This is a genomic window from Geodermatophilus sp. SYSU D01036, from assembly GCF_054050435.1.
The window spans coordinates 1-57,066 of sequence record NZ_JBJGZJ010000018.1; the positions used below are offsets into that span (position 1 = coordinate 1).

The 57,066-nt window shown below is 75.6% G+C and carries 53 protein-coding genes and 1 tRNA gene (1 of these 54 only partly in view); 31 read left to right on the plus strand and 23 right to left on the minus strand.

The genetic code is table 11. The features are described 5' to 3' along the window. Positions 1-142: 142 nt before the first annotated feature. From ACI8AR_RS16805 to ACI8AR_RS16820, 4 genes are all read right to left on the minus strand, one after another. A complete protein-coding gene (locus ACI8AR_RS16805) occupies positions 143-811 on the minus strand; it encodes a TetR/AcrR family transcriptional regulator (protein WP_457052038.1) in 669 nt (222 codons plus the stop codon). 441 nt (positions 812-1,252) lie between these two features. After that, complete coding sequence (locus ACI8AR_RS16810) at positions 1,253-1,405, minus strand: hypothetical protein (RefSeq protein ID WP_456903129.1); 153 nt, start codon at positions 1,403-1,405, stop codon at positions 1,253-1,255. 71 nt (positions 1,406-1,476) lie between these two features. Beyond that, positions 1,477-2,403: a PfkB family carbohydrate kinase gene (locus ACI8AR_RS16815; RefSeq protein WP_457052039.1), complete on the minus strand. Its 927-nt coding sequence runs from the start codon at positions 2,401-2,403 to the stop codon at positions 1,477-1,479. Between the two features lie 33 nt (positions 2,404-2,436). Next, positions 2,437-3,027, minus strand: coding sequence for a DUF6328 family protein (locus tag ACI8AR_RS16820; protein WP_457052040.1), 591 nt, complete (start codon positions 3,025-3,027; stop codon positions 2,437-2,439). A 104-nt stretch (positions 3,028-3,131) separates the two neighbouring features. Here ACI8AR_RS16820 and ACI8AR_RS16825 point away from each other — a divergent pair, with 104 nt between their 5' ends. The 4 genes from ACI8AR_RS16825 to ACI8AR_RS16840 all read left to right on the plus strand — a co-directional run bounded on the left by ACI8AR_RS16825 (position 3,132) and on the right by ACI8AR_RS16840 (position 6,048). Continuing rightward, the gene (locus tag ACI8AR_RS16825; RefSeq protein WP_457052041.1) at positions 3,132-3,476 is read left to right on the plus strand and encodes a DUF3140 domain-containing protein; all 345 of its coding nucleotides are present in this window, start codon (positions 3,132-3,134) and stop codon (positions 3,474-3,476) included. 9 nt (positions 3,477-3,485) lie between these two features. Then, entirely contained in the window at positions 3,486-4,268 is a 783-nt protein-coding gene (locus tag ACI8AR_RS16830; protein WP_456936698.1) for a methyltransferase domain-containing protein, read from the plus strand. 40 nt (positions 4,269-4,308) lie between these two features. Further along, on the plus strand, positions 4,309-5,337 hold the full coding sequence (locus tag ACI8AR_RS16835) for a type III polyketide synthase (RefSeq protein ID WP_457052042.1): 1,029 nt from the start codon (positions 4,309-4,311) through the stop codon (positions 5,335-5,337). Positions 5,338-5,406: 69 nt separating this feature from the next. After that, positions 5,407-6,048 carry a response regulator transcription factor gene (locus ACI8AR_RS16840; RefSeq protein WP_456936696.1) on the plus strand — a complete coding sequence of 214 codons (642 nt, stop codon included), beginning with the start codon at positions 5,407-5,409 and terminating at the stop codon, positions 6,046-6,048. Positions 6,049-6,063: 15 nt separating this feature from the next. Here the strand turns inward: ACI8AR_RS16840 and ACI8AR_RS16845 are convergent, their stop codons facing one another. From ACI8AR_RS16845 to ACI8AR_RS16860, 4 genes are all read right to left on the minus strand, one after another. Next, positions 6,064-7,716 (minus strand): GAF domain-containing protein, encoded by a 1,653-nt coding sequence (locus ACI8AR_RS16845; RefSeq protein WP_457052043.1) that lies wholly within the window; start codon positions 7,714-7,716, stop codon positions 6,064-6,066. Positions 7,717-7,783: 67 nt separating this feature from the next. Further along, on the minus strand, positions 7,784-8,266 hold the full coding sequence (locus tag ACI8AR_RS16850; RefSeq protein WP_457052044.1) for a universal stress protein: 483 nt from the start codon (positions 8,264-8,266) through the stop codon (positions 7,784-7,786). A gap of 51 nt (positions 8,267-8,317) precedes the next feature. Next, positions 8,318-9,130, minus strand: a complete 813-nt coding sequence (locus tag ACI8AR_RS16855; RefSeq protein WP_457052045.1) for a putative protein N(5)-glutamine methyltransferase — start codon at positions 9,128-9,130, stop codon at positions 8,318-8,320. 71 nt (positions 9,131-9,201) lie between these two features. Then, positions 9,202-11,385 carry a putative bifunctional diguanylate cyclase/phosphodiesterase gene (locus tag ACI8AR_RS16860; protein ID WP_457052046.1) on the minus strand — a complete coding sequence of 728 codons (2,184 nt, stop codon included), beginning with the start codon at positions 11,383-11,385 and terminating at the stop codon, positions 9,202-9,204. Between the two features lie 127 nt (positions 11,386-11,512). Here ACI8AR_RS16860 and ACI8AR_RS16865 point away from each other — a divergent pair, with 127 nt between their 5' ends. Next, positions 11,513-12,871 carry an aminotransferase class V-fold PLP-dependent enzyme gene (locus ACI8AR_RS16865; protein ID WP_457052047.1) on the plus strand — a complete coding sequence of 453 codons (1,359 nt, stop codon included), beginning with the start codon at positions 11,513-11,515 and terminating at the stop codon, positions 12,869-12,871. 76 nt (positions 12,872-12,947) lie between these two features. On the opposite strand, the gene ACI8AR_RS16870 is transcribed toward ACI8AR_RS16865, so the two are convergent. The 5 genes from ACI8AR_RS16870 to ACI8AR_RS16890 form a co-directional block, all read right to left on the minus strand. Beyond that, on the minus strand, positions 12,948-13,481 hold the full coding sequence (locus ACI8AR_RS16870; RefSeq protein ID WP_457052048.1) for a TOPRIM nucleotidyl transferase/hydrolase domain-containing protein: 534 nt from the start codon (positions 13,479-13,481) through the stop codon (positions 12,948-12,950). A gap of 61 nt (positions 13,482-13,542) precedes the next feature. Beyond that, positions 13,543-13,613: transfer RNA gene (locus ACI8AR_RS16875), tRNA-Gly, on the minus strand. Positions 13,614-13,674: 61 nt separating this feature from the next. Then, positions 13,675-16,356: an ATP-binding protein gene (locus tag ACI8AR_RS16880; RefSeq protein WP_457052049.1), complete on the minus strand. Its 2,682-nt coding sequence runs from the start codon at positions 16,354-16,356 to the stop codon at positions 13,675-13,677. 132 nt (positions 16,357-16,488) lie between these two features. Continuing rightward, positions 16,489-17,439: a methyl-accepting chemotaxis protein gene (locus ACI8AR_RS16885; RefSeq protein ID WP_457052050.1), complete on the minus strand. Its 951-nt coding sequence runs from the start codon at positions 17,437-17,439 to the stop codon at positions 16,489-16,491. Position 17,440: 1 nt separating this feature from the next. Beyond that, positions 17,441-18,016: a PAS domain-containing protein gene (locus ACI8AR_RS16890; protein ID WP_457052051.1), complete on the minus strand. Its 576-nt coding sequence runs from the start codon at positions 18,014-18,016 to the stop codon at positions 17,441-17,443. 141 nt (positions 18,017-18,157) lie between these two features. Here ACI8AR_RS16890 and dcd point away from each other — a divergent pair, with 141 nt between their 5' ends. Beyond that, entirely contained in the window at positions 18,158-18,748 is a 591-nt protein-coding gene (gene dcd, locus ACI8AR_RS16895) for a dCTP deaminase (RefSeq protein WP_456936686.1), read from the plus strand. Here the strand turns inward: dcd and ACI8AR_RS16900 are convergent. Both ACI8AR_RS16900 and ACI8AR_RS16905 read right to left on the minus strand, forming a co-directional pair. After that, positions 18,714-19,991, minus strand: a complete 1,278-nt coding sequence (locus tag ACI8AR_RS16900) for a CynX/NimT family MFS transporter (RefSeq protein ID WP_457052052.1) — start codon at positions 19,989-19,991, stop codon at positions 18,714-18,716. The genes dcd and ACI8AR_RS16900 overlap by 35 nt on opposite strands. A gap of 58 nt (positions 19,992-20,049) precedes the next feature. After that, positions 20,050-21,021 (minus strand): DUF389 domain-containing protein, encoded by a 972-nt coding sequence (locus ACI8AR_RS16905; protein ID WP_457052053.1) that lies wholly within the window; start codon positions 21,019-21,021, stop codon positions 20,050-20,052. 177 nt (positions 21,022-21,198) lie between these two features. On the opposite strand from ACI8AR_RS16905, the gene ACI8AR_RS16910 reads away from it, so the two are divergent. Next, complete coding sequence (locus ACI8AR_RS16910; protein ID WP_457052054.1) at positions 21,199-22,254, plus strand: zinc-dependent alcohol dehydrogenase; 1,056 nt, start codon at positions 21,199-21,201, stop codon at positions 22,252-22,254. 129 nt (positions 22,255-22,383) lie between these two features. Here the strand turns inward: ACI8AR_RS16910 and ACI8AR_RS16915 are convergent, their stop codons facing one another. Continuing rightward, a complete protein-coding gene (locus ACI8AR_RS16915) occupies positions 22,384-24,678 on the minus strand; it encodes a (Fe-S)-binding protein (RefSeq protein WP_457052055.1) in 2,295 nt (764 codons plus the stop codon). A 521-nt stretch (positions 24,679-25,199) separates the two neighbouring features. Here ACI8AR_RS16915 and ACI8AR_RS16920 point away from each other — a divergent pair. The 8 genes from ACI8AR_RS16920 (at position 25,200) to ACI8AR_RS16955 (ending at position 33,673) form a co-directional block, all read left to right on the plus strand. Next, positions 25,200-26,222 (plus strand): type IV toxin-antitoxin system AbiEi family antitoxin domain-containing protein, encoded by a 1,023-nt coding sequence (locus tag ACI8AR_RS16920; protein ID WP_457052056.1) that lies wholly within the window; start codon positions 25,200-25,202, stop codon positions 26,220-26,222. A gap of 230 nt (positions 26,223-26,452) precedes the next feature. After that, positions 26,453-28,336: a molecular chaperone DnaK gene (gene dnaK, locus ACI8AR_RS16925; protein ID WP_457052057.1), complete on the plus strand. Its 1,884-nt coding sequence runs from the start codon at positions 26,453-26,455 to the stop codon at positions 28,334-28,336. Beyond that, positions 28,333-29,052, plus strand: coding sequence for a nucleotide exchange factor GrpE (gene grpE, locus ACI8AR_RS16930; protein WP_457052058.1), 720 nt, complete (start codon positions 28,333-28,335; stop codon positions 29,050-29,052). Before dnaK ends, grpE begins: the two co-directional genes overlap by 4 nt. Positions 29,053-29,086: 34 nt before the next feature. After that, entirely contained in the window at positions 29,087-30,307 is a 1,221-nt protein-coding gene (dnaJ, locus tag ACI8AR_RS16935) for a molecular chaperone DnaJ (protein ID WP_457052059.1), read from the plus strand. Continuing rightward, positions 30,304-30,783, plus strand: coding sequence for a heat shock protein transcriptional repressor HspR (locus tag ACI8AR_RS16940; protein ID WP_456936679.1), 480 nt, complete (start codon positions 30,304-30,306; stop codon positions 30,781-30,783). The genes dnaJ and ACI8AR_RS16940 overlap by 4 nt, the downstream gene beginning before the upstream one ends. Beyond that, a complete protein-coding gene (locus ACI8AR_RS16945; protein WP_457052060.1) occupies positions 30,780-31,307 on the plus strand; it encodes a MarR family winged helix-turn-helix transcriptional regulator in 528 nt (175 codons plus the stop codon). Before ACI8AR_RS16940 ends, ACI8AR_RS16945 begins: the two co-directional genes overlap by 4 nt. Before the next feature lie 156 nt (positions 31,308-31,463). Beyond that, positions 31,464-31,970, plus strand: coding sequence for a MarR family winged helix-turn-helix transcriptional regulator (locus tag ACI8AR_RS16950; protein WP_457052061.1), 507 nt, complete (start codon positions 31,464-31,466; stop codon positions 31,968-31,970). Positions 31,971-32,044: 74 nt separating this feature from the next. After that, positions 32,045-33,673, plus strand: coding sequence for a DHA2 family efflux MFS transporter permease subunit (locus ACI8AR_RS16955; RefSeq protein WP_457052062.1), 1,629 nt, complete (start codon positions 32,045-32,047; stop codon positions 33,671-33,673). A 57-nt stretch (positions 33,674-33,730) separates the two neighbouring features. On the opposite strand, the gene ACI8AR_RS16960 is transcribed toward ACI8AR_RS16955, so the two are convergent. Continuing rightward, positions 33,731-34,165 (minus strand): OsmC family protein, encoded by a 435-nt coding sequence (locus ACI8AR_RS16960; RefSeq protein ID WP_457052063.1) that lies wholly within the window; start codon positions 34,163-34,165, stop codon positions 33,731-33,733. 99 nt (positions 34,166-34,264) lie between these two features. Continuing rightward, positions 34,265-34,738 (minus strand): MarR family winged helix-turn-helix transcriptional regulator, encoded by a 474-nt coding sequence (locus ACI8AR_RS16965; protein WP_457052064.1) that lies wholly within the window; start codon positions 34,736-34,738, stop codon positions 34,265-34,267. 201 nt (positions 34,739-34,939) lie between these two features. Between ACI8AR_RS16965 and clpB the strand changes: the two genes are divergently transcribed. From clpB to ACI8AR_RS17015, 10 genes are all read left to right on the plus strand, one after another. Then, complete coding sequence (gene clpB / locus ACI8AR_RS16970) at positions 34,940-37,525, plus strand: ATP-dependent chaperone ClpB (protein WP_457052065.1); 2,586 nt, start codon at positions 34,940-34,942, stop codon at positions 37,523-37,525. Between the two features lie 170 nt (positions 37,526-37,695). Continuing rightward, positions 37,696-38,235 (plus strand): hypothetical protein, encoded by a 540-nt coding sequence (locus ACI8AR_RS16975; RefSeq protein ID WP_457052066.1) that lies wholly within the window; start codon positions 37,696-37,698, stop codon positions 38,233-38,235. A 92-nt stretch (positions 38,236-38,327) separates the two neighbouring features. Next, entirely contained in the window at positions 38,328-38,978 is a 651-nt protein-coding gene (locus ACI8AR_RS16980) for a hypothetical protein (RefSeq protein WP_457052067.1), read from the plus strand. 82 nt (positions 38,979-39,060) lie between these two features. Next, a complete protein-coding gene (locus ACI8AR_RS16985; RefSeq protein WP_457052068.1) occupies positions 39,061-40,674 on the plus strand; it encodes a molybdopterin-dependent oxidoreductase in 1,614 nt (537 codons plus the stop codon). Between the two features lie 130 nt (positions 40,675-40,804). Next, positions 40,805-41,485 (plus strand): fasciclin domain-containing protein, encoded by a 681-nt coding sequence (locus ACI8AR_RS16990; protein WP_457052069.1) that lies wholly within the window; start codon positions 40,805-40,807, stop codon positions 41,483-41,485. Positions 41,486-41,617: 132 nt separating this feature from the next. Then, the gene (gene pyrE / locus ACI8AR_RS16995) at positions 41,618-42,220 is read left to right on the plus strand and encodes an orotate phosphoribosyltransferase (protein WP_457052070.1); all 603 of its coding nucleotides are present in this window, start codon (positions 41,618-41,620) and stop codon (positions 42,218-42,220) included. A gap of 70 nt (positions 42,221-42,290) precedes the next feature. Continuing rightward, the gene (locus tag ACI8AR_RS17000) at positions 42,291-43,685 is read left to right on the plus strand and encodes an FAD-binding oxidoreductase (protein ID WP_457052071.1); all 1,395 of its coding nucleotides are present in this window, start codon (positions 42,291-42,293) and stop codon (positions 43,683-43,685) included. A gap of 74 nt (positions 43,686-43,759) precedes the next feature. Next, positions 43,760-44,794, plus strand: coding sequence for a class II fructose-bisphosphate aldolase (gene fbaA / locus ACI8AR_RS17005; RefSeq protein WP_387992097.1), 1,035 nt, complete (start codon positions 43,760-43,762; stop codon positions 44,792-44,794). A gap of 3 nt (positions 44,795-44,797) precedes the next feature. After that, positions 44,798-45,205 (plus strand): DUF3151 domain-containing protein, encoded by a 408-nt coding sequence (locus tag ACI8AR_RS17010; protein ID WP_456927456.1) that lies wholly within the window; start codon positions 44,798-44,800, stop codon positions 45,203-45,205. 161 nt (positions 45,206-45,366) lie between these two features. Beyond that, the gene (locus tag ACI8AR_RS17015; protein WP_457052072.1) at positions 45,367-45,510 is read left to right on the plus strand and encodes a GPGG-motif small membrane protein; all 144 of its coding nucleotides are present in this window, start codon (positions 45,367-45,369) and stop codon (positions 45,508-45,510) included. 20 nt (positions 45,511-45,530) lie between these two features. Here ACI8AR_RS17015 and ACI8AR_RS17020 read toward each other — a convergent pair whose 3' ends face one another. The 3 genes from ACI8AR_RS17020 to ACI8AR_RS17030 all read right to left on the minus strand — a co-directional run bounded on the left by ACI8AR_RS17020 (position 45,531) and on the right by ACI8AR_RS17030 (position 48,085). Further along, positions 45,531-46,334 carry an ATP-binding cassette domain-containing protein gene (locus tag ACI8AR_RS17020; protein WP_457052073.1) on the minus strand — a complete coding sequence of 268 codons (804 nt, stop codon included), beginning with the start codon at positions 46,332-46,334 and terminating at the stop codon, positions 45,531-45,533. After that, complete coding sequence (locus ACI8AR_RS17025) at positions 46,331-47,377, minus strand: ABC transporter permease (RefSeq protein WP_456927459.1); 1,047 nt, start codon at positions 47,375-47,377, stop codon at positions 46,331-46,333. The genes ACI8AR_RS17020 and ACI8AR_RS17025 overlap by 4 nt, the downstream gene beginning before the upstream one ends. 93 nt (positions 47,378-47,470) lie before the next feature. Continuing rightward, positions 47,471-48,085 carry a hypothetical protein gene (locus tag ACI8AR_RS17030; RefSeq protein WP_457052074.1) on the minus strand — a complete coding sequence of 205 codons (615 nt, stop codon included), beginning with the start codon at positions 48,083-48,085 and terminating at the stop codon, positions 47,471-47,473. Positions 48,086-48,152: 67 nt separating this feature from the next. On the opposite strand from ACI8AR_RS17030, the gene ACI8AR_RS17035 reads away from it, so the two are divergent. Further along, on the plus strand, positions 48,153-49,442 hold the full coding sequence (locus ACI8AR_RS17035; RefSeq protein ID WP_457052075.1) for an adenylosuccinate synthase: 1,290 nt from the start codon (positions 48,153-48,155) through the stop codon (positions 49,440-49,442). An 86-nt stretch (positions 49,443-49,528) separates the two neighbouring features. Here ACI8AR_RS17035 and ACI8AR_RS17040 read toward each other — a convergent pair whose 3' ends face one another. Beyond that, on the minus strand, positions 49,529-50,506 hold the full coding sequence (locus tag ACI8AR_RS17040) for a glycerophosphodiester phosphodiesterase family protein (protein WP_457052076.1): 978 nt from the start codon (positions 50,504-50,506) through the stop codon (positions 49,529-49,531). 162 nt (positions 50,507-50,668) lie between these two features. Between ACI8AR_RS17040 and rsgA the strand changes: the two genes are divergently transcribed. Genes rsgA through ACI8AR_RS17055 form a run of 3 tightly spaced genes read left to right on the plus strand, consistent with a single transcriptional unit; the run spans position 50,669 to position 53,378 of the window. After that, positions 50,669-51,700 (plus strand): ribosome small subunit-dependent GTPase A, encoded by a 1,032-nt coding sequence (rsgA, locus tag ACI8AR_RS17045; RefSeq protein WP_457052077.1) that lies wholly within the window; start codon positions 50,669-50,671, stop codon positions 51,698-51,700. A gap of 26 nt (positions 51,701-51,726) precedes the next feature. Then, complete coding sequence (gene purD / locus ACI8AR_RS17050) at positions 51,727-52,986, plus strand: phosphoribosylamine--glycine ligase (RefSeq protein WP_457052078.1); 1,260 nt, start codon at positions 51,727-51,729, stop codon at positions 52,984-52,986. Next, positions 52,983-53,378, plus strand: coding sequence for a DMP19 family protein (locus ACI8AR_RS17055; protein ID WP_457052079.1), 396 nt, complete (start codon positions 52,983-52,985; stop codon positions 53,376-53,378). Before purD ends, ACI8AR_RS17055 begins: the two co-directional genes overlap by 4 nt. Here ACI8AR_RS17055 and ACI8AR_RS17060 read toward each other — a convergent pair. Beyond that, on the minus strand, positions 53,375-54,805 hold the full coding sequence (locus ACI8AR_RS17060; RefSeq protein ID WP_457052080.1) for an AI-2E family transporter: 1,431 nt from the start codon (positions 54,803-54,805) through the stop codon (positions 53,375-53,377). The genes ACI8AR_RS17055 and ACI8AR_RS17060 overlap by 4 nt on opposite strands. 103 nt (positions 54,806-54,908) lie before the next feature. Here ACI8AR_RS17060 and purB point away from each other — a divergent pair, with 103 nt between their 5' ends. Together purB and ACI8AR_RS17070 are read left to right on the plus strand one after the other, a co-directional pair. After that, positions 54,909-56,216 carry an adenylosuccinate lyase gene (purB, locus tag ACI8AR_RS17065; RefSeq protein WP_457052081.1) on the plus strand — a complete coding sequence of 436 codons (1,308 nt, stop codon included), beginning with the start codon at positions 54,909-54,911 and terminating at the stop codon, positions 56,214-56,216. Further along, on the plus strand, positions 56,213-57,066 hold the 5' portion of the coding sequence (locus ACI8AR_RS17070; protein ID WP_457052082.1) for a phosphoribosylaminoimidazolesuccinocarboxamide synthase. 13 nt of this gene lie beyond the right edge of the window; 854 of the gene's 867 nt are visible here — the first part of the coding sequence; its start codon is at positions 56,213-56,215; its stop codon lies off the right edge, out of view. The genes purB and ACI8AR_RS17070 overlap by 4 nt, the downstream gene beginning before the upstream one ends.

Below are 57,066 nucleotides of genomic sequence, written 5' to 3' on the forward strand. Positions count from 1 at the left end.
GCGGAGGTCCGGGGGTCCGGGGGGGCGGGGTTGGTGCGGGCGGCGGGGGGCGCCCCCCCCCCCCCCCCCCCCCCCCCCCCCCCCCCCCCCCCCCCCCCCCCCCCCCCCGGCGAGCGGGGCGACCGCCCGCCGGGCGCCGGGGTCAGGCGGGGACGGCGACCGGCCCGGTGGCGACCGCGGCGGAGGTGGCGACCGCGACGTCGGTCAGCTGCTCGGCCAGCGCGCGCCCGTGGGCGGCGGGGCCGTCGGGGCCGAGCAGACCACCGGAGAGGTACATGCCGTCGATGACCAGGTGCACCTGGGCGGCGAGGTCCTCGCCGAAGCCGGGCGCCACCTGCTCGGCCAGCCGCTCGAGGCGGGCGTGCAGCTCGAACTTGTAGTCGGCGGCCGCGCTGCGGGCCGGGTGCGCCGGGTCGTCGTACTCGCTGCTGACGTTGGTGAACGGGCAGCCGCGGAAGCCGGCGCGGGTGACGTCGGCGTCGACGTACTCGACGACGGCGAGCAGCGCGGCGCGCGGGTCGTCCTCGTGCAGCAGCAGGAGCTCGTCGATGTGGCCGAGCACCGTGGCGGCCTTGCGGGCCAGGTAGGCGCCGACCAGCTCGTCCTTGCTCTTGAAGAGCCGGTAGACGGTCATCTTGCCCAGGCCCGTCTCGCGGACGAGCTCGTCCATGCCGACGCTGCGCGAGCTGCGGGCGGAGAACAGCCGCTCCGCGGTGTCGAGGACGATCGCCTCCCGCTCCGCGCGGCTGCGGCGGACCGGGGAGGGGCTGTCGGCGTCGGCGTCGGCGAAGGAGAGGGCGGCGGCGGTCACACGGGGGATCGTGCCGCCTGCCGTGACGGATCAGTTCGCGGCACGCCGGGCACCCGGCACGGCTGCGCGCTCGTGGGTGCCGAGGGGCGAACGCGCAGGTCGGGGCGGTGGTGAACGGTGGGACCGCTGTGACGACGCGTCCGGCGCGACGTCAGGCGCGGCGGGTGCGGCGCGGGTCGGCCAGCACTCGGACGACGCGGTCGGCGGCCGCCCGGTCGGCGCCGGACCCGGGGCCGGCGCGGTGCCGGGGGCGTCGTCGGGGGTCCGGTCCTCGGGCTGCACCTGGTCCGTGCGGGCCGGCCTGCCCCCTCCCCGGCGTGCGCAGACAGCCCCCGACGGAGCTCGCACCCACCCGGGCGGTGAGACGTGCGTCACCCCGGGGCGCGGCACGGCCGGGTCGCCGGGCCGTGCCGCCCACCCGGGTGGGACGGGTCCGTCCCGTCAGACGTCGGGGCTCTCGGCGGGGCCGTCGCCCAGCGGCTGTCCCTCGGCGGGCTCCTCGGAGCGCGGGGTGCGCCCGGCGTCGCCCTCGTCGCCGGGCGGGTCGCCCTCCGCGCGCTCGGGCGTGCGCGGCGGCCGTTCGGGCTCGGTCACGGCGTCCTCCTCGGGAAGCGGCGGTGCGGTCGGGGGAGGCCTTGCCCACCTGCGCGCCCGCCAACCCCGGCTCAGTCCACGCGGGTCGCCGCGGGCACCCGCGGCAGCACCGCCCGGACGGCGTCGGCGTCGGGCAGGGCGCCCCGCGCCCCCGGCCCGGTCGTCGACAGCGCCGCGGCCGCGACCGCCTCGCGCACCGCGCCGGCCAGGTCCGCGCCCCGCGCCAGGGCGGCGCCGAGCGCGCCGCACAGGCAGTCACCCGCGCCGGTGGTGTCCACGGGCTCGACCGGCGGCGGCGCCTGCAGCAGCACCGGGCCGTCCTCCGGCACCACGAGCGCCCCCCGGGCGCCGAGGGTCACCACGGTGGCCGCGGCGCCGAGGGTGCGGGCGAGGGCGGCCAGCTCCGCCGGCGTCCGCGGCCCGGGGTCCGCGTCGGCCAGCTGCACCAGCTCGTGCTCGTTGGGCACCAGCACCGCCACCCGCCGCAGCAGCTCCGGCGGCAGCGGCTGCGGCGGCGCGGGGGTGAGCACGACGGTGCCCGGCGCCGCGTCCGCCGCCGCCTGCACGGTGGCCAGCGGCACCTCGAGCTGCAGCAGCACCACCGCGGCCCGGTGCACGGCCGGCACGTCGACGTCGTCCGGCGTCAGCTCCCCGTTGGCCCCCGGGACGACGACGATGAGGTTCTCCCCGCTGCCGTCCTCGACCGGGATGGTCGCCGAGCCGGTCGGCTGCCCCGGCGTCGGGAGGACCAGCGCCGTGTCCACCCCGGCGTCGGCCAGCGCCGCCCGCTGCCGCTCCCCGGCCGGGTCGTCGCCCACCCGGCCGACCATCGCCACCCCGGACCCGGCCAGCCGCCCCGCGGCCGCCGCCTGGTTGGCGCCCTTGCCGCCCGGGGCGCGCACCGCCTCCCGCCCGACGACGGTCTCGCCCCGCCCGGGCAGCCGCCCGACCGCGACCAGCACGTCCTCGTTCAGGCTGCCGACGACGGTGACGGACACGGGCGACCTCCGGGAGCGCGGCGACGACGGCGCTCAGTCTGCGGGCCGCTCCCCGTCGTACCGCGGGCCGGGCTCGGAGGCGGTGTCCGCGCGCCGCGCCCACAGGGGCAGCCCGTACCAGGTGGCCGTCCCGACGAGCAGGACGCCCACCCCGGCGACGACGCCGGGCCCGCGGCCGAGGACGACGTCGAGGACGAGCAGCACGCCGGAGCTGATCGCCAGCACCAGCAGCGCCAGGCCGACCAGGAGCAGCCGGTCGCCGACCACGATGAGCACCGCCTTGCGCCGCCGGCGGAACACCAGCCGGTGGAAGGCGACCGGGGCGATGAGGGCGACCGTCGCCAGCGCCGAGGCCAGCAGCGTCACGGTGTAGACGGTGAGCTGGAAGCCGTCGAGCTCGGTGAACCGCTGGGTGAAGGCCAGGCCGAGCAGGAAGGCGAACAGCACCTGGACGCCGGTGATCGCGACCCGCAGCTCCTGCAGCAACTCGGCGAGGTTGCGGTCGAGGACCTGGTCGAGGCTCTCCCCGCGGGCCTCGGCGTTCTGGGTCGCGGTGGAGACGTCGAAGCCGCCGGCGCGCCCGCGCGTCGTCGTCCTCCCGTTGCCGTCCTGGCCCGGCCCCACGTCCCCCGGGTACCCGGGACGCTGGCCGCCTACCCGGGCCCGTGCGCCGTTTCCGGAGGTCGGGCCCGCGGTACCGCCCGGGGAGGACCGACCGAGGAGGGGCCGTGGCCGACGACGACCGGGACGCGATCAGGGAGGGCTTCGACGAGGCGGTCAACATGAGCGCCTCGGAGCTGCAGAGGTGGCTGGACACCGACGAGTCGCGGTCCGTGGGGCAGAAGAGCGGCGGGTCCGGGGAGTCCACCGGGCACGAGTCCGGCCGGCGGATCGTCGAGCTCCTGCACAAGAAGAGGGGCGACCTCACCGACGACGACTACGCGCACATGCGGAAGGTCCACGGTTACGTCCAGCGACACCTGGCCCAGGAGCCGGCGAAGGAGGACCTCGAGGACTCCAGGTGGCGGTACTCGCTGATGAACTGGGGCCACGACCCGCTGAAGAAGGGCTGACCCCGCCCCGTGCGCATCGACGACCCCCGCCGCAACGACCCGGCCCAGTACGACGACCTGGCCGACCAGTGGTGGGAGGTCTCGGGCGGCTTCGCCATGCTGCACTGGCTGGCCGCCCACCGGGCCAGGTACATCCCCCCGGCGCCGGCCCCCGGCGCCCTGCTGGTCGACCTCGCCTGCGGCGGCGGGCTCATGGCGCCGCACGCCGCCCGCCTGGGCTACCGGCACGTCGGCGTGGACCTGGGTGCCGCCGGGCTGGCGGTGGCCGCCCGGCACGGGGTGTGCGCCGTCCGCGGCTCGGTGCTCGCGGTGCCGCTGCGGGACGGGTGCGCCGACGTCGTCGTGGCCGGGGAGATCCTCGAGCACGTCGCCGACGACGTCGCGGTGCTCGCCGAGGCCGCGCGGCTGCTCCGCCCCGGCGGCACGCTGGTCATCGACGCCATCGCCGCGACCCGGCTGGCGGAGCTGATCGCCGTCCGGCTCATGGAGCGGGTCCCCGGCGGGCCGCCGCCGGGCATCCACGACCCCGCCCTGTTCGTCGACCGGCGCCGGCTGCTCGCCGCCGCCGACGGCCTCGGCCTGGACCTGCGGCTCGTGGGGCTGCGCCCGTCGGTGCGCGACCTGGTCGCCTGGCGGCTCGGCCGGCGCGACGTCGTCCGGATGCGGGAGCTGCCCACGACGGCGGTGCTGTTCGCCGGCCACGGCCGCCGGCGCGACGCTGCGCGTCCGCCGGGTGACGGCACGCCACCCGAGGAGCGCCGCACCGCCTCCGCCCGTACGGTCGGGGCGTGATCACCTCGCTGGGCAGCGCGTTCCCCCGGGAGCCCCGCGGGTGAGCGCCGCCGTGCTGACCGGCGCCGGGGCCGCCCTCCCGGCGACCCTCGACCAGGACGCGGCGTGGGAGGGCTTCTTCGCCCGGCACTACGAGGGCGTCCGCGCCGCCCGGCGGATCTGGGCCAGTGCGGGCGTGCGCACCCGGCACGCGGTGGCCAACCCGGTCGACGAGGACCTCAGCCGGTGGAGCACCGGCGCCCGCATGGCCCGCTACGTGGAGGAGGCGCTGCCGCTGGGGAAGCAGGCGGTCGCCGGGGCGCTCGACGACGCCGGCCTCGCGCCGGGCGACGTCGGCCTGTTCGCCGTCGCCACCTGCACCGGGTACGCCACCCCCGGGCTGGACATCCGGCTGGCCAGCGACCTGGGCATGCCCGCGGGCCTGCAGCGGCTGCTGGTCGGGCACATGGGCTGCTATGCGGCGCTGCCCGGGCTGGCCGCCGTCGGCGACTTCGTGACCGCGCGCTCGCGCCCGGCGGTGCTGCTGTGCTGCGAGCTGACCAGCCTGCACGTGCAGCCGGCCCAGCGGGACCTGGACCAGGTGGTCGCGCACGCGCTGTTCTCCGACGCCGCGGCCGCCGTCGTCGTCGAGCCCGGTGCCGGGCGCGGGCGGCGGCTGGCCGGCGTGGTCGCGCGCACCGATCCCTCCACGGCCGACCACATGACCTGGGACGTCACCGACCTCGGCTTCCGCATGGGCCTGTCCCCGCGGGTGCCCGACGTGCTGTCCCGGCACGTGGGCGACGTCGTCGCGGAGCTGCTCGACGGCGCGGGACTGCGGGTCGAGGACGTCGCCGGGTGGGCGGTGCACCCCGGGGGCCCGCGGATCATCGACGTCGTCCGTGACGAGCTCGGCCTCGCCGAGTCGCAGGTCGCCGCGTCCCGCCGGGTGCTGGCCGAGCACGGCAACTGCTCCTCGGCGACCGTGCTGCTGGTGCTGCAGGAACTGGCCGACGTCGACGGCCCGGTGGTCGCGATGGCCTTCGGTCCGGGGTTGACCCTGTACGCAGCGTTGCTCCTGCCGACCTGACCTCCCGAAACCGCCTGTTCCCGCACTACCCTCTGTGATCGCGATCACGATCGAGGAGGGGGTTCGGTCATGGTCACCGGTGCGTCCGTCCGCGTGTTCCTCGTCGACGACCACGAGGTGGTGCGCCGCGGCGTGGCCGAGGTCCTCGAGGACGACCCCGGGCTCGCGGTGGTCGGCGAGGCGGGGAGCGTCGCGGAGGCCCTGGCCCGCTGCCCGGCGGTCCGGCCCGACGTCGTCCTCGTGGACATGCGGCTGCCCGACGGCGACGGCGCCGAGCTGATCCGCCGGCTGGCGGAGCGGCTGCCGGGCGTCCGCTGCCTGGTGCTGTCCAGCTACGCCGACGAGGCGGCGGTCGCCGCGGCGGCGTCGGCGGGGGCGGCCGGCTACGTCGTCAAGCAGGTGCGCGGCGCGGACCTGGTCTCGGCGGTGCACACGGTCGCGGGCGGGGGCACGCTGGGCGGCTGGCCGGGGCGGCGGCCGGCGGCCGGGCCGGACGGGGACCGGCGGCTGGCCGCGCTCACCGAGCAGGAGCGCACCGTGCTCATGCTCATCGGGGAGGGGCTGACCAACCGGCAGATCGGCGAGCGGATGGGCCTGGCCGAGAAGACGGTGAAGAACTACACCAGCCACCTGCTGGCCAAGCTGGGGCTGGAGCGGCGGACCCAGGCCGCGATCCTGGCCACCGAACTGCGCGGCCGCCGGTCCTCCTGACCGGGGGCCGGGCGCTCAGGACCGCTGCGCCCGCCCCGGCACCGTCCAGCTCACCTCGGTGCCGGCCGGGCCCCCGGTCGCGGTCAGCCGCCCGCCGCGGCGCTCGGCCCGCTCGGCCAGGTTGGCCAGCCCGCTGCGGCGAGTGACCTCGGGCAGCCCGCGGCCGTCATCGGTGACCCGGACGGTCACCGGCGCGCCCGGCCCGTCCTCCCCGACCTCAACCGACACCTCGACCCGGCTGGCGCCCGCGTGCCGGACCACGTTGGTCACGAGCTCCCGCACCACCGCGAGCAGGTCGGTGGCCAGGCCCGCGGGCAGGCCGTCGAGGTCCCCGCGCAGTCGCAGCCCCGGCTGCACGGGGGAACCCTCGGTGGCCTGCCGCACGGCGTCGGCCACCCCCGCGGCCAGGCCCTCGGGGACGACGTCGTCGTGGAGGCCGAAGATCGCCGAGCGGATCTGCGCCAGCGTCCCGTCCAGCTCGTCGACGCTGCGCCCGATGCGGCGGGCGGCGTAGGGGTCGACGTCCTCCAGCGTCCGGCCGATGCGGTCGAGCGTCAGCGCCGTCGCGTAGATCCGCTGGACGACGTGGTCGTGCAGGTCGCGGGCGATCCGGTCGCGGTCGGCCTGCACCTGCAGCCGGCGCTCGCGCCGCTGGCTGCGCGCCAGCTCCAGTGCCAGCCCCGCCTGACCGGCGAACGCGGACAGCGCCTCGAGGACCTCGGCGTCGAACGGCTCGCGGTCGGCGCGGCGCAGGCAGACCAGGGTCCCCAGGGCCGGGCCGAGCGGGGCGATGACCGCGGAGCGGGCGCCGCGGACGAGCTCGACGGCGACCTCGGCGTGCCGGCCCAGCACGGGGTCCGCCGCGACGTCCTCCACCAGCTCCCCCAGCCCGGTGCGGTGCACCCGGCCGACGTGGGTGTCCTCCAGCGGGACCCGCACCCCGTCGAGCTCGCCGGCCATGTAGCCGGCCGAGGCCACGATGGTCAGCGCCTCGGGGTCGCCCTCCTGCGCGATGAGCAGCGCCCCGGCCTCGGCGTCGCTCAGCGCGACGGCCCGTTCGGCCACCGTCAGCAGCACCTCGGCCGGGTCCTCCCCCGAGAGCAGCTCGGTCGCCACCTCGGTACCGGCCTGCACCCACGCCCGGCGGCGCTCGGCGGCCTCGGCCAGCCGCGCGTTCTCGATCGCCAGGCCCGCGGCGGCGGCCAGCGCCAGCACCGCCTCCTCGTCGGCCTCGGTGAACGGGCCGCCGGTGCGCTTCTGGGTCAGGTAGAGGTGGCCGAAGACGGCGTCGCGGACGCACACCGGCACCCCGAGGAAGGACTGCATCGGCGGGTGGCCGGCCGGGAAGCCGACGGAGGCGGGGTGGGACCCGAGGTCGTCGAGGCGCAGCGGCGCGGGGTGCTCGACCAGCAGGCCGAGGATGCCGGCGCCGGCCGGCAGGCGGTCGATGCCGCCGCGGGTCTCCTCGTCCATGCCGACGATGACGAACCGGTCCAGCCGCCGCCCGTCGCGGGTGAGGACGCCGAGCGCGCCGTAGCGGGCGTCGGCGTGCGCGACCGCCGCCTCGACGATGGCGTGCAGCGTGGCCTCGAGGTGCTCCCCGGCCGCGGCCGCCCGCACGCCGGCGGCGAGCGCCGGCGGTGCGCCCTCCGGGCCGGGCGGGGTCACGGCCCGTCCGGAGGGTCCCTGGTGTGCGCCGGGCTGGTCGCCCGCCGGGGGAGTCACGCCACGGGGCTCACGCACCGTGGGCGATGCGGCGGGCGGGTGAGCGCGGCGTGACCTGCCGCAGGAGGGCTCGTCCGGATCCGTTCACCAGCACCAGGTCGCCACCGCGGCCGGCCCCGACCAGGGCCTCGAGCAGCGGCCGCTCCAGGGTGGCGATGCGGACGCGGCCGGTCACGCCGGTCTCGCCGATGGCGCGGACGACCTGCGCCTCGATCCGCTCGAGGGCCACGGCGCGTTCGTGCTCCGCGGCCGCGCGCTGTCCGTTCAGCGCCCTCTCGCCGCCGTCGACGACGTCGACGGCGAGCACGGTCCCCTCGCGCCGGGCCGCCTCGCGCAGCGCCCACACCAGGGCGCCGTAGCCGGAGGCCGAGCCGTCGACGTGGACGACGAGCGAGGGGGCGGGACGGCGGGAGAGCTGGGGGACGAGGCGGACGGGCTCGACGGGCGGAACGGACCGGTCCCCGGGCGGAACTGGAGCGGTCGAATCTGCCATGTAGTGATCCTCGCGACACGCGGCGCATCCGGACAGGGACCAAGGACCCGGTCAGCGCCCGCGGACCCCCGTGACGACCGCGGTGCCGTCCTCCCCGGGGCCGTGGACGTCGGCCCGCAACCCGGCGGCGGCGAGCACCGCGGCGAGCACGGGTGCCTGGTCCTCCCCGGCCTCGGCCAGCAGGACCCCGCCCGGGGCGAGCCAGTCCGGGGCGCCCGCGGTCACGCGGCGGTGCACGTCGAGGCCGTCCGCGCCCCCGTCGAGCGCCGTCCGCGGCTCGTGCAGGCGGGCCTCGGGCGGCAGCAGGGGCAGCGCCGCGGTGGGCACGTAGGGCGCGTTGACCACCAGGACGTCGACCCGTGCGCGCAGCCGCTCCGGCAGCGCACCGAACAGGTCCCCGCCGTGCACGTGCCCGCCCACCGGCGCGAGGTTGCGCCGGGCGTGGTGCAGCGCTGCGGGGTCGACGTCGGCGGCGTGCAGCTCGGCCAGCTCGACGGCGGTGGCCAGCGCGAGGCCGACCGCGCCGCAGCCGCAGCACAGGTCCACCGCGACCGGCGCCCGCCCGTGCCGGTCCCGGGCCGCCCGCGCCGCCTGCACCGCCCGCGCGACCAGGGCCGCGGTGCGCCGGCGCGGCACGAAGACGCCGGGGCCGACGGAGACCCGCAGGCCGCAGAACTCGACCTCGCCGAGCACGTGCTCCAGCGGCTCCCCGGCCACCCGCCGTCCGGCGAGGGCGTCGAGCTGCTCGGGCGTGGCCGCGGCGGCGGTGAGCAGGCGCGCCTCGTCCTCGGCGAAGACGCACCCGGCGGCGCGCAGCCGGGCGACGAGGTCGTCGGAGGCCGCGGGGGAGGGCTCCGGGCTCACCCCCGGCCTCCGCGGGACGGGTCCACGGGCAGACCCTGGCACGGCCGCCGGTCCGCTGCCGTGCCGGGCGGTCAGCGCGGGGACGCGGCCGGGACGTCCTCCTCGGCGGCGCGCGGCACCGGGGCGGCCCGCAGGGCGGCGCCCGGGGAGTCCGGCCGGCGGCGCTCGGCGCCGGGGGCCGCCTCCTCGTGCGCCGCGGCGGGCAGGGGGCGGCCGAGGTGGTAGCCCTGCCCGTACCCGACGCCGAGCCCGCGGAGCGCGGCCAGCTCGTCGGCGGTCTCGATGCCCTCGGCCACGAGGTCCAGGCCGAGCGTCTGGCCCAGCTGGACGATCGCGCCGATGACGGCGTGGTCCTCCGGGCTGGTGGCCACGCCGTCGACGAAGGACTTGTCGATCTTGAGGACGTCGATGGGGAACCGGCGCAGGTAGCCCAGGGACGAGTAGCCGGTGCCGAAGTCGTCGAGGGCCAGCCGGACGCCGAGGTCCTTGACCTCCTCCAGCTTGCCGGTGGTGGCGGCGGCGTCCTGCACGAGCAGCGACTCGGTGATCTCGAGGGTCAGCCGCCGCGGGTCCAGGCCGGAGCGGTCCAGCGCCTCGGCGACGTCGCCGACGAGGCTGGGGTGCTGGAACTGGCGCACCGACACGTTGACGCTCATCCGCGGGCCGCTGCCGTCCGGGCGCTGCCACGCGGCGGCCTGGCGGGTGGCCTCCCGGAGCACCCAGCGGCCGATCGGGACGATCAGGCCGCTGTCCTCGGCCAGCGCGATGAACCGCGCCGGCGGCACCAGCCCGTGCGTGGGGTGCTGCCAGCGCACCAGGGCCTCGTAGCCGCTGGTCGTGGCCGACGCCAGGTCGACGATCGGCTGGTAGTGGAGGACGAGCTCCTGCCGGTCCAGCGCCTGGTAGAGGTCGGCGAGCAGGCGCTCGCGCTCGAGGTGGGCGGCGTGGTGGCTGGGCTGGAAGGTCTCGTAGCGCCCCTTCCCGCTGGACTTGGCCACGTACATGGCGATGTCCGCCGCGCGCAGCAGGCCCAGGCCGCTGGCGGCGCAGGTGGCCGAGGTGGCGATGCCCATGCTCACGCTGGCGCGGACGGCGCGGTCGGCGACGTGGACCGGCTGGGCGAGGGCGGCCAGCACCCGCTCGGCGACCTGGGGCGCCAGCTCGCCGCTGCGCGCGCCGCTCATCAGCACGGCGAACTCGTCGCCGGCCAGGCGGGCGAGCGTGTCCTCGGGGCGCAGGCAGCCGCCGACCCGCTGGGCGACCACCCGCAGCAGGGCGTCGCCGCCGTCGTGGCCGAGGTTGTCGTTGACGGTCTTGAGGTTGTCCAGGTCCAGGAACAGCACCGCCGCGGGGGTGCCGGTGGCCCGCTCGCGCGCCTCCGCGGCGCGCAGGCGCTCCATGAACAGCGCCCGGTTGGGCAGGCCGGTCAGGGGGTCGTGGAAGGCCTGCACGCGCAGCTGGTCCTCGAGCTCCTTGCGGTCGCTGGTGTCGCGCGTGGTGAGCACGATGCCGCTGACGGCGGGGTCGTCGAGCAGGTTGCGGGCGGCGGTGTCGGTCCAGCGCCAGGAGCCGTTGCGGTGCCGCATGCGGGCGGCCGGCCAGGTCGCCGGCGGCTCCCCGGTGACCACGCGGGCGAGGTGCTCGCGGAAGACCTGCACGTCCTCGGGGTGCACCAGGTCGTGGACGTCGGTGCCGATCAGCGTCCCCGGCGGGTAGCCGAGGACCCAGCCCACCGACGGCGTCTGGTACGTGACGGTGCCCGCGGGATCGACGACGGTGATGACGTCCGAGGCGTTGCGGACCAGCGACCGGAAGTGCTCCCCCGCCTCGAGGGCGTCGAGGAGGCTGTTGAAGGCGCGGGCGGTCTCGCCGAGCTGGTCGTCGGAGTCCACGGTGATCCGCTGCGACGTCGAGTGCGACCAGTCCCCGGTCCGGCTGGCGTGCGAGATGGTCTGCGCCACCGAGTGCAGGTGGGTGCTGAGGACGGCCAGCCGCCCGCCGACCAGGCACCGGCACAGCGCGTAGCTCAGCCCGCCGACCAGGAAGCCGGCACCGAGGCAGGCCGCCCGGAACACCGGGCGGTCGGCGTACTGGGCCGGGACCCCGAGGCCCGTGGCGAAGGGCGGGAACACCAGCCCGACCCCGATGCCGAGGCCGACCATCCACACCGCGAGGTCCCAGAACACCCGTGAGGTGAGACGGAAGCCCCGTGGCCGTCGCCGGTCGCCGTCGACCCGGAGCTGCAAGGCACGCATGGCCAGGACGTCGTCACCGTGCCCGGGCGCTTGAGGCCGGTGACCGGAGATCACCCTCAGGGGGGTGCGCAGGCAGGAGGCGCGGCGCCGGACTCGATTCCGGCCGAACCGTGCCGATGGGGATCCCATGCGACTGGTTCCCGACACCTCCCCGGGCCGGCTCGTCGGCGAGGACGTCCGCGTCCCGACGGCCGGCGGGGGGCTCACCCGCTACGTCGACCTCGACGCCGCGGCCACCAGCTCGTCGTCGGCCCGGGTGGCCCGCGCGGTGCAGGAGTTCCTGCCCCGCTACTCGAGCGTGCACCGCGGCGCCGGCGCGAAGTCCCGGTACACCAGCGCCCGCTACGAGGCCGCCCGCGAGACCGTGCTCTCCTTCGTCGGGGCGGACCCCGCCACGCACGAGGCCGTCTTCGTCCGCAACACCACCGAGGCGCTCAACACGCTGGCGTTCCGGCTCGCGCTCGAGCCGGACGACGTGGTGCTCACCACCGCGGTCGAGCACCACGCCAACCTCCTGCCGTGGCGGCGCGCCGCGCGGCTGCGGGTGGTCGAGGTCGGCGCCGGGGGGACCTTCACGGCCGAGGACGTCGTCGCCGCGCTCGACCAGCGCCCGACCCCGCGCGTCCTGGCCCTCACCGGCGCCTCCAACGTCACCGGCTGGCTGCCCGACCTGGCCGCGATCACCGCCGCCGCCCGGGAGCGCGGCGTGTTCGTGGTGGTGGACGCCGCCCAGCTGGCGCCGCACCGGCCGATCGACGTGACCGCCCTCGGCGTCGACGCCCTCGCCCTGTCGGGGCACAAGGCGTACGCGCCCTTCGGCGCCGGCGCGCTCGTCGCCCCGCGGAGCCTGCTCGGCCGCGGCGAGCCGCTGCTGGTCGGCGGCGGCGCGGTCCGGGCGGTCTCCTTCGACGACGTCGTCTGGGCCGGTGCCCCCGACCGGGACGAGGCCGGCTCGCCGAACGTCGTCGGCGCGATCGCGCTGGCCGCCGCGGCCGAGGAGCTGGCCGAGGACTGGCCCGGCCTGCTCGCCCACGAGCGCGCCCTGACCGCCGCGCTGGACGCCGAGCTCGCGACGGTCCCGGGGCTGCGCCGCCTCGGCCCGGCGACGGGGGACCGGCTGCCGGTGGCGGCCTTCCTGCTCGACGGCCTCCCGCACGGTCTGGTGGCCACCCGGCTGTCCGCGGAGTTCGGCATCGGCGTGCGCAGCGGCTGCTTCTGCGCCCACCCGTACATGGCCCGCCTGCTGGAGCTGAGCGAGGAGGAGGTCCGCGCCTTCCACGACGCGGCCCGGGCCGGCGAGGTCCAGCTGCCCGGCGCCGTGCGCGCCAGCGCCAACCGCGGGACGACCCTGGACGACGTCGCGGCGCTCGGGGCCGCGCTGCGCACCGTGGCGGCGACGCCGGAGGAGAGCGCCCGCTACCGCGTCGACGAGCGGGGCGAGTACCTGCCCGGCGACGCGCGGACGCCGGTCCTGCTGGGGGCCTGACCGTCTGCCACGTGCGGCGGCTGCCCGCGCGGCGGACGCCGGTCGTCCGCTGCCGCCCGTGGCGGCGCCGGGGGGCTCAGACGCGGTCCAGCAGCGAGCGCAGCGGCGGCGGGACCGCCGCGGGCTCCAGCCGCTCGACGAGGGCACGCGCGTAGCGGGCCTTGCGCCCGCTGGTGGTGCCGAGGAAGCGGCGCAGCTGCGCCGCGGCCGGCCGCCCGCGCTGCGCCGGCTGCCGCCGGAAGGTGGTCAGCGCGTGGGCCTCGCGGTGCTCGGCGACGGCCGCCTCGACCCCGGCCGTCCCCACCGCCCGGATCAGCTCGTCCTCGAGGTCGGCGACGCAGGCGAAGAACCCCGCCGTCGCCGGGTCGGGCACCCCGAGCGCCCGGCGGACGACGTCCCGCTCGGCGAGGTCGTAGAGGCCGGCCACGCGGACGCCGGGACCGGTCGCGGCGAGGTGGCGGCGCACGCCGTGCGCGCCGCCCATCGCGACGACGTCCACGCCCTCGACGGCCAGGTCCCGGCCCAGGCACCGCGCGGCGGCCAGCACGGCCTCGCGGTCACTGACCCCCTCGACGAGCACCACGGTGCGGAGGGCGGGCGGGAGCGGCACGGGCGGACGGTCCCACGCGAGGGGCGGGGAGGCCACCGGGTTGCCGGGCGGAGCGGCGGAGAGCGGGTGACGGGAATCGAACCCGCACTGTCAGCTTGGGAAGCTGATGTTCTGCCATTGAACTACACCCGCGAGGGCCTGACGGCCGGACGCCAGCGTAGCAAGGACGGCCGGATCGGTCGGCAGGCCGGGGTCAGCCGGCGGGGCGGGGGCTGCGGATGGTCACCGTGGTCCCCTCCGGGCCCGGCACCGCGGCGATGTCGGCGAACGCGCTCATGAGCATCGACCCGCGGCCGCGGTCCATGCTCGACGTCCGCTCCTTCCACTGCCCGTGGTCGCGCACCGCGATCTCCACCGCGCCGTCGCCGACGGCCACCCGGACGTCCACGTACGGCTCGCGCGGGTCCTGCGCGTGCTCCACCGCGTTGGTGGCGGCCTCGCAGGCGGCCAGCACGAGGTCGTAGACGCGGTCCTCGTCCAGGCCGGCGTCGGTGAGCAGGGCCCGCAGCCGGCGGCGCAGCAGCGGGATCGCCGCCGCGCTGGAGGGGAACCGCCAGGCCGTCGTCGTCGCGCCCGGGAGGTGCGCCGGGGCGGGCGCCGCGGGGACGGCCGGGACGACGTCGGCGGCGCGGGGACGCGGCGGCGCGGGAGCGCGGACGGCCGGGGCGGACGGCGACGGCGCGGCCGGGGGCGCCGGCTCCCGCCGTCCCCGCGCGCGCTCGAGGACCGCGCGCAGCCGGCCGAGCAGCTCCGCGGACTCGAAGGGCTTGGGCAGGTAGTCGTCGACGCCGGCGTCGAAGCCCTCGACGGCGGCCTCCTGCCCGGCCCGCGCGGTGAGCATGACCACCGGGACGGCGCGCGTCCCCGGGTCGGCCCGCAGCGCGCGCAGCAGCCCGAACCCGTCCAGTCGCGGCATCATCACGTCGGTCAGGACGACGTCCGGGAGCACCCGGGCGACGTCGTGCAGGGCCGCCTCGCCGTCGGTCGCCGTCCGCACCGTCCACGACGGCGACAGCAGCCGGGTGAGGTAGGCGCGCATGTCGGCGTTGTCGTCGACCACGAGCACGGTGCCCAGCGGGTCGGAGGACGGCGCGGGCCGGCGCGGGTCGTCGTCCCACGGGGTGAGCGCGGCCGCGCGGACCGCGGGCGCCGACGCGGGCGGCGGGGTGTCGGTGTCGGGCTCGCTGAAGGGCAGTCGCACGGTGAAGGTGCTCCCGGTGCCGGGCTCGCTCTCCGCCGACACGGTGCCGCCGTGCAGCGCGACCAGTTCGCGGACCATCGCCAGGCCCAGACCGGTGCCCTCCCGGCTGCGCGCGGGGGAGCCGGCCACCCGGTGGAACCGCTCGAACAGCGCCGGCAGCTCGGCGGCGGGGATGCCCACGCCGGTGTCGGCCACCCGCAGGACCACCGCGTCGTCCTCGGCGCGCAGCGAGACGGTGATGCCGCCGACGAAGGTGTACTTGACCGCGTTGGCGACCAGGTTGAGGACGACCTTCTCCCACATGCCCGGGTCCACCGCGGCGGGGCGGGGCAGCGGCGGGCAGTCGACGTCGAGGGTCAGGCCGGCCCGCTCGGCCGCGGCGCGCAGCACGCCGGCCAGCTCGGTCGTGCAGGCGGCGAGGTCGGTGGCCACCCGCACCGCCGCGGTGCGCCCGGCCTCGATGCTGACGAACTCGAGCAGGTCGTCGACCAGGCGCTTGAGCCGCTGGCCGTTGCGCAGGGCGAGGGCGAGCTGCTCGCGCACCGGCTCCGGCAGCTCCCCGCCGGACGCGGCGAGCGCGTCGGCGATCGGGGCCAGCAGCAGGGTCAGCGGGGTGCGCAGCTCGTGGCTGACGTCGGAGAAGAACGTCGTCTTGGCCCGGTCCAGCTCGGCCAGGGCCTCCGCGCGGGCGCGCTCGGCGGCGTAGGCCCGCGCGTCGGTGACCGCGCCGGCGACCTGCGCGGCCAGCAGCTGGTGGAAGGTGCGGTGCTCCTCGTCCAGCGCCCGGTTGGGGCTGACGCCGACCAGCAGCGCGCCCACCGTCTCGCGGCCCGCCCCGCCCGACAGCGGCAGCGCGACCGCCCGCTCCACCTCGTCGCCGAACGGGCCGCCGGGCACCTGCAGGGCGGCGACGTCGACGGCGCCGAGCTCGGCCGCCGCGCCCACCGTGGCCGGCAGCGCCGCGGCGTCGACGCCCGCGGTGGCCACCCGGTGCAGCCGGCCCCCGTCGTCGGCCAGGTAGACCGCGGCGAGCGGCACGTCGAGCGGGTCGGCCTCCAGCGCCCCGCACACCCGGACGGCGAGGTCGCGCTCGTCCTCGCGCCGGCCCGCCGCGGTGGCCACCCCGTGCAGCAGCCGCTGCCGCCGCTCGGCCACCACCTGGCGGGTCACCTCGGTGCACACCGCGTGCATCCCGGCCACCTCGCCGTCGTCCCCGAACGCGGGGGCGTGCGAGACGGTGAAGTAGGTCTCCTCGCGGTAGCCGGCGCGCTCGAGCAGCAGCAGGAGCTGGGGGATCCACGAGGCCTCGCGGGTGGCCATGGCCCGCTCGACCGGCTCCTGCAGGGCGGCCCAGCCCTCGGCGAGGGTGATCCGCAGGTCGTCGCCGATGGCGCCGGGGTGCTTCGCGCCGATGAGCGTGGCGTAGGCGTCGTTGTAGAACTGCGTGTACTCCGGACCCCAGGTCAGGATCATGGGGAACCGCGAGGCCAGCACGGTGCGGACGGCGTAGCGCAGGCTCGCCGGCCACGTCTCCACCGGCCCGAGCGGCGTCGTCGACCAGTCGAAGGCGGCCATCAGCCGCCCGTTCTCGCTGCCGCCGGCGAAGACGTCCTCGGTGCCGGGACCCGGCGCGACGTCGCGGACCCGACCGCCCACGACGGGTTCGGCAGCCACGCACACCTCCCGGCACAGCCGTGCGGACGCGGGCGGGACCGCCGCCACCGCGTCAGGACCTCGGGAGCCGAGCTGCTCCCCGCTGCTCGCACGGTACATCCGTGACCTGGGACCCCACCGGCGGTGGCGGGGTCAGCGCCGCATCTCGGCCAGGAACCCGGTGGCCTCCGAGCGCAGCCGCTCCGCCATCTGCGACAGGCCGGTGACGTCGGTGTCCGCGGTGCCCAGCGACGCCGAGCCGTCGACCGCCGCGGCGATCCCGTCGACCAGGCCGTTCATGTCGGTGACCGTGGTGCCGACCGAGCCGATGACGGCGGTGACGTCGTCGCAGGCCGCGCGGATCGCCTCGACCTGCGCGGTCACCCGCTCGGTGGCCTGCGCGGTCTGGTCGGCGAGGTCCTTGACCTCGGAGGCGACGACGGCGAAGCCCTTGCCCGCCTCCCCGGCGCGGGCGGCCTCGATGGTGGCGTTGAGCGCCAGCAGGCGGGTCTGCGCGGCCACCGACTCGATGAGCGCGATGACCTCGCGGATCTCGGCCGAGGTGCGGGTCAGGGAGGCGAGTGTGCCGGTCGCGTTGCCCACCTCGGCCGACGCCGCCGACGCCGCGCTGGTCAGCCCGGCGGCGGACGCGCTCATCTCCGTGGCCGCCGTCGCGACCTGCTCGCTCATCGCCAGCACCACCGACTCGAACGCGTCGGCCAGCCGCAGCCGCGAGGTCTGCGCCTCGGTGACCCGCCCGGCGGTCTCGCGCATGGCGTCGCGGGCGGTGTTGATGTCGGTGGCCGCGTGCCGGTAGGCGCCGTGCAGCCCGGTGCGCAGCACGCTGCGGTGGAAGCGGCCCTCGGCGGCGGCGGCCAGCGCCGCCCGGGACTCGCGCACGAACGCGTCGCTGACGTCGAGCGCGCGGTTGACGCCGTGCCGCAGCGCGACCAGCTCCGGCACGGCGTCCGAGCCGTCGACCGGCACCGCCCGGGCCTCCAGGTCGCCGCGCGCGGCCGCCTCGCAGGTCTCGGTCAGCCGCCGCACGAACGCGCGGTGGACCTCGAGCTCCGCGGCGTCGGAACGGGTGCGGGAGCGGGCCATCTCAGTCCTCCTCCTGGGCGACGACCGACCACACGAAGTCCTCGTAGGACGCCGCGTGCTCGGCGATCAGCCGGTCGAACAGCTCGGACGACGCCGCGACGGCCGCGCGGGCGTTCGGGTGGCGCCGCTCCTCGGCCAGGAGGCGCTCGTAGATCGGGCGGACGCGGTCCACCGCCCGGCGGGAGGGCCGGCGGCGGTTGGAGTGGTAGCCCACGACCGACCCGTCGGCGCCGTAGGACGGCGTCACGTGTGCCAGCACCCAGTAGTGCGCGCCGTCGGCGGCCAGGTTGTTGATGTAGGCGAACAGCTCCTGGCGGGCGGCGAGGGTGTCCCACAGCAGCTTGAACACCGCGCGCGGCATCGCGGGGTGCCGGATGAGGTTGTGCGGCTGCCCGATGACCTCGTCGAGGGAGTAGGCGCCCACCCGCAGGAACACGTCGTTGGCGTACGTGATCACCCCGCGCGGGTCGGTCTTGGAGACGATGAGCTCCTCGGCCGCGAAGGTCCGCTCCTCACCCGTCGGCCGCACGGCGAGGCGGCCGGCGCGCGGGGCGGTCCGGGGGTGGGTGTCCAGCACGCGGTGTCCTCCTGCGTCCGGTGGGTCGTCCCGGCAGGTATCGGCAGGATCCGTCCGGACGCGACCCGAGAGGGGCGCTCCGGGACCTTGGTCCTGCGGGAAGCGGAGGGCGCGCCCGGCGGCCTCCCTAGACTCCGCGCCATGCTGCTGTCCGACCGCGACATCCGCGCCGCGATCGCCGAGGGGCGTCTCGGCATCGAGCCGCACGACGCGGGGCTGGTGCAGCCCTCGAGCATCGACGTCCGGCTCGACCGCTACTTCCGGGTGTTCAACAACGCCCGCTACACCCACATCGACCCCGCCCAGCAGCAGGACGACCTGACCACCCTGGTCGAGCCCGACGGCGACGAGCCGTTCGTCCTGCACCCCGGCGAGTTCGTCCTCGGCTCCACCCTCGAGGTCGTCACCATCCCCGACGACCTCGCCGCCCGGCTGGAGGGCAAGAGCTCGCTCGGGCGCCTGGGCCTGCTCACCCACTCGACGGCGGGCTTCGTCGACCCCGGCTTCTCCGGCCACATCACGCTGGAGCTGTCCAACGTGGCCAACCTGCCGATCACGCTGTGGCCGGGCATGAAGATCGGGCAGCTGTGCCTGTTCCGGCTCACCGGCCCGGCCGAGCACCCGTACGGCTCGGCGGTGTACGGCTCCCGCTACCAGGACCAGCGCGGGCCGACGCCGTCGCGCTCGTTCCGCAACTTCACCCGCGCGGAGACCCGGCGGCCGCAGGGCTGACCGCCGCGGGCGACCAGCCGGGCACCTCGTCGTCGACGAACCGGTCCCGGGTGACCAGCCACCCGGTGACCGTGAGCCCGACGGTGGCGACGGCGACGAGCACGAACATGCCGGTGTAGCCGCCGGTCGCGCCGCGCAGCACGCCGACCAGCAGCGGCCCGGCGCCGGCCAGCACGTAGCCCCAGCCCTGGGTGACCGTGGACAGCGCGGCCGTCGTCTCCGGCGTCCGGGCGCGCAGCCCGATCAGCGCCAGCACCATGCTGAAGGTGCCCATGCCGACGGCCAGCACGCTCATCCACAGCCACGGCAGCGTGCGCGGGGCCAGCCACAGCCCGCCCCAGCCGACGACGTAGCAGGCCATGAAGCCCAGCAGCAGCGGCCGCTGCCACCGCTGGCGGACGGTGAGCGACGGGGTGACCGCGTTGACCGGGATGACGACGACCGAGTTGATCCCCAGCAGCAGCCCGGCGGTGGCCGCGCTCAGGCCGGAGTCGCGCAGGTACTGCGCCGACCAGCCCATGACGACGTAGGCCTGCGTCGCCTGCAGGCCGAAGAAGGCGGCCAGGGTGAGCGCCAGCGGGCTGCGCGCGAGCGGCGCCATGCGCACCGCCCGGTGGGTGCCCCGGCCCGCGCCGGGCGAGCGCGGGGCGAGGAACCACGGCACGGCGGCGACCAGCGCCAGCAGCGCCCACACGCCGATCGCCCACCGCCAGCCACCCGGGCCGACGGCGGCGGCGATCGGCGCGGTGGAGATCGCCGCGACGGCGCCGCCGATGGCCATGGACGCGCTGTAGGCGCCCACCAGCAGGCCGGTGCGCTCGGGGAACCAGCGCTTGACCAGGCCGGGCAGCAGCACGTTGCCGAGCGCGCCGCCGACCATCGCCAGCACGGTGCCGGCGACGAACAGCGGGAACGAGTCGACGACCGCCCGCAGCACCAGCCCGGCGGCCATGGTGAGCAGCGCGCCGGCCAGCACGTGGGCGTCCCGGAACCGCGCGGCCAGCGGCGGCCCGGCGAAGCCGATCGCGGCGAAGCACAGCACCGGCAGCGTCGTCACCACACCGGCCGCGGCGCTGGAGACGCCCAGCCCGCGCTCGAGCTCCTCGAGCACCGGGCCGACGGTGGTCACCGCCGTCCGCAGGTTCGCGGCGGTCAGCACGATGGCGACCCCGACGAGCGCGAGACCGCGCCGTCGCTCGCCGGCCGTCGGGATCGGGGGAGCGTCGTCGGCCGTGCGGGTCACCCGTCGATGGTCCCCCGCGCGCCGGCCCGACCCCGAGGCGGGTGCACAGGCCAACCGTTCAGGTGCGCAGGCCCGTGCGCGGCGTCGCCTCGAAGCGCGGCAGCACCTGGGGGACCCGCCGCCACAGCACCCGTTGCAGGAGCAGGGTGGTCACGGCGGCCAGCAGGATGCCGGCGAGGTTGATCCCCAGCTGCAGGGCCGCGCGCCAGAACTCGGCGCCGCCGCCCAGGGCCAGCGACACGGCCATGTCCGCGGCGGCGGGGACCGTCGTCACGGAGATGAAGACGCCGACCAGTGCCCCGCTCTTCGCCGACGTCAGGGACAGCACGCCGGCGATCCCGGCCAGCACCGCCACCACCACCGACCAGTGGTCCGGCGCCGTGATGAACCCGGTCTGCGGGCGGTCCGTGGCGAGCACCTCGGGGCCGATCCAGCCCAGCCCGCGGGCGGCGAGCGCGGCCAGCGCGGTGACGGCGATCGCCAGGGCGAAGCCGACGACCAGCGCGCGGACCGCCGCCCGGGCGACCCCGCGCCGGCGGGCCACCAGCGCGACGGCCAGCCCCGCCAGCGGGCCGAACTCCGGGCCGAGCACCATCGCGCCGATCACCAGGATCGCCGAGTCGTTGACGATCCCGATGCCCGCCAGCAGCGTCGCGATGGTCAGGAACGACAGGTACGCGACCGACAGCGACGAGTCCGCCGCCGTCGTCCGCACCACCTGCTCCCAGACGACGGCGTCCGAGCCGTCGCCCGGCGCGGCCTCCTCCGCCCGCTCGGCGACGGCGGAGACCGCGGTGTCCACGGCCTCGATCGCGATGCCGCCGTCACGGTCGACGTGCAGGTCGCGCAGGGCCCCGACGAGGGCGTCGGCGGACTCGCGGGCGACGTCGGCGAGGACCAGGTCGCCGGGCGGCTCGACCGAGGCGCCCGGCAGCACGGCCAGGTGCGCGGTCCCTGGGCAGCGGACGAGCAGGTCGCGGACGGCGCCGGTCCGGTCGGGCGGGACGGTCACCCGCAACTGCAGCAGCACCGGGGGTTCCTACCTCACGCCCCCGCCGCGTGGGTCCCCCTGCGGCAGTGATCCGCCACGGGAGGTCGGGACGCGCTGTCCGCCGGCGGTCGCGCCGTCCGCGGGCGGTGGTCCGGCGGCTCCCCGCCGCTAACGTCGCCGCCCGCGACGGGGAGCGGCCGAGCTCGGGGAGGCGCCGTGGACGGTTCCGGGAGGATGCGGGCGGCCCGGTTCGAGGGCCCCGGGAAGCCGCTGGCGGTGCAGGACGTCCCCGTGCCCCGGCCGGCTGCCGGCGAGGTGCTGGTCCGGGTCGCCGCGACCGGTCTGTGCGGCTCCGACGTGCACGTCGCGGTGGAGGGGATCACGCCGACGGCGTTCCGCCCCATCACGCTCGGCCACGAGATCGCCGGCACCGTCGCCGCGGCCGGGAAGGCGGTGACCGGCTGGGACGAGGGCCGGCGGGTGTGCGTCTTCCCGGTCCTGTTCGACGGGACGTGCGCCTCCTGCCTGGCCGGGCACAGCGAGATCTGCGTCGCCCGCCGGATCGTCGGGATCCACGCCGACGGCGGGCTGGCCGAGTACGTCGCCGTGCCGGCGACGAACCTCGCGGCCGTCCCCGACGGGGTGCCCCTGGAGCAGGCGGCGATCTGCACCGATGCCGTCATGACCCCCTTCCACGCGCTGACCGAGGTGGCCCGCGTGGCGCCGGGGGAGTCGGTCGCGGTGATCGGCGTCGGCGGGCTCGGGCTCCACGCCGTGCAGATCGCCCGGATCGCCGGCGCGTCGCCCGTGATCGCCGTCGACACCCGGCGGACACAGCTCGAGCGGGCGCGCCAGAGCGGTGCCGACGTCGTCGTCGACGCGCGCGCGGAGCCCGTCGTCGACGCCGTGCTCGCCGCCACCGGCGGGGCGGGGGTCGACGTCGCCGCGGAGTTCGTCGGCGCGCAGGCCACCATCGGCCAGGCGGTGGAGTGCCTGCGGATCGGCGGACGGGCGGTGGTCGCGGGGCTGGGCGCCGACCCCATCACGGTGCTGCCGCCCACCGTCTTCGTCCGCCGGCAGCTCCAGCTGCTGGGCTCCTACGGCGGGACCCTGGCGACGCTGCAGCGCGTGCTGCAGCTCCTGGCCACCGGCCGGCTCGACCTCAGCGGCTCGATCACCCACACCTTCGCCCTCGCGGACGCCGACGAGGCGCTCCGGACCCTGCACGAGCGGTCCGGTGACCCGCAGCGGGTCGTGGTCACCCCGCACTGACCGGTGAGACGACGGACGCCGCCGGCTGACGGGCCCCTGCAGGGCCCCACCGCGAGCGTGCGAGTGGTGGGGGGCAGGGGGTCCTTCCGTCGCCGACGGCGTCCGTCGGGGTGGTGCGGGACCGGGCGGTCAGGCCTGGCCGTGGCCGGTGGCGGCCGAGCCGGTGCCCGCGACGTCGTCGTCGGCGGTGCCGACCTCGGCGCCGTGCTCGGTGCCCGGGGCGCCGACCGGAGCCATCGAGCGCAGCAGGATCTGGCTGACGTCGAGGACCTCGACGTGCTCGGCGGCCTCGCCGTTCTGCTTCTTCGCCGTCAGGGCGTCCGACAGCATCGTGATGCAGAACGGGCACGCGGTGGAGATGACGTCCGGGTCGAGGCCGAGGGCCTCCTCGGTGCGCTCCACGTTGATCCGCTTGCCGATCTTCTCCTCCATCCACATGCGCGCGCCGCCGGCGCCGCAGCAGAAGCCGCGGTCCTTGCAGCGGTGCATCTCCTGGGTGGAGAGGCCCTGCACGCTGTCGAGGATCTCCCGCGGCGGCGTGTAGACCTTGTTGTGCCGGCCGAGGAAGCACGGGTCGTGGTAGGTGACCTTGCGGTCGACCGGGGTCACCGGGGTGAGCCGGCCCTCCTCCACCAGCTGGTTGAGCAGCTGCGTGTGGTGGACGACCTCGTACTCGCCGCCGACCTGCGGGTACTCCCGGCCGAGCGAGTTGAAGCAGTGCGGGCAGGTCGTGACGATCTTGCGGGTGCCCGGCACCCGGCCCTCGAAGACGCCGTTGAGGGTCTCGACGTTCTCCTGGGCCATCATCTGGAAGACGAACTCGTTGCCCATGCGGCGGGCCGGGTCGCCCGAGCAGGTCTCCCCGGAGCCCAGGACGGCGAACTCGACGCCGGCGGTGTGCAGCAGCTCCGCGACGGCCTTGGTGACCTTCTTGGCGCGGTCGTCGATGGCGCCGGCGCAGCCGACCCAGAACAGGTACTCGACGTCGTAGGGCAGCGGGCCGTCGGCCATGCGGACCTCGAAGTCGACCTCCTTGATCCAGTCCTCGCGGGTGCTCGGGCTGACGCCCCAGGGGTTGCCGCGGTTCTCGAGGTTGCGCAGCATCAGGCCGGCCTCGGACGGGAAGTTCGACTCGATGAGCACCTGGTAGCGGCGCATGTCGTCGATGTGGTCGATGTGCTCGATGTCCACCGGGCACTGCTCGACGCAGGCGCCGCAGTTGGTGCAGCTCCACAGGACGTCGGGGTCGATGACCCCGCCCTCCTCGAGGGTGCCGACCAGCGGGCGGTGCGCCTGCGCGTCGTTGGTGCCCTCGATGCGGGCGTAGCCGGAGGCCCAGACCTGCTCGTCGCTGGGCTTCAGGATGTCGTAGTCGGGCGCGGTCTCCGACGCGGTCTTCTCACCGAGCAGGTACGGGGCCTTGGCGTACAGGTGGTCCCGCAGGTCCATGATCACCATCTTGGGGGACAGCGGCTTGCCCGTGTTCCAGGCAGGGCACTGGCTCTGGCACCGCCCGCACTCGGTGCAGGTGGTGAAGTCGAGCATCCCCTTCCAGGTGAAGTCCTCGATCTTGCCGCGACCGAAGACGTCGTCCTCGCCCGGGTCCTCGAAGTCGATCGGCTTGCCGTTCGAGGTCATGGGCTGCAGCGGGCCGAGGGCCGGGGCGCCGCTGGTGCCCTCGCGCTTGAAGTAGATGTTGAAGAAGGCGCTGAACCGGTGCCAGGCCACGCCCATGTTGAGGATCCGGCTGATGACCACCAGCCAGGTCAGCGAGACGACGATCTTCACGAAGGCGACGGTGCTGAGCAGGTCGGGGCTGTCGGGCAGCACGGTGGCCAGCAGGCCCGAGAACGGGTGCGACCAGGCCGGCGCGTCGGTGAGGTCCGAGGAGATCTTCAGCGCGCGGATCAGCAGGATGCAGATGCCGACGGTGAGGACGACGGCCTCGACGAAGTAGCCGCGGCCCTCGTTGGAGCCGGCGAAGCGGCTGGTGCGGCCCTGCCGGCGCGGGTGGTCCTTCTGGCGCCGGTAGATCAGGTACAGGATCCCGACGATGGTGCCGGTGCCGATGACGTCGGCGAAGAGGTTCCACAGGCTCCACTCGCCGATGAGCGGCAGGTGGAAGGCCGGGTTCCAGACCTCGCCGAAGGCCTCCACCAGCGTGAGGAACAGGCCGTAGAAGCCGACGAAGACGAACCAGTGGGCGGCGCCGATGGCCGACCACTTGAGCATCCGGGTGTGGCCGAGCGACTCGACCACGAGCGTCTTCAGCCGCGGGCCGACCGGCCCGTTCCGGGTCGAGTCCGGCTGGCCGGTGCGGATGATCCGCACCATGGCGCGGACGGCCCGGTAGGCGAGGACGACCGAGACGATGAGGAACAGCACGCTGATCGTGCCGAACACGATCTGCAGGGGGCCCGTCATGATTCCCTCTCCCCACGCCACGCGGCGTCGGTTGACTCCGTCCGCACCGGACGACGAGAAGGGTCCCGCCGCCGTCTCCGGCCCTGGGGACCGGGGGCGGATCACGCGCGGGCGGCGGTGCCCACGCAGCCCAGCACGATAGCCGGGGTGCGCTCAGGTTACTCGGCAGTAACCAGAGGCGCGGAGCCCCGATCCGGGGCGGCCCGACGGTGCTCCCCGCCCACCGTTCGGCGTCCTGACGTGCGGTTTCGTCACGCGTCGGTGTCGCTGGAACACGACAAGGGCGTGTTTCCAGGAGGACTCCGGTCGCGCCGGGCGTGACCGGGCTCACGCCGCCCGGTCACGCCGCGGTCACCGCGTCCCGGGCGACGCATGATCAGGCCGCCTGATCATGTCGCGTCCTGGTGCAGCGCCGACGGTGAGTCAGGACGCGTCATGGTGAGCCAGGACGGTGTCGCGACGTCGTCCACAGGTTCCGCGGGGGCCGCGGCGCAGCCGCCGCAACCGCGAAGACTGCCGACGTGCACCCGGAACTCGCCCGCCTCGCGGCCGCCCGGCTCGGCGTCTTCACCGCGCAAGAGGCCGTGCGCCTCGGCTACCGACCCGACGAGATCCGCTCCGAGCTGAGCGCCGGCCACTGGCGCCGGCTGCGGCGAGGCGTCTACGTCCGCGCCCGAGACCTCGCCGCCGCCGAGGCGGACGGCCGGCTCCGGCACCTCCTCGACTGCGTCGCCGTCCTGCTCGCCCTGGATCCCGGTCCGGTCCTCAGTCACACCTCCGCCGCCCGGGTGCACCGCCTCGTGCTCCCCGAGGACGTCGACGGGGCCGTGCGGCTGACCGACCCGGGTCAGTGGCGACGCGGTCGGGGTTACGTCGTCGCCCGGGCTTCGCTCTCGGACGGTGATCTCGGACGACTCGCCGGCTTCGGCGTGACCGCGCCGGCGCGGACGCTCGTCGACTGCGCCCGGGAGTGGGACCTCGTGGACTCGGTGGTGGCGATGGACGCCGCGCTGCACGGCCGGCTCGTCGGACGCGAGGACCTGCGCGCTGCCGTCCTCCGTGCCGTGCACTGGATCGGCATCGGTGACGCGGCGCGTGCTCTCGGGCTCGCGGACGGCCGGGCGGAGTCCCCGCTCGAGTCCCGCGGTCGGCTCGCGTTGATCGAGGCCGGACTGCCCCGTCCGGAGCTGCAGGTCGAGGTGCACGGTCCGCGGGGCTTCGTCGCGCGGGTCGACGCCTGGTACGACGACGCCGGCGTCGCCATCGAGTTCGACGGGCGGGTGAAGTACCTCGACCCCGTCGACGGCCGGCATCCCGGGGAGGTGCTCTGGCGGGAGAAGCGGCGCGAGGACCTCCTGCGCGCGCTGGGCATCCGGGTCGTGCGTCTGGCGTACGAGGACCTCGTGCCCGGACGGCGGCGCGAGCTCGAGGCCCGGGTGGGTGGGCTCCTGGCGGCCCCGCTGGTCGGGGTGCGCCGGTATCGCGTCGTCCGCACCGTGGAGCCCGCCCAGGGGACGGGGCCGGTCGCGGCGTCATCGACCTAGCTCGCCGTCGTGCGTCCTGGCTCACCGCCGACGCTGAGTCAGGACGCAGCACGATCAGGCCGCCTGATCCTGCGCAGCGCGACGTCGGCCACCCCCTCGGGAACACGGCCGGGAGGTCTGCCGTTAGGGTGGGCAGGAAAGTTGAGCGGACCCCGCGCAAGGCAGGTGGTCCCTCGACCGACCCCACGACACCCAGCACCACCCGAGCACACGGAAGAGGAGCCAGCTCCATGGCACGAGCGGTCGGCATCGACCTCGGCACCACCAACTCCGTCGTCACCGTCCTGGAGGGCGGCGAGCCGACGGTCATCGCCAACAGCGAGGGCTCGCGCACCACGCCCTCGGTCGTCGCGTTCGCCAAGAACGGCGAGGTCCTGGTGGGCCAGTCGGCCAAGAACCAGGCGGTCACCAACGTCGACCGCACCATCCGGTCGGTCAAGCGCCACATGGGCACCAACTGGCAGACCGGCGAGATCGACGGCAAGAAGTACACGCCGCAGGAGATCAGCGCCCGCATCCTGCAGAAGCTCAAGCGGGACGCCGAGACCTACCTGGGCGAGCCGGTGACCGACGCCGTCATCACCGTCCCCGCCTACTTCGAGGACGCGCAGCGGCAGGCCACCAAGGAGGCCGGTGAGATCGCGGGCCTCAACGTCCTGCGCATCGTCAACGAGCCGACCGCGGCCGCGCTGGCCTACGGCCTGGACAAGGGCGAGACCGAGCAGACGATCCTCGTCTTCGACCTCGGTGGCGGCACGTTCGACGTCTCGCTGCTCGAGATCGGCGAGGGCGTCATCGAGGTGAAGGCCACCGCCGGTGACAACCACCTCGGCGGTGACGACTGGGACGAGCGGATCGTCAAGCACCTGGTGCAGACGTTCAACGCCCAGAACGGCATCGACCTGTCCAAGGACAAGCTGGCCATGCAGCGCCTCCGCGAGGCCGCCGAGAAGGCCAAGATCGAGCTGTCCGGCGCGCAGTCGACCAACGTCAACCTGCCCTACATCACCGCCGGCGCCGAGGGCCCGCTGCACCTCGACGTCACGATGACCCGCGCCGAGTTCCAGCGGCTCACCCAGGACCTGCTCGACCGCACCCGCGCGCCGTTCAACCAGGCGATCCGCGACGCCGGCGTCTCGGTCAGCGAGATCGACCACGTCGTCCTGGTGGGTGGCTCGACCCGCATGCCGGCCGTCACCGAGCTGGTCCGCGAGCTGACCGGCGGCAAGGAGCCCAACAAGGGCGTCAACCCGGACGAGGTCGTCGCCATCGGCGCCGCGCTGCAGGCCGGCGTCCTCAAGGGCGAGGTCAAGGACGTCCTGCTGCTCGACGTCACCCCGCTGTCCCTCGGCATCGAGACCAAGGGCGGGATCATGACCAAGCTGATCGAGCGCAACACCACGATCCCGACCAAGCGCTCCGAGATCTTCACGACGGCCGACGACAACCAGCCGTCCGTGCAGATCCAGGTCTTCCAGGGCGAGCGCGAGATGGCGATGTACAACAAGAAGCTCGGCATGTTCGAGCTGACCGGTCTGCCGCCGGCGCCCCGCGGCGTCCCGCAGATCGAGGTCGCCTTCGACATCGACGCCAACGGCATCGTGCACGTGTCCGCGAAGGACCTGGGCACGGGCAAGGAGCAGTCGATGACCATCACCGGCGGCTCGGCCCTCCCCAAGGAGGACATCGAGCGGATGATGCGCGACGCCGAGGCCCACGCCGAGGAGGACAAGCGCCGCCGCGAGGAGGCCGAGACCCGCAACCTCGCCGAGTCGCTGCAGTACCAGACCGAGAAGTTCCTGGCGGAGAACGGCGAGCGCATCCCGGCCGACAAGAAGGAGGAGCTCGGCGAGGCCCTGACCGAGCTGCGCTCCGCCCTCGGCGGCTCGGACATCGCCGCGATCAAGTCGGCGCAGGAGAAGGTCGCCCGCGTCTCGCAGGAGGTCGGCGGCGCGCTGTACGCCCAGCAGGCCCAGGCGGGTGACGGGGCCAGCGCCGGTGCCGGTGCCGGTGCCGCCGGTGCCTCCGGGGACGGGTTCGGCGCGTCGGCCCCGTCCGGCGACGACGACGTCGTCGACGCCGAGATCGTCGACGAGGACACCGACCGCCGATGAGCCAGGGGGACGAGCAGCCGCGGGTCGTGATCCGGGACAAGCGGCGGATCGACCCCGTCAGCGGTGAGGTGCGGACGCCGGCCGGCGAGCAGCCGGCCGGCGTCCCGCCCCGCCCGGCTCCGGCACAGACACCGGCCCACCCATCGCCAGGGGAGCAGATGACCGAGAACCAGACCGCCGTCCCGGAGGCCCCGGCCGCGCCGGTCGGCGACAGCGCCGCGGACGGCGACCTGTCGCGCCAGCTGGCCGAGCGCACCGAGGACCTGCAGCGGGTCACCGCCGAGTACGCCAACTACCGGCGGCGGGTCGACCGGGACCGGCAGCTCGTCGTCGACCAGGCAGCCGAGCGGTTCGCCGCCCAGCTGTTCCCGATCGTCGACGACATCGAGCGGGCCCGGGACCACGGTGACCTGACCGGCGCCTTCAAGGTGGTCGCCGACCGCGTGCTCGGGCTGCTCGACGGTCTGGGCGTGGAGGCCTTCGGTGTCGCGGGCGACCCGTTCGACCCGGCGCTGCACGAGGCCGTCCTGCACGACACGTCCGACCAGGTCACCGTGCCGACCGCGACGACGGTCCTGCGGCAGGGTTTCCGCCGGGGCGAGCGCGTGCTGCGCACGGCCATGGTGTCCGTGACCGAGCCGGCGGGCGGCGCGGCCGCCCCCGAGCAGGAGGCGGCCGGCGGCGGCGTGCCGGGGGAGACCCCGGCCGCCGGCTGACCGGTCGCCACCAGACGCAGAGAGGAGGCGTCCGATGAGCACCCGGGACTTCATCGAGAAGGACTACTACGCCGCGCTGGGCGTCTCCCAGGGCGCCGACGCCGCGGAGATCAAGAAGGCCTACCGCAAGCTCGCCCGCGACCTGCACCCGGACAAGAACCCGGGCAACACGCAGGCCGAGGCGCGCTTCAAGGAGGTCTCCGAGGCCTACGACGTGCTGTCCGACCCCAAGCGGCGGGCCGAGTACGACGACGCCCGCCGGCTGTTCGGCGCCGGCGGCGCCGGGGCGCGCGCCGGGTTCCCCGGGGGCTTCCCCGGCGGGGGCGGCGGCGGTCAGCCGTTCGACCTGGGCGACCTCTTCGGCGGCGCCGGGGGCGCCGGGACGCGCGGCGGGGGCGGCGGGCTCGGCGACCTGTTCGGCAACCTCTTCGGCGGTGGCGCGCCGGGCTCGGCCCGGGCCCGCTCCCAGGCGGCGTCCGGGCCGGCCCGCGGGCAGGACGTCGAGACCGAGGCGACCCTCTCGTTCGAGGAGGCCGTCCTCGGCGTCACCGTGCCGCTGCGGATGCAGAGCCCGGGCACCTGCCCGACGTGCGCCGGCAGCGGCGCCCGCCCGGGCACCGCGCCGCACACCTGCGAGGTGTGCGGCGGCGCCGGGGTCACCAGCCGCAGCCAGGGCGCGTTCGCCTTCTCCGAGCCGTGCCGCAACTGCCGCGGCACCGGCCAGGTGGTCGACGACCCGTGCCCGACCTGCCAGGGCGACGGCGTCACCACCCAGACCCGCACGATCACCGTGCGGATCCCGGCCGGCGTCAAGGACGGGCAGCGGATCCGGCTGGCTGGCAAGGGCGCGCCCGGACGACGCGGGGGACCCGCCGGCGACCTGTTCGTGGTCGTGCACGTCAGCGAGCACGAACTGTTCGGCCGCAAGGGCGACGACGTCACCATCACCGTGCCGGTCACCTTCCCGGAGGCGGTCCTCGGCACGACGCTGACCGTGCCGACCCTGGACGGCAACGTCACGCTCAAGGTGCCCGCCGGCACGGCGAGCGGCCGCACGCTGCGGGTCCGGGGGCGGGGCGTGCCCGGCCGCGGCCGCACCGGCGACCTGCTGGTGACCGTCGAGGTCGCCGTCCCGCAGCGGCTCTCGGCCGAGGCCGAGCGGGCGGTGAAGACCCTCGACGCCGAACTGGGTGACCCGCGCCCGCAGATCACCGCGGCCACCCAGCGCAACGCCGACCGCGGGAGCACCCGGTGAGCGCCGCGGGGACCGAGGGCCGCGACCGCGCCGACGCGAGCCGCGCCGTCGCCGACGACGCACCGGTCTTCGTCATCTCCGTGGCCGCGCAGCTGGCCGGCATGCACGCCCAGACGCTGCGCCAGTACGACCGGCTCGGCTTGGTCACCCCGGGCCGCACGGCGGGCGGCGGGCGGCGCTACAGCCCGCGCGACGTCGCGCTGCTGCGCGAGGTCCAGCGGCTGTCCCAGGAGGACGGCGTCAACCTGGCCGGCATCAAGCGGATCATCGACCTGGAGTCCCAGGTCGAGGCGCTGCAGCAGCGGGTGCACGAGCTGGTCGCCGAGCTCGAGGAGTCCGAGCACCGGCGGATCGCCGCGGAGACGGCGATGCGCAGCGGCTACGGCCGCGACCTGGTCGGCACCGACCTCGTGCCGGTGCGGCGGCAGAGCACGGCCGCCCTGGTCGTCTGGCGCCCGAGGGAGCCGCAGCGGTGAGCGGGAACCCCGGCGGCGCCGTCGTCGTCCAGGGAGACGTGACCAGCACGCGCCAGGAGCAGCACGAGTCCTTCGTGCGGCTGGAGCGCGAGATCGGCCTGCTGCTGCGCCGGTCGCGGGCCATCTCGGCCCGGCTCGCCCGCGAGCTGCACCCCGACCTCGACGGCGCGGCCTACGGCCTGCTCGCGCTGCTGGCCGACGCCGGCCCGCTGCGCGCCAGCGACCTGGTCGCCCGGCTCGGCCTGGACAAGAGCACGGTCAGCCGCCAGGTGGCCTCCCTGGTCGCGCTCGGCATGGTCGACCGCGAGCCCGACCCCGCCGACGGGCGGGCGCAGGTGCTCACCCCGTCGCCCGAGGGCGCGGTCCGGCTCGCCCGCATCCGCGACGCCCGCCGGGAGCGCTGGGAGGCCGACCTGTCCGGCTGGCCGGCCGAGGACGTCGCCCAGCTCGGCGAGCTGCTGGCCCGGTTCAACCGGCTCGGCGAGGCCCGCGAGGCGGGGGACGCCGCGGCCACCGCGACCTGACCCGCCCTCCCGCTCCACCTCCGACGGCGCCCGGACCCCTGCGGTCCGGGCGCCGTCGTCGTGTGCGGGGAACACGCCGGGCAGGTGAGCGGTTGTAGACAGCAACCAACCGGATGTATGGTTGTGGTCTGCAATCACCTTGTCCACGAGGACGCCATGCCCATCACCTCCCGGACGCGCGAGCGGCTCACCGCCGGCATCGCGCGCCTCGTCCGGGCCGGCCGGCACGTGTCCGGCCGGGCCGCGGACTCCGTCTACGGGGAGCTGCCCTCCTTCGGCTGGGCGCTGCTCGTCCCGCTCGAGCGCGACGGCGAGCAGCGCTGCAGCGCGCTGGCCGTGCAGGCCGGCGTCGACGTCTCGGTCGCCAGCCGTCAGGTCGCCGCCCTCGAGCGGGCCGGCCTCGTCGAGCGCAGGCCCGACCCGAACGACGGCCGCGCCAGCCTCCTCCGGGTCTCCGCCGCCGGCGTCGCCGCCCTGGCCCAGACCCGCGCGCTGCGCTCGGAGTGGGCCACCCGGGCCCTGGCCGGCTGGGACGAGGCCGACGCCCACCGGCTCACCGAACTGCTGGAGCGGCTGGCCGACGACCTCGACCGCGCCGCGCCACCGGCCGCGGTCCGCGCCTCCTCCGCCGGCTCCCCGCACGCCGTCGGGGCCGCCTCGTGACCACCACCCGCCCGTCCGGGCCGCCGTCCACACCCGGTCCCGCACCGACCGATCCCGCACCGACCAGGAGCACCGTGACCACCACCCGCGAGCCCGCCGTCGCCGCCCCGGCGGCGGAGGCGCCCGCCGAGCAGCAGGGCCGCATGACGCACCGGCAGATCCTCGAGGCCCTCTCGGGGATGTTGCTGGCGATGTTCGTGGCGTTCCTGTCCTCGACCGTCGTCTCCAACGCCCTGCCCACGATCCTCACCGACCTGCGGGGCAGCCAGAGCCAGTACACCTGGGTCGTCACCGCGACCCTGCTCGCCTCGACGGCGTCCACGCCGATCTGGGGCAAGCTCGCCGACCTGTTCAGCAAGAAGCTGCTGATCCAGATCTCCATCGTGGTCTTCATCGTCGGCTCGATGCTCGCAGGCCTGTCTCAGTCGGTGGGCACGCTCATCGGCTGGCGCGTGCTCCAGGGCCTGGGCCTCGGCGGCCTGCAGGCGCTGGTGCAGATCGCGATGGCCGCGATGATCAGCCCCCGCGAGCGCGGCCGGTACTCCGGCCTGCTCGGCGCGGTCATGGCCGTGGCCACCGTCGGCGGCCCGCTGCTCGGCGGCCTGCTGGTCGACACCAGCTGGCTCGGCTGGCGCTGGTGCTTCTACGTCGGCGTGCCCTTCGCCGCCGTGGCGCTGGTGCTGCTGCAGCGCACGCTGCACCTGCCGGTGACCAGGCGCCGGGTCCGCATCGACTACCTCGGCGCCGCGTTCCTCACCGCCGGCGTCTCCGGGCTGCTCATCTGGGTCACCCTCGCCGGGGACCGGTTCGCGTGGGCCTCGGTCGAGACGGCGCTGTTCCTCGTCGGCAGCGCACTGGCGATCGTCGCGTTCGTGGTGACCGAGCTGCGCGCGGCCGAGCCGATCGTCCCGCTGCGGCTGTTCCGCGACCGGACGACGACCCTCGCCATCCTGGCCAGCGTCGCGATCGGTGTGGCGATGTTCGGGTCGACCGTCTTCCTCGGCCAGTACCTGCAGATCTCCCGCGGCTACTCGCCGACGGCGGCCGGCCTGCTGACGATCCCCATGGTCGGTGGCCTGCTGCTCTCCTCCACGGTCTCGGGCATCCTCATCACCCGCCACGGCCGGTGGAAGCGGTTCCTGGTGGCCGGGTCGCTGCTCGTCGTCGCCGGGTTCGGGCTGCTGGCGACCATCGACCACGAGACGGACATGGTGCTGCTCGGCGTCTTCCTGTTCGTCCTCGGCGTCGGCATCGGCATGACCATGCAGAACCTGGTCCTCGCCGTGCAGAACACCGTGGCCGCGAGCGACCTCGGCGCGGCGTCGTCGGCGGTGGCCTTCTTCCGCAGCCTCGGCGGCACCATCGGCGTCTCGGTGCTCGGCGCGGTGCTCAGCAACCGGGTGACCGACCTGATCACCGCCGGCCTGCCGCCGGAGGCGGCCGCGGCCGACAGTGGCTCGGGCAGCGTCGGCCTGGCGAGCCTCGCGGACGCGCCGCCGGCCATCCAGGAGCTCATCCGGGTCTCCTACGGCGACGCGACCGGCCGGATCTTCCTCGTCTCCGCGGTCATCGCGGTGGTCGCCGTCGCGGCCATCCTGCTCATCCGCGAGGTGGCCCTGCGCACCGAGAGCGGCGAGGAGCGGCTGGCCCGCGAGTCCCGCCCCGCGCTCGCCGACGACGGGGCGGTCGGCACCGCCCGCTGAGAGGACGGACGACGGCCCGCTCCCCGGCCGGGGGAGCGGGCCGTCGTCCGTGTGCGGTCAGGACTCCAGCTGGGCGTCCAGCGTGATGTCGACAGCGGCCAGCGCCTTGCTGACCGGGCAGCCGACCTTCGCCGCCTGCGCGGCCTTCTCGAACCCGTCGGCGTCGAGGCCGTCGACCTCGGCGCGCACGGTCAGCGTGATCCCGGTGATCGTGGCGCCGTCCTGGAGGCCGAGCGTGACGTCGGCCGTGACCTCGAGCGACTGCGGCGTGCCGCCGGCCTTCGCGATCTCGTTCGACAGGGCCATCGAGAAGCAGGCGGAGTGGGCCGCGGCGACGAGCTCCTCGGGGCTGGTGGAGCCACCGGCCTCGTCGGAGGTGCGCTTCGGCCAGCTCACGTCGAAGGTGCCGAGCTTCGAGCTGGACAGCTCGACCTGGCCGGATCCGTCCTGGAGGGTGCCGTTCCAGGCGGTGCGGGCGGAGCGGGTGGGCATCGGGCTGCCTTCCGGTGGGAGGGCGCGACGGCGTCGTCTCGCCGGCGCGGGACCCCGCCGCCCTACCCCGGTGGGTTGGGGGCAACCCACCGGCGCGGGTCACACCCCGCGCGGCGCCTCGGTGACCCGCTGGGTCAGCACGTTGAGCGTCTGCTTGAGGTCGGAGAAGGACTCCACGTCCAGGTCGAGCGCGCAGATCATGTCCTGCGAGATGGCGAAGGCCCTGTCGCGCAGTGCCCGGCCGGCGTCCGTGAGGGCGATGGCCACCGACCGCTCGTCCTCGACCCGGCGGTGGCGCGTGACCAGCCCGGCCGCGGTGAGCCGCTTGAGCAGCGGGGACAGGGTGCCGCTGTCGAGCGCCAGGCGGGCGCCGAGCTGGCCGACGGTCTGGTGGTCCTCTTCCCAGAGCAGCATCATGACCAGGTACTGCGGATAGGTGAGCCCGAGCTCCTCGAGCATCGGGCGGTACCGCGCGGTCATCGCGCGGGAGGCCGCGTACAGCGCGAAGCACAGCTGGTCGTCGAGCGCCACGCTCGGGGCGGGGAGGTGCGGGTCCCCGTGCGTCGTCGTCATGCCCAGAGTGTAGGGACAACCTGGTCGCGTGGCATGCAGTTGTGTCGGGTGTCAACCCCTCCGGTGCACCAGTCGGGCCACCTCCTGCACCATGACGCAAGTTGAGCGGAACAGACTCAACCCCCGGTCCGTTGGACCGGTCGACAGCGACCCCCGCCGGGGACCCCCGGCGCGCCCACGAGAGGACCGACCGCACCGACCATGGAGAGCAAGCTGACCACCCGTTCGCAGGAGGCGTTCGCGGCCGCCCAGCGGCTGGCGGTCGACCGCGGGCAGGCCGCGCTCGAGCCCCTGCACCTGCTCGTCTCGCTCCTGCAGCAGACCGACGGCATCGCCGCCCCGTTGCTGACCGCGGTCGGCGCCGACCCGGCCGACGTCCGGGCCAAGGCCGAGGCCGCCCTGCGCCGCATGCCCAGCGTCCGCGGCGCCACCGTCGCCGCGCCGTCGCCGTCGCGCGAGCTGCTGCGGGTGGTCAACGCCGCCGGCGAGCAGGCCAGCGCGCTGGGCGACGAGTACGTCTCCACCGAGCACCTGCTGGTCGGCCTGGCCGGCTCCGAGGGCGAGGCCGGCACCGTGCTCACCAGCGCCGGTGCCACCCGCGACGCGCTGCTGGCCGCCTTCCGCACGGTGCGCGGCAACCGCAAGGTCACCACGGCCGACCCCGAGAGCACCTTCCAGGCGCTGGAGAAGTACGCCGTCGACCTCACCGAGCGCGCCCGCGAGGGGAAGATCGACCCGGTCATCGGCCGGGACACCGAGATCCGCCGCGTCGTGCAGGTGCTCTCCCGCCGCACCAAGAACAACCCGGTCCTCATCGGCGAGCCCGGCGTCGGCAAGACGGCGATCGTCGAGGGCCTGGCCCAGCGGATCGTCGCCGGCGACGTCCCCGAGAGCCTCAAGGGCAAGCGGCTGATGGCGCTGGACCTGGCGAGCATGGTCGCCGGCGCGAAGTACCGCGGCGAGTTCGAGGAGCGGCTCAAGGCCGTCCTGCAGGAGATCGCCGAGTCCGAGGGGCAGGTCGTCACCTTCATCGACGAGCTGCACACCATCGTCGGCGCCGGGGCGACCGGCGACTCGGCCATGGACGCCGGCAACATGATCAAGCCGATGCTCGCCCGCGGCGAGCTGCGCATGGTCGGCGCGACCACGCTCGACGAGTACCGCGAGCACATCGAGAAGGACCCGGCGCTGGAGCGCCGTTTCCAGCAGGTCTTCGTCGGCGAGCCCTCGGTCGAGGACACGATCGGCATCCTGCGCGGGCTCAAGGAGCGCTACGAGGTGCACCACGGCGTCCGGATCACCGACGCCGCGATCGTCGCCGCCGCCACGCTGTCGGACCGGTACGTCACGGCCCGCTTCCTCCCCGACAAGGCGATCGACCTGGTCGACGAGGCGGCCAGCCGGCTGCGCATGGAGATCGACAGCCGCCCGGTCGAGGTCGACGAGGTCGAGCGCGCCGTGCGCCGGATGGAGATCGAGGAGATGGCGCTGGCCAAGGAGGACGACCCGTCGTCCCTCGACCGGCTGGCCGCACTGCGCGCCGACCTGGCCGACCGGCGTCAGGAGCTCGCCGAGCTGACCGCGCGCTGGCAGCAGGACAAGAGCGCGATCGTCCGGATCCAGCAGCACAAGGAGGAGCTGGAGCGGCTGCGCACGGAGTCCGAGCGCGCCGAGCGCGACGGCGACCTCGCGCGCGTCGCCGAGCTCCGCTACGGCCGGATGCCGCAGCTGGAGAAGGCGCTCGCCGCGGCCGAGGACGAGGTCGCCGCCCAGGCCTCCATGCTCAAGGAGGAGGTCGGCCCCGACGACATCGCCGAGGTCGTGCAGGCCTGGACCGGCATCCCCGCCGGCCGGCTGCTCGAGGGCGAGACGGCGAAGCTGCTGCGGATGGAGGACGAGCTCGGCAAGCGGGTCGTCGGCCAGCCCGACGCCGTCCGCGCCGTCTCCGACGCCGTGCGCCGCGCGCGGTCGGGCATCTCCGACCCCGACCGGCCCACCGGCTCGTTCCTCTTCCTCGGCCCCACCGGCGTCGGCAAGACCGAGCTGGCCAAGGCGCTGGCGGAGTTCCTGTTCGACGACGAGCGGGCGATGGTCCGCATCGACATGAGCGAGTACTCCGAGAAGCACTCGGTGGCCCGGCTGGTCGGTGCCCCTCCGGGCTACGTCGGCTACGAGGCCGGCGGCCAGCTCACCGAGGCGGTCCGGCGGCGGCCCTACACCGTCGTGCTGCTCGACGAGGTGGAGAAGGCCCACCCCGACGTCTTCGACGTGCTGCTGCAGGTCCTCGACGACGGCCGGCTCACCGACGGCCAGGGGCGGACGGTGGACTTCCGCAACACCATCCTGATCCTGACGTCGAACCTCGGCTCGCAGATGATCGCCGACCAGTCGCTGCCGGAGGAGGCGCGGCGGTCCGCGGTCATGGACGTCGTCCGGTCGCACTTCAAGCCGGAGTTCCTCAACCGCCTCGACGACGTCGTGGTGTTCCGGGCGCTGGGCAGCGAGGAGCTGGCCGGGATCGTCGAGATCCAGGTGGGTGTGCTCGCCCGCCGGCTGGCCGCCCGCCGGCTGACGCTGACCGTCACCGAGGCCGCCCGCGAGTGGCTGGCGCTCAACGGGTTCGACCCGGTCTACGGCGCCCGGCCGCTGCGCCGGCTGGTGCAGTCCGCGATCGGCGACCCGCTGGCCCGCGCGCTGCTGGCCGGGGAGATCCGCGACGGCGACGAGGTCGTCGTCGACGCGCCGGACGACCTGGCCGAGGAGGGCCTCACCGTCCGCCGCGGCTGACGCAGGACCCTGGAACGGCCTCCCTGCAGCAGGGCCGTGTCAGCACCTCACCGGGCCCGCCGTCCCCTCGGGGCGGCGGGCCCGTCGTGTCCCCGGGGCGGGACGCCTCGGGGGCCGCACACGGTACGGGCACGATGGCGGCGGGGACGCCGAGGGAAGAGAGGGACCACGTGACCGAGGAACGCGGAGGACGACTCCCGGGCTACGGGAACGCGCCGTCGGCGCCCGGTGCCGAGCCCGCGCCGCCGGCCGAGCGGCCCGTGGCGGTGCGGGTGGGGATCGGCGCGTTCATGGCCGCGCTGATCCTCGGCCTGGTGTCCTCCGTGGTCACGCTGGCCGACGTCGACGGGGTCGTCGCGCAGGTGCAGGCCGCGTCGGGGGCGGACGTCCCCGAGTCGACGGCGCGGACCGCGTTCTGGGTCGGCGCGGGCTTCGGGGCGGTGCTGGTGGCCCTGGAGGCGCTGGTCATCCGGTTCGCCTGGACCGGGCGCAACTGGGCCCGGGTGGTGCTCCAGGTCCTCGGTGCGGTCAACGTCCTCGGCGGGCTGTCCGGCCTCACCGGTCCCGGGACGACCGGATCGGGCTTCCTCGGGTCACTGTCGGTGTTCATCACCCTGATCAGCGCGGTGGGGCTCGTCGCGCTCGCCGTGCGGCCGGCCTCCGAGTGGTACCGGGCCGAGGGGCAGCGCCGGCGGATGCGGGCCCGCTGACTCCCGGCCGGGCACCCGGCGCGCCCGAGGGTGGTCGGACGGCGGCGGGTCGATCATCATGCCCCGGGCGATCGCCACGGGAGAGGACGGACATGACCGCAGGACAGGGCCCGCAGGGCTGGGACCGGCCGGGGCAGGACCCCTACGGCCAGGGTCCGTACGGCCAGAACCCCTACGGACAGGGCGTCCACGGGCAGGGCGTCCACGGCGGGGCCCACGGCGGGTACGCGTCCGCGCCCGCGGCGCCCGACGGCTTCGGGGCGCCCGCCCCGGTCGAGCGCCCCGCAGCGGTCCGGCTCGGCATCGGCGCCTGGGTCGCGAGCCTGCTCCTCGGCCTGCTCGGCGCGATCGTCACGTTCGCGCAGTTCGACGAGGTCGTCGACCGGGCGCTGGTCGACGCCGGGCTGGACCCGGCCGAGTACGAGGGCGTCTCCGGCGTCGCGAGCGCCACGGTGGTCACCGTCGGCATCGTCTTCAGCCTCGTCCTGCTCGGCCTGCAGGCGCTGTTCCTCTGGTTCGCCTGGACGGGGCGCAACTGGGCGCGGGTCGTGCTCTGGGTGTTCGGTGGCCTGGCCGTCGTCGGGGGCCTCATCTCGCTGGCCGGGCCGTCCGTCAGCGGGCTGACCACCGTGCTGAACCTGGTGCAGACGCTGCTCGTCGTCGTCGCCGTCGTCGCCCTGGCCCAGAAGCCGGCGAGCGCCTGGTACCGCCACCAGGGCTGGCGGCGGGCCCAGGGGCGCTGATCCGTCGCGCGCGATCTGGTGTCGTTCCCATTTCGTTACCTCCGGTGGTGAACCGCTCGCCCGGCCGGGCCGAACGCCGGACGTGACCACCACCGAGCAGGCCCCCGCGCCCGCCACCGGACCGGACGGGGCCGCACGCCCCGCCGGCCGCGGCCCGCGCCGGCTGCTCGCCGCGCTCGCCGGGCTGTCGGCCGCCGCGGTCGCGCTGGGCGTGGCCGAGCTGGTCGCCGCGCTCGTGGCGCCGGCGTCCTCACCGGTCGTCGCGGTCGGCGACACGGTCATCACCCTGGTCCCCGAGCCGGTCAAGCAGTTCGCCGTCGCGACGTTCGGCGAGGACGACAAGGTCGCCCTCGTCGTCGGCACGCTGGTCGTCGTCGCGCTGTACGCGGTGCTCGTCGGGCTGGTGGCGCTGCGCTCCCGGCGGGCCGGCGTGGCCGGGATCGCGCTGTTCGGCGCCATCGGCGCCCTCGCCGCGGCCACCCGGCCGGCAGGCGGCCCGCTCGACGCGCTGCCCTCCGTCGTGGGCGCGGCGGCCGGCGTCGCCGCCCTCCTCCTGCTCGTGGCCCCGCTGACCGCGCCGGTCGCCGCGGAGCGCCCCGCGGCCGGGAGCCACGGCGCCGGCCTGGACCGCCGCCGCTTCGTCCTCGCCGGCGGCGTCGCCCTGGGCGCGGCCGCGGTCACCGGCGCCGGCGGGCGGCTGCTGCAGCGCCGCTTCGACGTCAGCGGCGCCCGCGGCGACCTCACCCTGCCGACGCCGTCGTCGCCGGCCGCCGCGCTGCCCCCGGGCGCCGACCTCGCCGAGCGGGTCGAGGGGCTGACGCCGCTGTTCACGCCCGGCCGCGACTTCTACCGGGTGGACACCGCGATCACCGTCCCGCAGATCCGCCCCGCCGACTACCGGCTCGAGCTGACCGGGATGTTCGACTCCCCGCGCACGTACACGCTGGCCGACCTGTTCGACCGCGACGACGTCATCGAGCGCGACGTCACGCTCACCTGCGTCTCCAACGAGGTCGGCGGCGGCCTGGCCGGCACCGCGCGCTGGACCGGCATCCCGCTCGGCGCCTTCCTCCGCGAGAACGGCGTCTCCGACCGCTCCGACCAGCTGGTCTGCCGCTCGGCCGACGGCATGACGATCGGCGCGCCCACCCGCTCGGCGCTGCAGGTCGAGGACGCGATGATCGCCTTCGGGATGAACGGCGAGCCGCTGCCGGTCGAGCACGGCTTCCCGGTCCGGATGCTCATCCCCGGGCTGTACGGCTACGTCTCGGCCTGCAAGTGGATGACCTCGATCGAGGCCACCACCTACGACGCCTTCGACGCCTACTGGGTCCAGCGCGACTGGGCGGCCCAGGGCCCGGTCAAGGTGGCCTCCCGGATCGACACCCCGGCCCCGCTGCGCCGGTTCCCCGCCGGGCGGCGCCCGATCGCCGGCGTCGCCTGGGCGCAGACCCGCGGCATCTCCCGCGTCGAGGTCCGGGTGGACGACGGCGAGTGGCTGGAGGCCGAGCTCGCCCCGGCGGTCGACGCCGACCTGTGGCGGCAGTGGCAGCTGCCCTGCGACTTCGCCCCCGGCTCCTACCAGCTCACCGTCCGGGCCACCACGGCCGACGGCGAGGTGCAGACCGAGGAGCGCGCCCGGCCGTTCCCGAACGGGGCCAGCGGCCTGCACTCGATCCGGGTGATCGCGACCTAGCGGCCTCCGCCCCGCGGGGCGGCACCCGGCACACCCCCAGAGCCCGTCTCGGCCACCCGGCCGCAGACGCCTCTCCCGACCCCTCGAACGGGCCGGGGGACCATGGACCGACGACCGAGGAGCACACACCGTGAAGAGCACCCTGACCCGTGGCCTGCTGCTGGCCTCCGCCTCGACCCTCGCGGTCACCCTGAGCGCCTGCGGCTCGGAGGACACCAGCGCGGCCTCCGACAGCTCGCCCTCCGACAGCAGCTCGTCGTCGCCGGCCGAGAGCTCGGACGCGATGGGTAGCAGCAGCCCGATGGCCGAGCCGGCCTCCGACGAGCCCTTCGGCGCCGCCTGCTCCTCGGTCCCGGCCGACGGCGAGGGCAGCTTCGCCGGCATGACCGACGACCCGGTGGCCACCGCGGCCAGCAACAACCCGGTCCTGTCGACGCTGGTGCAGGCGGTCACCCAGGCCAACCTGGTGGACACGCTGAACACCACCGACGACATCACCGTCATCGCGCCGGCCAACCCGGCGTTCGAGGCCATCCCGGCCGACCAGCTGCAGGCCGTGCTGGCCGACCAGGCGATGCTGACCCAGGTCCTGACCCACCACGTCATCCCGGGCCGGCTCTCGCCCGACCAGCTGGCCGGCACGCACACCACCGTGGCCGGCGACGAGGTCACCATCGAGGGCTCGGGCGAGAGCTTCACCGTCGCCCAGACCGTCACCGGCACCCCGGCCTCGGTGATCTGCGGCAACGTGCAGACCGCCAACGCCACCGTCTACATCGTCGACCAGGTCCTGGCGCCCGCCGCCGGCTGACGGAGGACCCCGCTGCCCCCCACGCCTCGCAGGCTCGGCGCGGGCCCCTGCAGCGGGGCCGACCTGACGATCGGTCACCGGCCCGGTTCCCTCACGGGGAGCCGGGCCGGTGCCGTGCGTAGGGTCGCCTCCATGGAGAAGGACCCCGTTCCCCCCCACCCCTCGTCCCTCGGGGCGGGCCCCTGGAACGGGGCCGCCCAGCCCGACCGCGACCGCCTGCTCGAGCTGGTCGTCGACCTCGCCGTCGTCCACGGGCGGGTCACGCTGTCCTCCGGGCGCGAGGCCGACTGGTACATCGACATGCGTCGGCTGACCCTCCACCACGAGGGCGCGCCGCTGGTCGGCCGGGTGATGCGCCAGCTCACCCGCGACCTGCGCTACGACGTCGTCGGCGGTCTCACCCTCGGCGCCGACCCGGTCGCCACGGCCATGCTGCACGCGGCCGCCGGCGGCGAGGGCTTCCTCGACGCGTGCGTGGTCCGCAAGGCCGGCAAGGCGCACGGGCTGCAGCGGCGGATCGAGGGGCCCGACGTCGCGGGGCGGGCGGTGCTCGTCGTCGAGGACGTCTCCACCACCGGCAGCAGCCCGCTGACCGCCGTCGAGGCGCTGCAGGAGGCCGGGGCCGAGGTCATCGCCGTCGCGGTGGTCGTCGACCGCGGCGGGCGGGCCGCCGTCGAGGCCGCCGGCCTGGAGTACCGCGCCGCCTTCGAGCTGTCCGACCTCGGCCTGTCGTAGCCGCGCACTCCCGCGGAGAAGCGCGGGACATCTCCGCGGACGTGCCCGGGATCGGCCGTACGGTGTGGCGGTGACCACACTCGCCACCGCGTGGGTCGACGAGCTGGCCGCCGCACTCGGCCGCGACGGCGTCCTCACCGACCCCGACGTCACCGCCGCCTACGCCCGCGACCAGGCGATGCTGGCCGAGGCCGGCACCCCCGCCGCGGTCGTGTTCCCCCGGTGCACCGACGACGTCGCCGCGGTCATGCGGGTCGCCTCCCGGCACGGCGTCCCGGTCGTCCCGCGCGGCGCGGGCTCGGGGCTGGCCGGCGCGAGCAACGCCGTCGACGGTGCGATCACCATGGTCATGACCCGCATGGACGCCGTCCTGGAGGTCAGCGCCGCCGACCGGCTCGCCGTCGTCCAGCCCGGCGTGGTCAACAAGCAGCTGCGCGACGCCGTCGCCGGCTCCGGCCTGTTCTACCCGCCGGACCCCTCCAGCTACGACTGGTGCACGATCGGCGGCAACCTGTCGCAGAACTCCGGCGGCCTGTGCTGCGTGAAGTACGGCGTTACCACCGACTACGTGCTCGGCCTCGAGGTGGTCCTCGCCGACGGGCGGGTGCTGCGCACCGGGCGCCGCACGGTCAAGGGCGTCGCCGGCTACGACCTCGCCCGGCTGTTCGTGGGCTCGGAGGGCACCCTCGGCGTCATCACCGAGGCCACGCTCGCGCTGCGCCCCGCGCCGCAGCAGCCGGTGACCCTGGTGGCCACCTTCGCCACCACCGCGCAGACCGGGCAGGTGGTCGAGCGGGTGGTCACCTCCGGGCTGGTGCCCAGCCTGCTGGAGGTCATGGACAACACCTGCATCTGCGCCGTCGACGACCTGCTGCACGCCGACCTCGACCGGGGAGCGCACGCCCTGCTCGTCGCGCAGTCCGACGCCGGGGGAGAGGCGGCCCTCGCCGAGATCGAGGCCCTGGCGCGGCTGTGCCGCGAGGCCGGCGCGGAGCTCGTGCACACCACCGCCGACCCCGCCGAGGGCGACCTGCTGCTCGCCGCCCGCCGGATGGCGCTGCCCGCGCTCGAACAGCTGGGCAGCACGCTCATCGACGACGTCGCCGTGCCCCGCTCGCGGATCGCCGAGTTCCTCGACGGCTGCGACGGCATCGCCGTGCGGCGGGGGCTGACCATCGGCGTCGTCGGGCACGCCGGCGACGGCAACATGCACCCGACGGTCTGCTTCGACCCCACCGACCCCGACCAGCGGGCGCGGGCGTTCGCCGCCTTCGACGACATCCTGGAGCTGGGCCTGGCGCTGGGCGGCACGGTCACCGGCGAGCACGGCATCGGCTCGATCAAGGTCGAGTGGCTGGAGCGCGAGATCGGCGAGGTGTCGCTGGACGTGCACCGCCGGATCAAGGACGCCCTCGACCCGGCCGGCCTGCTCAACCCCGGCAAGGTGCTGCGCCGCCGCAGCTGAGACGGGGCCTGTCGGGGGTTCCGCGCCCGGGAGATACTGACCGCCGACCAGCGTCGATCGACAGGAGTGCCCCGATGCCCATCGCGACCCCCGAGGTCTACGCCGACATGATCAGCCGGGCGAAGGAGGGCGGCTTCGCCTACCCGGCCATCAACTGCACCTCGTCGGAGACGATCAACGCGGCCCTCCGCGGGTTCGCCGACGCCGGCAGCGACGGCATCATCCAGTTCTCCACCGGCGGCGCGGAGTTCGGCTCCGGCACCCGGGTCAAGGACATGGTCACCGGCGCCGTCGCGCTGGCCGAGTTCGCGCACGTCGTCGCCGAGAAGTACCCGGTCAACGTCGCGCTGCACACCGACCACTGCCCCAAGGACAAGCTGGACTCCTACGTCCGGCCGCTGATCGCGCTGTCGAAGGACCGGGTCGACGCCGGCCAGGCGCCGCTGTTCCAGTCGCACATGTGGGACGGCTCGGCGATCGACCTGGAGGAGAACCTCCAGATCGCCGAGGAGCTGCTCGAGAAGACCGCGGCGGCCAAGATCGTGCTCGAGCTGGAGATCGGCGTCGTCGGCGGCGAGGAGGACGGCGTCGCCCACGAGATCAACGAGAAGCTCTACACCGCCCCCGGCGACTTCGTGGCCACCGCCAAGGCGCTCGGCCTCGGGGAGCGCGGCGTCTACCTGCTGGCGGCGACCTTCGGCAACGTCCACGGCGTCTACAAGCCGGGCAACGTCAAGCTGCGCCCGGAGGTCCTCAAGCAGGGCCAGGAGGTCGTGTCGCAGGAGTTCGGCCTCGGCGACGGCGGCAAGCCGTTCAACTTCGTCTTCCACGGCGGCTCGGGCTCGCTGCAGTCGGAGATCCGCGAGGCGCTGTCCTACGGCGTCGTGAAGATGAACGTCGACACCGACACCCAGTACGCCTTCACCCGGCCGATCGCCGGGCACATGTTCAGCAACTACGACGGCGTGCTGAAGATCGACGGCGAGGTCGGCAACAAGAAGACCTACGACCCGCGCAGCTACCTCAAGGCCGCCGAGACCGGCATGGCCGCCCGCGTCGTCACCGCGTGCGAGGACCTGCTGTCGGCCGGCCAGTCGCAGGGCGCCTGAGCTGTGACCCACGCGCACCAGAACCTGCTCGGCGAGCCGCCGGCCACGCTGCTGCCCGGCGACCCCGAGGCGGAGGCCGCGCTGGCGGCCGGCACCGACCCCGCCGAGGTCGCCGCCGGCCACCCGCGGGCCAGCGCGGCGTGGGCGGCGCTGGCCGAGGCCGCGCTCGCGGACGGCCGCACCGTCGAGGCCTACGCCTACGCCCGCACCGGCTACCACCGCGGCCTGGACGCGCTGCGGAAGAACGGCTGGCGGGGCCACGGCCCGGTGCCGTGGTCGCACGAGCCCAACCGGGGCTTCCTGCGCTGCGTCACCGTGCTCGCCCGGGCCGCCGAGGCCATCGGCGAGACCGACGAGCAGGAGCGCTGCACCCAGCTGCTGCGCGACTGCGACCCCTCGCTCGCGCCCTGACCCGGTCTCCTTCCCCGGGGCCCGGCCCGGCTCACCCACGGTCACCGTGACGGGTGAGGCCGTCCCGTCACCGCCGCGTTCACCGGGCGGGGCGGCCTCACCGGGAGCACACTCCGTGACCAGCGCGCCGGTGAGGTGCGCCCGTCACCTGGAGGTGGGCCGTGGCCACACTGCTCTGGATCCTCGCCGTCGTCCTCGTGGTCGCCGGCATCTTCGCGATCATCCGAGGGCAGTTGCTGTGGGGGATCGTGCTGATCGTCGTCGGTCTCCTCGTGGGACCCGGCGGGGTGAGCGTCTTCGCCTGACCCGGCCCCGGGCTCGGCGGCTAGCGGTCGCCGAGCTCGGGGTGCAGTTCCTGCAGGCGGGTGGTCAGCGCGGTGAGCTCCTCGCCGCCGGCCATGAGCCGGGTCAGGTCGTCGGCGTCGACGTCGGCGCGGGTGAGGTCCCCGGCCACCTGCCCGCGCGCCAGCAGCAGGAAGCGGTCACCCACCAGGTGCGCGTAGCGCGGGTTGTGGGTGACGACGACGACGGCGAGCCCCTGCGCCCGCGCGCCGAGCACCGCCTGCCCGACCAGCGTGTGCTGGGCGATGGTCATCGGCTCGGTCGGCTCGTCGATCACCAGCGCCCGCGAGCCGTAGTGCACCGCCCGCGCGATCGCCAGGCTCTGCCGCGACCCGGGCAGCAGCGTGTTCACCGGCTGGTCGGGGTCGATGCCGGTGACGCCGATCCGTTCCAGGGCGCGCACGGTGGTCTCCCGGGCGGTGTCGACGTCCAGGCGGCGCAGCGGCCACGGCCGGCGGGTCGGCTCGGCGCCCAGGCACAGGTTGCGCCACACCGGCAGCAGCGGCGCCACGGCGAGGTCCTGCCAGACCGTGGCGATCCCGGCCGCCCGCGCCGCCCGGGGGCTGCGGAAGTGCACCGGCACGCCGTCGAGGAGCAGCTCGCCCTCGTCGTGCCGGCGCAGCCCCGACAGCACCGACACCAGCGTCGACTTGCCCGCCCCGTTCTCGCCGAGCACGCAGGTGATGCGGCCCCCCTCCAGCGCGACCGCGACCCGGTCCAGCGCCGGCACGCCGCCGTGGCGGACGCTCAGCCCGCGCAGCTCCAGCACCGGTGGCACGGCGGTCACGAGCGCGGCGCGGCCCGCAGCCGGCCGCGCACCACCCCTCCCACCAGCAGTGCGACCAGCAGCACGACGCCGAGCAGCGCCTGCGACCAGCGCGGGTCCCACCCGGCGAGCTCCACGCCCTCGCGGGCGGCGGCGTAGAGCAGCGCCCCCACCGCGGCGCCGGCCATCGACCCCTGGCCGCCGGTGAGCAGGCAGCCGCCGATCACCGCGACCACCACGTAGTCGATGGCGCTCACCAGGGCCGGGGTGGCGCCGACGCTCGCGGCCGGCACCAGCGCCAGCGTGCCGAGCAGCCAGCCCGCCGTCGCGGTGAGCGCGTAGAGCACCAGCGTCGTCCGGCGGACCGGCACGCCCAGCTCGCGGGCCGCCCGGCGGGAGCCGCCCATCGCCAGCACCTCGTTGCCGAACCGGGTGCGCCACAGCAGCCAACCGGCGCCGGCGGTGGCGGCCAGCCACCACAGCAGCGACACCGGGAAGGTGCCGCCCCCCACCTCGGCGGTGGCACCGAACACCGCGGACGCCGAGGACCAGCCGGGCGCCTCGTCCAGGCCGCTGATCCGCGGCGCACCCACGACGAGCGGAACGGCGGACAGGGTGGTGCCCTGCAGCACCAGCGCGGTGGCCAGGGTGACCAGGAAGCTCGGCAGCCCGGTGCGCACCACCAGCCAGCCGTTGACCAGCCCGACGGCGAGCGCCGCGGCCAGCGACGTCGCCAGCGCGGGCCAGATGCCCCACTCGGCGGGGCCGGCGAGCAGCGCGGTGAGGACGGCGCTGCCGAGGGTGACGGTGCCGATCGACAGGTCGAAGTGGCCGCCGACCAGGAGCAGGCCCACCGCCACCCCGCCGATGCCGAGCAGCGCCGCGGCGTCGAGGACCCCGCCCAGCCCAGCCGGGGTGAGCAGGTCGGGCGTCCGGAGCCCGAACAGGACGAGGACGATCGCCAGCCCGAGGACCGCGATGAGGCTGGGCCGGGCGAGGGCCCGGTCGAGCAGCCGCCGGCGCGGCGGGGCGACGCGGAACGCGGGCAGGCGGTCGACGGTCACCGGGCCACCGGGGGGAACGGTCGCAGGAGGGCCTCCTCGGTCTGGAGCCCCTCCAGTGTCCACGACGGCGGCACGCCGGCGAGGCGGGCGCGGCTACGGGCGCAGCCGCCAGCGCACCCGGTCGTCGGCGTACCAGGTCCAGCGGGAGACCGGCCGCGGGTAGGGGACACCGTCGCGGGTCACCTGGGCCGGGTCGCTGGCCAGCTGCAGCGCGCGGCCGGAGCTGCGCCGCGGCGGGCGCATCAGCTGCGGGGAGACGACCACGCGGATGGTGTCGACGGCGGTCCAGTCCGGCCGCACGTCGATCCGCGCGACCATGCCGTCGGCCACCTTCACGTCGTCGTGGTGGGCCTGCACGCCCAGCCGCGCGGCCAGCGGCAGCAGGCCCCTCTCGGCGGCCTCGTAGCGGCCGTGCTGCAGCAGCACCCCGCCGTGGTCGTCGCGGACCAGCGACAGCTCGTGCTCGCCGCCGCTGCCGATGCCCAGGTCCCGGGCCAGCCCGCGGGAGGAGCTGTCGTCGGCGGGGTCCCAGGACACCGGGACCTCCGCCGCCCGGCCCGCGGCGTGCAGCACGGCCAGCACGCCCGCGAGCGCCGGCACGGGGCCGCGCACCAGCAGCGAGTCCGCGTCCGGGGCCTCGGCGAGGACGGCCCGCTCGGGCGCCCGTCCGGGCGCGAGACCGCGCAGGTCGAACTCGACGAGGGGCATGCCGATACCCTGCCACCTGCCAGCCGGTCGACCGCCGGTGACGAGTCCCAGGGGAGACGACAGCGAGATGCCGGCAGTCGTGCTGATCGGCGCCCAGTGGGGCGACGAGGGCAAGGGCAAGGCCACCGACCTGCTCGGGGGGCGCGTCCCCTACGTGGTGCGGTACCAGGGCGGCAACAACGCGGGGCACACCGTCATCACGCCCGACGGCGAGCGCTACGCCCTGCACCTGATCCCGTCGGGGATCCTCACGCCGGGGTGCACGCCGGTCATCGGCAACGGCGTCGTCGTCGACCCGCAGGTCCTCATCGGGGAGCTGGCGGGGCTGGAGGAGCGCGGGGTCGACACCTCGCGGCTGGTCATCTCGGCCGACGCGCACCTGATCATGCCGCACCACCGGGCCCTCGACCGGGTCACCGAGCGGTTCCTCGGCAAGCGCAAGATCGGCACCACCGGCCGCGGCATCGGCCCCGCCTACGGCGACAAGGTGGCCCGCACCGGCATCCGGGTGGCCGACCTGCTGGACCTGTCGATCCTGCGGCAGAAGCTCGAGGGCACCCTGGTCGAGAAGAACCAGGTCCTGGTCAAGGTCTACAACCGCAAGGCCATCGACGTCGACGAGGTGGTCGAGGAGTACGCCGGCTACGCCGAGCAGCTCAAGGGGCGCATCGCCGACACCCGGCTGATGCTCGCCAACGCGCTCGACGCCGGCGAGTGGGTGCTGCTGGAGGGCTCGCAGGGCACCCTGCTCGACGTCGACCACGGCACCTATCCGTTCGTGACGTCGTCGAACCCGACGGCGGGCGGCGCGGCCACCGGCAGCGGCATCGGCCCCACCCGCATCTCCCGCGTGGTCGGGATCCTCAAGGCGTACACGACCCGCGTGGGTTCGGGCCCGTTCCCGACCGAGCTGTTCGACGCCAACGGCGAGTACCTGCGCAAGCAGGGCGGTGAGGTGGGCGTGACCACCGGCCGCGACCGGCGCTGCGGCTGGTTCGACGCCGTCGTCGCCCGCTACGCCAGCCGGGTCAACGGGATCACCGACTACTTCCTCACCAAGCTCGACGTCCTGTCCGGGCTGGAGACGGTGCCGATCTGCGTCGCCTACGACGTCGACGGCGTCCGGCACGAGGAGATGCCGATGACCCAGACCGGCTTCCACCACGCCAGGCCGGTCTACGAGGAGATGCCGGGCTGGTTCGAGGACATCCGGCACTGCCGGTCCTTCGACGAGCTGCCGGCCAACGCGCAGGCCTACGTCCGCCGGCTCGAGGAGCTCTCCGGCGCCCGGATCAGCGTCATCGGCGTCGGCCCCGGCCGCGACGAGAACGTCGTCGTCCACGACCTGATCGACTGACGGAGGGCCCCTGCAGGTGGCGTCCCGGCACCCGATCGCGGAGGCCGCCGGGCCCACTCCTCGCGCCGCCCCGCAGGGCGGCTCCGTCAGGCGGCCTCGGGGAGGGCCTGCTCCAGCTCCGCGCGGGCGGCGACGACGACGTCGGGGTTGTCGGTGATGATCCCGTCGACCCCGAGGGCGAGCAGCAGCCGCGCGGCACCGAACGCGTCGCCGGCGGCGGCCGGGTCCTCGCTGCTGCGCAGGTGCAGCGGGAGGAACTCGTTCTCCGCGGCCAGCGTCCACGGCACCACCGTGAGGCCGGCGGCGTGCGCGCGGGGCAGCAGGTCGGACACGCCGGTCATCCGCTGCTCGGCGTCGCGCAGCAGGACGTCGTCGACGCACGGCGCGATGCCCTGCGCGTAGGTGGACACCGCGCGCAGCCCGGCGTTGGTGAGCAGGTGCTCGTCACCGGCGTCGGTGTCGACCAGCTGGTACATGGTCGGGCCGTCGTCGCCGAGGTCGGCGCGCAGCCGGCGCAGGGCGGCGGCGTCGAAGGACTGCACGACGACGGTGCCGTCCGGCGCGGTGGCGTCCAGCCGCCGCAGCTCGGCGGCCACCAGCTCGATCATCGGCTGCCCGCGCTCGGCCGACCAGGTGGGCTTCTTCAGCTCCGCGAGCACGCGCACCGGGCGCAGCGGCGTCGACCGGCGGCGGGCGATCTCGACGACCTCCTCGAGGGTGAGCACCCCGAACAGGCCGTCGTAGGCGGTGTTGAGCGGGCGCAGGTCCGGCCGCCGCTCGACGGCGCGCAGGGTGCGCAGCTCGGCGAGGGTGAAGTCCTCGGCGAACCAGCCGGTGCGCCGCTTGCGGCCCACCCGGCGGGTGGTGCGGCGGTCGGCGAACTCCGGCCGGGTGGCGACGTCGGTGGTGCGCGACAGCTCGTTCTCGTGCCGCGCGATCAGCGCGCCGTCCTTCGTGGCGACGATGTCGGGCTCGATGAGGTCGGCACCCATGTCGATGGCCAGCTCGTAGCTGGCCGCCGTGTGCTCCGGTCGGTAGGCGCAGGCACCGCGGTGCCCCACCACGAGAGGACGGGAGGACCGGGCCACGGCGGGAGTCGCAAGCGACTCGATCGCGTGCATGCCATCCAGAACACCCGACCGAGGTGTCGGGATGGCGAACGCGGACTGGCGAGTCTCCGAGAATTGGGAGGACACCGCGCTGACCTGCGCGGGACCATCCGCCCCGTGACACATCTCTCAGGGATCGGCTGGTCCCGGGCGCGTCTCGAGCAACTCCCCCCGGGGACCGAGCCCGGACGGGTGGCGCGGGTCGACCGCGGCCGGCTGACGGTGCTCACCGCCGACGGCGAGCGGCGGGTGCACCCGGCCGCCGCGCTGCACGACCCCGACGGTGTGGCGGCGCCCGCGGTCGGCGACTGGGTGGCGCTGCGCGGGGAGCTCGCCGTCGCGCTGCTGCCCCGCACCTCGGCGTTCACCCGCACGGTCGCGGGGCGCACCTCCGCCGCGCAGGTCGTCGCCGCGAACCTGGACCTGGTCCTCGTGGTCGACGCGCTCGCCGGCCCCACCCGGGCCCGCCGCGTCGAGCGCTACCTCGCCGTCGCGTGGGGGAGCGGGGCGACGCCGGTCGTCGTCCTCACCAAGGCCGACCTGTGCGACGACGTCGCCGCCGCCGTCGCGGCGGTGGCCGAGGACGCCGTCGGCGCGGACGTGCTGGCCGTCAGCGCGCGCACCGGCGCGGGCCTGGACGCGCTGCGGGCGCTGCTCGGCCCCGGCGTGACGGCGGCGATGGTGGGGCCGTCCGGCGTGGGGAAGTCCTCGCTGGCGAACGCGCTGGCCGGCCGGGAGGTGGCGCCCACCCGGGAGATCCGGGAGGCCGACGGCCGCGGCCGGCACACCACCACCTCCCGCGAGCTGCACGTCCTGCCCGGCGGCGGCCTGCTCGTCGACACCCCCGGCATGCGCGAGCTCGGCCTCTACGACGACGAGGGCGTGGACACCGCCTACGCCGACGTCGCCGACCTGGCCGCGCACTGCCGGTTCCGGGACTGCGAGCACCGCACCGAGCCCGGGTGCGCCGTCGCCGCGGCCATCGACGAGGGCCGGCTCGACCCGGCCCGCCTGCTGGGCTGGCGCAAGCTGCAGGCCGAGGCCCGCCGCCAGCTGCTGCGGGCCGACGCCCGCGCCCGCGCCGCCGAGCACCAGCGGGTCAAGGCGCTGCACCGGGCGTACCGCTCGCAGCCGAACCGGGTGCGGTAGCCGGGCGCTGGGTAGGGTCGCGCTCCGTGCGCGTGCTCGTGATCGGCTCCGGTGCCCGGGAGCACGCCCTGTGCGTCGCTCTGCAGTCCGACCCCGCGGTGACCGCGCTGGCCTGCGCGCCGGGCAACGCCGGCACCGCCCGCATCGCCGAGCAGGCCGCGGTCGACGTCGCCGACCCGGTCGCGGTGGCCGCGCTGGCCACCGGCTGGGCCGCCGACCTGGTCGTCGTCGGACCCGAGGTGCCGCTGGTCGCCGGCGCCGCCGACGCCGTCCGCGACGCCGGGATCGCCTGCTTCGGCCCGTCGGAGCAGGCCGCGCAGATCGAGGGCAGCAAGTCCTTCGCCAAGCACGTGATGGCCGCCGCCGGGGTGCCGACCGCCCGCTCGTGGCCGGTCGGCGGGCCCGCCGAGCTGGAGACCGCGCTCGACGAGGCCGGCGCCCCGTACGTGGTGAAGGACGACGGGCTGGCCGCCGGCAAGGGCGTCGTCGTCACGACCGACCGGGACGCCGCCGTCGCCCACGGCCACCGGGTGCTCGGCGCCGGGGGAGCGGTGCTGGTCGAGGAGTACCTCGACGGCCCCGAGGTGTCGCTGTTCGCCGTCACCGACGGGACGACGGTGCTGCCGCTGCTGCCCGCGCAGGACCACAAGCGCCGCGACGACGGCGACGCGGGCCCCAACACCGGCGGGATGGGCGCCTACGCGCCGCTGCCCTGGGCGCCGCCCGGGCTGGTCGACGAGGTGCTGGCCACCGTGCTGCAGCCGACCGTCGACGAGATGCGCCGCCGCGGCGAGCCGTTCAGCGGGCTGCTCTACGCGGGCCTGGCGCTGACCTCCCGCGGCGTGCGGGTGGTCGAGTTCAACGCCCGCTTCGGCGACCCGGAGACCCAGGTGGTGCTGCCGCTGCTGGAGACGCCGCTGGCCGGGCTGCTGCACGCCGCGGCCACCGGCACCCTCGCCGACCACCCGCCGCTGCGCTGGCGGTCCGGGGCGGCCGTCACGGTCGTCGTCGCCGCGGCCGGCTACCCCGAGGCGCCGCGCACGGGCGACCCGGTCACCGGCGCCGACGGCGAGGGGGTGCTGCACGCCGGCACCACCGTCGACGCCGAGGGCACCGTCCGCTCGGCCGGCGGGCGGGTGCTCGCGGTGACCGCGACCGGCGCCGACCTCGCCAGCGCGCGGCAGGCCGCCTACGAGCGGGTGGTCGCCGTCCGGCTGGCCGGCGCGCACTGGCGCACCGACATCGCCCTGGCCGCCGTCGAGGGCCGGGTCTCGGTGCCCGGGTGACCGACCCCGCCGAGGCGGTGTGGAACCGGGCCTGCGACCCGTCCGCGCCGGCCACCCACCCCGGGGACGCCGCGCTCACCGCCGTCCTCCTCTGCCACGGGATGGCGATGAACGGCGGGCTGCTGCACGCGGTGGAGGGCCTGGAGCCCGAGCAGCTCGGGCGTGCCGCGGCCGGCTTCCGCCTGATCGGGCTGGAGGAGGCCGCGGATGCCGTGGAGGACGTCGCCCGGCGGGCCGCCGGGCTGCGGGAGGACGACCTCGACGCCGCCGAGCGGCTCGAGGTCGAGGCGGACCGCCGCTACGCCGCCGCGCTGCCCGAGTGGGACGACACGATCGAGCGGGCCTTCCGGGAGCACCTCCGACGCTCCCCCGGGGCCTACGCGCCCCTCTAGCCCCGGACCCCCACGGCCGGGCGGGCCCGCTCCGGGCGCGGCTCGGGTGGCCGCGGGCCGTCGTGCCGCCGGGACAGGTAGGTGCCGGCGACGTTCGAGCAGGCCACCACCGGCACCGCGATCAGCGCGCCGAAGATCCCGGCGACCAGCAGGCCGGCGGCGATCGCCAGCACGACCGCCAGCGGGTGCACGTGCACCGCCTTGCCCAGCAGCAGCGGCTGCAGGACGTGCCCCTCGAGCTGCATGACCAGGACGACGATCGCCAGCGCGATCAGCGCCTTGATCGGGCCGACGGCGACCAGCGCGACCAGCACCGCGACCGAGCCGGCCAGGAACGAGCCGATGATCGGGATGAACGCGCCGAGGAACACCAGCGCCGCGAGCGGGATGACCAGCGGCACGCCGAGCACGGCCAGGCCGATGCCGATGCCGACGGCGTCGACCAGGGCCACGACGACCGTGGCGCGGACGTAGGAGATGAGCGTGCGCCACGACCGGCGGGCGGCCTCGTCGAGGTAGGCGCGCGAGTCGCGGGGGAACAGGCCGACCAGCCACAGCCAGATGGACCGGCCGTCCTTGAGGAAGAAGAACAGGGTGAACAGCGCCAGGACGATGCCGGTGAACACCTCGCCGACCGTGGCGGCCGTGGTCAGCGCCCCGGTGGCCAGCGTCTCCCGGTTGGACACGATGGCGTCCTGGGCGGCGGTCACGGCGTCGTCGATCTGCCGCTGGGTGACCGGGAAGGTCTCGACGACGAAGTCGCGGATCTGGTCCAGGCCCTGGCTGACCTGGTCGGCGAGGTCGGAGAAGCCGGCGCTGAACCGCTCGACGACCAGCGTGATGATCCCGGCGACGACGGCCAGCCCCACCAGCAGCATCGCCATCGCGGCCAGCGACCGCGGCCACCCGCGCCGGATGAGCGAGGCCGCGCCCGGCTGCAGCAGCGCCGCGAGCAGCAGCGCGACCATCACCGGGACGATCACCACCGCGACGTAGGCCGCCGCGTAGAGCAGCACGTACAGCCCCGCGAGGACGGCGATCAGCCGCCACGACCAGGCCGCCGCCGTGCGCAGCGCGCCGGGCACCGCGGCGTCGCCCTGCGGTGCCTCACGGCCCGGGCCCAGCAGCCGGCGGCCGCGCTCGGCGGCCCGGTGCGGGCGCCCGCCGTCCGGGGGGCCGCTCACCCCGCCCGGGGCCAGCGGCCCGTCGAGGTCGGGGGCGCCGGGCTCGGGGCTGCCCAGCGGCGGCTCGCCGTCGGCGAGCGGGTCGGCGGGGCCGCGGTCGGCCTCCTCGTCGTGCACCTCGTCGTCGTGCACGAGGATCGCCCGGTCACCGTCCCGCTCCGGCCACGCGTGCGGGTCCCGCTCGCCCGCCGCCCGGATGCGCTCGCGCGCGCGGGCGACCAGGGAGCCGGCCTGTCGCAGCATCGGGGTCCTTCCGCGGTCGGTGGGGGCCGTTCTCGATCACGCTAGCGCTGCGGGAGACTGCTCCCGTGCTTCGACGACTCGACCGGCTGCCGGGGGTACCCGCGTGATCGACCGCTACACGCTCCCCGAGATGGGCCGGGTCTGGAGCGACGAGCACAAGTACGAGCTGTGGTGCCGGGTGGAGACGCTGGTGCTGGAGGCGCACGCGGCCGCCGGGCGGGTCCCGGCCGACGTCGTGGAGCCGGTGCGCACCGCCCCGCCGCCGACCGCCGCCCGGGTCGCGGAGATCGAGGAGACGACGCAGCACGACGTCATCGCCTTCCTCACCGCGTGGGCCGACAACACCGAGCCCCGCGCGGCGGCGGCCTACGTGCACCACGGCATGACGTCGTCGGACCTGCTCGACACCGCGCTCGCCGTGCAGCTCACCGAGGCCACCGACGTGCTGCTGGCCAAGGCCGACCGGCTGGTGGCCGCGCTGCGCCACCACGGCCTGGCGCACCGGGAGACCCTCCGGGTCGGGCGCACGCACGGCGTGCACGCCGAGCCGGTGGTGTGGGGGCACCGCGTGGCCGACCTCGCGTTCGCGATGGCCCGCTCCCGCGACCGGCTGCGCGCGGCGCGCGAGCGGGTCGGCGTCGTCGCCATCTCCGGCGCCGTCGGCACGTACTCGCTGATCGACCCGTCGGTGGAGGTCACCGTCGCCGAGGCGCTCGGGCTGCGCCCGGCCGACGCCTCCACCCAGGTGGTCATCCGCGACTCGATCAGCGAGTGGGTCGCCGCGCTGGCGGTGATCGCCACCGTCTGCGAGACGATCGCGCTCGAGGTCCGGCACGGGCAGCGCACCGAGGTGCGGGAGCTGTCGGAGGCCTTCGGCTCCGGCCAGAAGGGCTCCAGCGCGATGCCGCACAAGAAGAACCCGATCCGCTCGGAGCGCATCGCCGGGCTCGCGCGGGTGGTGCGCGCCGCCGTCGTCCCGGTGATGGAGGGCATCCCGCTGTGGCACGAGCGGGACATCTCGCACTCCTCCACCGAGCGGGTGTTCCTCCCCGACGCCGCGATCACCACCGACTACCTGCTGCACCTGACCACCGGCCTGGTGGAGAACCTGGTCGTCGACGTCGACCGGATGCGGGCCAACCTCGACCTCACCGGCGGGCTGATCTACACCTCCGCCGTGCTGCTCGAGCTGGTCGAGTCCGGGCTCTCGCGCGAGGACGCCTACGCGCTGGTGCAGGGCGCGGCGATGGAGACGTGGAACTCCGGGACGCCGTTCCGGTCGACGCTGCGGTCCCGCGCGGACGTCTCCGGCGTGACGCTGGACGAGGCGCGGCTGGACGAGATCTGCCGCCCCGAGGGCTACGTGCGCAACCTCGGCCCGCTGTTCGACCGGCTGGCTGCGCTGTCGTGACCGTCGGCCTGCCCCTCGTCGCGCGCGGCAAGGTCCGCGAGGTCTACGACGCCGGGCCCGGCCGGCTGCTGCTCGTGGCGTCGGACCGGATCTCGGCCTACGACCACGTGCTGCCGACGCCGATCCCGGACAAGGGGCGGGTGCTCACCCAGCTGTCGGTGTGGTGGTTCGGGCAGCTGGCGCCGGTGCTCTCCTCGTTCGGCGCCACCCACCACCTGGTGTCGGCCACCGACGTGCCGGCCGGCGTCGCCGGGCGGGCGATGCTCGTGCGGCGGCTGGACATGCTGCCGGTGGAGTGCGTGGCCCGCGGCTACCTGTCCGGCTCGGGGACCGTCGAGTACTCGCGCACCGGGTCCATCCGCGACGTGCCGCTCCCGCCGGGGCTGGTCGAGGGCTCCCGGCTGCCGGAGCCGGTGTTCACGCCGTCGACGAAGGCCGAGGTGGGGGAGCACGACGAGGCGATCGACTTCGCGCGCGTGGTGTCCCTGGTCGGGGCCGCGCGGGCGGAGGAGCTGCGCGAGCTGACGCTGGCGCTGTACCGGCGGGGCGCGGAGGTCGCCGCGGAGGCGGGCATCCTGCTGGCGGACACGAAGTTCGAGTTCGGGCTGGCTCCCTCCGGCGAGGGGCTCGTCCTGGGCGACGAGGTGCTCACCCCCGACTCGTCGCGCTTCTGGCCGGCGGCGTCGTGGTCGCCGGGCGCGCCGCAGCCCTCGTTCGACAAGCAGTACGTCCGCGACTGGCTGACCGCCTCGGGCTGGGACCGCGTCTCCCCGCCGCCGGAGCTCCCCGACGACGTCGTCGCCGCCACCCGCGAGCGCTACGTCGCCGCCTACGAGCAGCTGACCGGCAC

Coding starts and splice junctions, on each gene's coding strand:
- ACI8AR_RS16980 (WP_457052067.1), top strand. CDS start 38,328: ATGACCGCAGGACAGGGCCCGCAGGGCTGGGACCGGCCGGGGCAGGAC.
- ACI8AR_RS16950 (WP_457052061.1), top strand. CDS start 31,464: ATGCCCATCACCTCCCGGACGCGCGAGCGGCTCACCGCCGGCATCGCG.
- dcd (WP_456936686.1), top strand. CDS start 18,158: ATGCTGCTGTCCGACCGCGACATCCGCGCCGCGATCGCCGAGGGGCGT.
- pyrE (WP_457052070.1), top strand. CDS start 41,618: ATGGAGAAGGACCCCGTTCCCCCCCACCCCTCGTCCCTCGGGGCGGGC.
- ACI8AR_RS17030 (WP_457052074.1), bottom strand. CDS start 48,085: ATGCCCCTCGTCGAGTTCGACCTGCGCGGTCTCGCGCCCGGACGGGCG.
- ACI8AR_RS16885 (WP_457052050.1), bottom strand. CDS start 17,439: ATGGCCCGCTCCCGCACCCGTTCCGACGCCGCGGAGCTCGAGGTCCAC.
- ACI8AR_RS16915 (WP_457052055.1), bottom strand. CDS start 24,678: ATGACGGGCCCCCTGCAGATCGTGTTCGGCACGATCAGCGTGCTGTTC.
- ACI8AR_RS16850 (WP_457052044.1), bottom strand. CDS start 8,266: ATGGCAGATTCGACCGCTCCAGTTCCGCCCGGGGACCGGTCCGTTCCG.
- grpE (WP_457052058.1), top strand. CDS start 28,333: ATGAGCCAGGGGGACGAGCAGCCGCGGGTCGTGATCCGGGACAAGCGG.
- ACI8AR_RS16860 (WP_457052046.1), bottom strand. CDS start 11,385: ATGCGTGCCTTGCAGCTCCGGGTCGACGGCGACCGGCGACGGCCACGG.
- ACI8AR_RS16865 (WP_457052047.1), top strand. CDS start 11,513: ATGCGACTGGTTCCCGACACCTCCCCGGGCCGGCTCGTCGGCGAGGAC.
- ACI8AR_RS16840 (WP_456936696.1), top strand. CDS start 5,407: ATGGTCACCGGTGCGTCCGTCCGCGTGTTCCTCGTCGACGACCACGAG.
- dnaK (WP_457052057.1), top strand. CDS start 26,453: ATGGCACGAGCGGTCGGCATCGACCTCGGCACCACCAACTCCGTCGTC.
- ACI8AR_RS16960 (WP_457052063.1), bottom strand. CDS start 34,165: ATGCCCACCCGCTCCGCCCGCACCGCCTGGAACGGCACCCTCCAGGAC.
- clpB (WP_457052065.1), top strand. CDS start 34,940: ATGGAGAGCAAGCTGACCACCCGTTCGCAGGAGGCGTTCGCGGCCGCC.
- ACI8AR_RS17035 (WP_457052075.1), top strand. CDS start 48,153: ATGCCGGCAGTCGTGCTGATCGGCGCCCAGTGGGGCGACGAGGGCAAG.
- ACI8AR_RS16965 (WP_457052064.1), bottom strand. CDS start 34,738: ATGACGACGACGCACGGGGACCCGCACCTCCCCGCCCCGAGCGTGGCG.
- ACI8AR_RS17060 (WP_457052080.1), bottom strand. CDS start 54,805: ATGCTGCGACAGGCCGGCTCCCTGGTCGCCCGCGCGCGCGAGCGCATC.
- dnaJ (WP_457052059.1), top strand. CDS start 29,087: ATGAGCACCCGGGACTTCATCGAGAAGGACTACTACGCCGCGCTGGGC.
- fbaA (WP_387992097.1), top strand. CDS start 43,760: ATGCCCATCGCGACCCCCGAGGTCTACGCCGACATGATCAGCCGGGCG.